Annotated in this window: 55 protein-coding genes and 1 riboswitch (1 of these 56 only partly in view); of the genes, 32 read left to right on the top strand and 23 right to left on the bottom strand. The window is 65.5% G+C overall.

All coding sequences use genetic code 11. The features are described from left to right. The 3 genes from B0I08_RS06250 to B0I08_RS06240 all read right to left on the bottom strand — a co-directional run. Positions 1 to 1,389 carry the 5' portion of an ABC transporter ATP-binding protein gene (locus tag B0I08_RS06250; protein WP_106210959.1) on the bottom strand. Its footprint begins 132 nt before the window's first position, so 1,389 of the gene's 1,521 nt are visible here — the first part of the coding sequence; its start codon is at positions 1,387 to 1,389; its stop codon lies off the left edge, out of view. Positions 1,390 to 1,536: 147 nt separating this feature from the next. After that, a complete protein-coding gene (locus B0I08_RS06245) occupies positions 1,537 to 2,619 on the bottom strand; it encodes a BMP family lipoprotein (RefSeq protein ID WP_106211581.1) in 1,083 nt (360 codons plus the stop codon). 151 nt (positions 2,620 to 2,770) lie between these two features. Next, positions 2,771 to 3,862 (bottom strand): BMP family lipoprotein, encoded by a 1,092-nt coding sequence (locus B0I08_RS06240; protein ID WP_106210957.1) that lies wholly within the window; start codon positions 3,860 to 3,862, stop codon positions 2,771 to 2,773. Between B0I08_RS06240 and B0I08_RS17715 the strand changes: the two genes are divergently transcribed. Further along, positions 3,861 to 4,010, top strand: a complete 150-nt coding sequence (locus B0I08_RS17715) for a hypothetical protein (protein WP_181243271.1) — start codon at positions 3,861 to 3,863, stop codon at positions 4,008 to 4,010. The two genes, B0I08_RS06240 and B0I08_RS17715, sit on opposite strands and share 2 nt — an antisense overlap. Before the next feature lie 27 nt (positions 4,011 to 4,037). Here the strand turns inward: B0I08_RS17715 and B0I08_RS06235 are convergent, their stop codons facing one another. Beyond that, positions 4,038 to 5,159, bottom strand: a complete 1,122-nt coding sequence (locus tag B0I08_RS06235) for a mannose-1-phosphate guanylyltransferase (protein ID WP_106211579.1) — start codon at positions 5,157 to 5,159, stop codon at positions 4,038 to 4,040. Between the two features lie 117 nt (positions 5,160 to 5,276). Between B0I08_RS06235 and B0I08_RS06230 the strand changes: the two genes are divergently transcribed. From B0I08_RS06230 to B0I08_RS06210, 5 genes are all read left to right on the top strand, one after another. Further along, positions 5,277 to 6,461, top strand: coding sequence for a glycosyltransferase family 4 protein (locus tag B0I08_RS06230; protein ID WP_106210955.1), 1,185 nt, complete (start codon positions 5,277 to 5,279; stop codon positions 6,459 to 6,461). A gap of 143 nt (positions 6,462 to 6,604) precedes the next feature. Then, positions 6,605 to 7,039, top strand: a complete 435-nt coding sequence (gene sdhC / locus B0I08_RS06225; RefSeq protein ID WP_425432990.1) for a succinate dehydrogenase, cytochrome b556 subunit — start codon at positions 6,605 to 6,607, stop codon at positions 7,037 to 7,039. Positions 7,040 to 7,041: 2 nt separating this feature from the next. Then, positions 7,042 to 7,497 (top strand): succinate dehydrogenase hydrophobic membrane anchor subunit, encoded by a 456-nt coding sequence (locus tag B0I08_RS06220; RefSeq protein WP_106210953.1) that lies wholly within the window; start codon positions 7,042 to 7,044, stop codon positions 7,495 to 7,497. 59 nt (positions 7,498 to 7,556) lie between these two features. After that, positions 7,557 to 9,380 carry a succinate dehydrogenase flavoprotein subunit gene (gene sdhA, locus B0I08_RS06215; protein ID WP_106211575.1) on the top strand — a complete coding sequence of 608 codons (1,824 nt, stop codon included), beginning with the start codon at positions 7,557 to 7,559 and terminating at the stop codon, positions 9,378 to 9,380. Further along, positions 9,380 to 10,135, top strand: a complete 756-nt coding sequence (locus B0I08_RS06210) for a succinate dehydrogenase iron-sulfur subunit (RefSeq protein ID WP_106210952.1) — start codon at positions 9,380 to 9,382, stop codon at positions 10,133 to 10,135. Before sdhA ends, B0I08_RS06210 begins: the two co-directional genes overlap by 1 nt. A gap of 111 nt (positions 10,136 to 10,246) precedes the next feature. On the opposite strand, the gene B0I08_RS06205 is transcribed toward B0I08_RS06210, so the two are convergent. The 5 genes from B0I08_RS06205 to B0I08_RS06185 form a co-directional block, all read right to left on the bottom strand. Continuing rightward, complete coding sequence (locus B0I08_RS06205; RefSeq protein WP_146134329.1) at positions 10,247 to 10,753, bottom strand: Imm61 family immunity protein; 507 nt, start codon at positions 10,751 to 10,753, stop codon at positions 10,247 to 10,249. Positions 10,754 to 10,928: 175 nt separating this feature from the next. Then, positions 10,929 to 11,432, bottom strand: a complete 504-nt coding sequence (locus B0I08_RS06200) for an Imm61 family immunity protein (protein ID WP_181243269.1) — start codon at positions 11,430 to 11,432, stop codon at positions 10,929 to 10,931. A gap of 27 nt (positions 11,433 to 11,459) precedes the next feature. After that, complete coding sequence (locus tag B0I08_RS06195) at positions 11,460 to 11,996, bottom strand: Imm61 family immunity protein (protein WP_106210947.1); 537 nt, start codon at positions 11,994 to 11,996, stop codon at positions 11,460 to 11,462. Next, positions 11,993 to 12,445: a glycohydrolase toxin TNT-related protein gene (locus tag B0I08_RS06190; RefSeq protein ID WP_146134328.1), complete on the bottom strand. Its 453-nt coding sequence runs from the start codon at positions 12,443 to 12,445 to the stop codon at positions 11,993 to 11,995. Before B0I08_RS06190 ends, B0I08_RS06195 begins: the two co-directional genes overlap by 4 nt. An 82-nt stretch (positions 12,446 to 12,527) precedes the next feature. After that, complete coding sequence (locus B0I08_RS06185; protein WP_106210943.1) at positions 12,528 to 13,073, bottom strand: TetR/AcrR family transcriptional regulator; 546 nt, start codon at positions 13,071 to 13,073, stop codon at positions 12,528 to 12,530. Between the two features lie 53 nt (positions 13,074 to 13,126). Between B0I08_RS06185 and B0I08_RS06180 the strand changes: the two genes are divergently transcribed. Continuing rightward, entirely contained in the window at positions 13,127 to 14,032 is a 906-nt protein-coding gene (locus tag B0I08_RS06180; RefSeq protein WP_106210941.1) for an alpha/beta fold hydrolase, read from the top strand. Between the two features lie 48 nt (positions 14,033 to 14,080). On the opposite strand, the gene B0I08_RS06175 is transcribed toward B0I08_RS06180, so the two are convergent. Both B0I08_RS06175 and ptsP read right to left on the bottom strand, forming a co-directional pair. Further along, a complete protein-coding gene (locus tag B0I08_RS06175) occupies positions 14,081 to 14,476 on the bottom strand; it encodes a hypothetical protein (protein ID WP_106210939.1) in 396 nt (131 codons plus the stop codon). Positions 14,477 to 14,567: 91 nt separating this feature from the next. Then, positions 14,568 to 16,232, bottom strand: a complete 1,665-nt coding sequence (gene ptsP, locus B0I08_RS06170) for a phosphoenolpyruvate--protein phosphotransferase (RefSeq protein ID WP_106210937.1) — start codon at positions 16,230 to 16,232, stop codon at positions 14,568 to 14,570. 233 nt (positions 16,233 to 16,465) lie between these two features. Between ptsP and B0I08_RS06165 the strand changes: the two genes are divergently transcribed. The 13 genes from B0I08_RS06165 (at position 16,466) to B0I08_RS06105 (ending at position 29,363) form a co-directional block, all read left to right on the top strand. Next, entirely contained in the window at positions 16,466 to 17,569 is a 1,104-nt protein-coding gene (locus B0I08_RS06165) for a YihY/virulence factor BrkB family protein (RefSeq protein ID WP_106210935.1), read from the top strand. Positions 17,570 to 17,578: 9 nt separating this feature from the next. Continuing rightward, positions 17,579 to 18,439 (top strand): exodeoxyribonuclease III, encoded by an 861-nt coding sequence (locus B0I08_RS06160; protein WP_106210933.1) that lies wholly within the window; start codon positions 17,579 to 17,581, stop codon positions 18,437 to 18,439. Positions 18,440 to 18,508: 69 nt separating this feature from the next. Next, a complete protein-coding gene (gene trpS, locus B0I08_RS06155) occupies positions 18,509 to 19,519 on the top strand; it encodes a tryptophan--tRNA ligase (protein ID WP_106210931.1) in 1,011 nt (336 codons plus the stop codon). Positions 19,520 to 19,587: 68 nt separating this feature from the next. After that, entirely contained in the window at positions 19,588 to 20,208 is a 621-nt protein-coding gene (locus B0I08_RS06150; RefSeq protein ID WP_106210929.1) for a GNAT family N-acetyltransferase, read from the top strand. 603 nt (positions 20,209 to 20,811) lie between these two features. Next, a riboswitch (FMN riboswitch) is annotated at positions 20,812 to 20,945 on the top strand. A 71-nt stretch (positions 20,946 to 21,016) separates the two neighbouring features. Next, positions 21,017 to 22,225 (top strand): bifunctional diaminohydroxyphosphoribosylaminopyrimidine deaminase/5-amino-6-(5-phosphoribosylamino)uracil reductase RibD, encoded by a 1,209-nt coding sequence (gene ribD, locus B0I08_RS06145; protein ID WP_245884628.1) that lies wholly within the window; start codon positions 21,017 to 21,019, stop codon positions 22,223 to 22,225. Positions 22,226 to 22,227: 2 nt separating this feature from the next. Further along, the gene (locus B0I08_RS06140) at positions 22,228 to 22,941 is read left to right on the top strand and encodes a riboflavin synthase (RefSeq protein WP_106210927.1); all 714 of its coding nucleotides are present in this window, start codon (positions 22,228 to 22,230) and stop codon (positions 22,939 to 22,941) included. Then, complete coding sequence (gene ribA / locus B0I08_RS06135) at positions 22,938 to 24,221, top strand: GTP cyclohydrolase II (RefSeq protein ID WP_106210926.1); 1,284 nt, start codon at positions 22,938 to 22,940, stop codon at positions 24,219 to 24,221. Before B0I08_RS06140 ends, ribA begins: the two co-directional genes overlap by 4 nt. Beyond that, positions 24,218 to 24,691 (top strand): 6,7-dimethyl-8-ribityllumazine synthase, encoded by a 474-nt coding sequence (ribH, locus tag B0I08_RS06130; protein ID WP_106210924.1) that lies wholly within the window; start codon positions 24,218 to 24,220, stop codon positions 24,689 to 24,691. The genes ribA and ribH overlap by 4 nt, the downstream gene beginning before the upstream one ends. Positions 24,692 to 24,871: 180 nt before the next feature. After that, positions 24,872 to 26,263 (top strand): MFS transporter, encoded by a 1,392-nt coding sequence (locus B0I08_RS06125; RefSeq protein ID WP_106210922.1) that lies wholly within the window; start codon positions 24,872 to 24,874, stop codon positions 26,261 to 26,263. 133 nt (positions 26,264 to 26,396) lie between these two features. Beyond that, entirely contained in the window at positions 26,397 to 26,669 is a 273-nt protein-coding gene (locus tag B0I08_RS06120; protein WP_106210920.1) for an ArsR/SmtB family transcription factor, read from the top strand. Positions 26,670 to 26,691: 22 nt separating this feature from the next. Then, a complete protein-coding gene (locus B0I08_RS06115) occupies positions 26,692 to 27,078 on the top strand; it encodes a VOC family protein (protein ID WP_106210918.1) in 387 nt (128 codons plus the stop codon). A 177-nt stretch (positions 27,079 to 27,255) separates the two neighbouring features. Further along, positions 27,256 to 28,455, top strand: coding sequence for a Gfo/Idh/MocA family protein (locus B0I08_RS06110; protein ID WP_245884626.1), 1,200 nt, complete (start codon positions 27,256 to 27,258; stop codon positions 28,453 to 28,455). Further along, complete coding sequence (locus B0I08_RS06105) at positions 28,452 to 29,363, top strand: ribokinase (protein WP_106211569.1); 912 nt, start codon at positions 28,452 to 28,454, stop codon at positions 29,361 to 29,363. Before B0I08_RS06110 ends, B0I08_RS06105 begins: the two co-directional genes overlap by 4 nt. Before the next feature lie 104 nt (positions 29,364 to 29,467). Here the strand turns inward: B0I08_RS06105 and B0I08_RS06100 are convergent, their stop codons facing one another. Together B0I08_RS06100 and B0I08_RS06095 are read right to left on the bottom strand one after the other, a co-directional pair. Beyond that, the gene (locus B0I08_RS06100; protein ID WP_106210916.1) at positions 29,468 to 30,739 is read right to left on the bottom strand and encodes an alanine racemase; all 1,272 of its coding nucleotides are present in this window, start codon (positions 30,737 to 30,739) and stop codon (positions 29,468 to 29,470) included. Continuing rightward, on the bottom strand, positions 30,739 to 31,506 hold the full coding sequence (locus B0I08_RS06095; protein WP_106210914.1) for a creatininase family protein: 768 nt from the start codon (positions 31,504 to 31,506) through the stop codon (positions 30,739 to 30,741). The genes B0I08_RS06100 and B0I08_RS06095 overlap by 1 nt, the downstream gene beginning before the upstream one ends. 421 nt (positions 31,507 to 31,927) lie before the next feature. Between B0I08_RS06095 and B0I08_RS06090 the strand changes: the two genes are divergently transcribed. From B0I08_RS06090 to B0I08_RS06075, 4 genes are all read left to right on the top strand, one after another. Further along, positions 31,928 to 32,956: a BMP family protein gene (locus B0I08_RS06090; RefSeq protein ID WP_106210912.1), complete on the top strand. Its 1,029-nt coding sequence runs from the start codon at positions 31,928 to 31,930 to the stop codon at positions 32,954 to 32,956. 245 nt (positions 32,957 to 33,201) lie between these two features. Next, on the top strand, positions 33,202 to 34,704 hold the full coding sequence (locus B0I08_RS06085) for an ABC transporter ATP-binding protein (RefSeq protein ID WP_106210909.1): 1,503 nt from the start codon (positions 33,202 to 33,204) through the stop codon (positions 34,702 to 34,704). A gap of 47 nt (positions 34,705 to 34,751) precedes the next feature. Next, complete coding sequence (locus B0I08_RS06080) at positions 34,752 to 35,792, top strand: ABC transporter permease (RefSeq protein ID WP_181243267.1); 1,041 nt, start codon at positions 34,752 to 34,754, stop codon at positions 35,790 to 35,792. Between the two features lie 3 nt (positions 35,793 to 35,795). Then, positions 35,796 to 36,743, top strand: a complete 948-nt coding sequence (locus B0I08_RS06075) for an ABC transporter permease (RefSeq protein ID WP_106210905.1) — start codon at positions 35,796 to 35,798, stop codon at positions 36,741 to 36,743. Positions 36,744 to 36,816: 73 nt separating this feature from the next. Here B0I08_RS06075 and B0I08_RS06070 read toward each other — a convergent pair whose 3' ends face one another. Further along, on the bottom strand, positions 36,817 to 38,052 hold the full coding sequence (locus B0I08_RS06070; protein WP_106210903.1) for an amidohydrolase family protein: 1,236 nt from the start codon (positions 38,050 to 38,052) through the stop codon (positions 36,817 to 36,819). 297 nt (positions 38,053 to 38,349) lie between these two features. Between B0I08_RS06070 and B0I08_RS06065 the strand changes: the two genes are divergently transcribed. Further along, positions 38,350 to 38,898 carry a PPC domain-containing DNA-binding protein gene (locus tag B0I08_RS06065; protein ID WP_106210901.1) on the top strand — a complete coding sequence of 183 codons (549 nt, stop codon included), beginning with the start codon at positions 38,350 to 38,352 and terminating at the stop codon, positions 38,896 to 38,898. 36 nt (positions 38,899 to 38,934) lie between these two features. Here B0I08_RS06065 and B0I08_RS06060 read toward each other — a convergent pair whose 3' ends face one another. Next, the gene (locus B0I08_RS06060) at positions 38,935 to 40,500 is read right to left on the bottom strand and encodes a PucR family transcriptional regulator (protein ID WP_106210899.1); all 1,566 of its coding nucleotides are present in this window, start codon (positions 40,498 to 40,500) and stop codon (positions 38,935 to 38,937) included. Positions 40,501 to 40,612: 112 nt separating this feature from the next. Here B0I08_RS06060 and B0I08_RS06055 point away from each other — a divergent pair, with 112 nt between their 5' ends. From B0I08_RS06055 to B0I08_RS06040, 4 genes are all read left to right on the top strand, one after another. Continuing rightward, complete coding sequence (locus B0I08_RS06055) at positions 40,613 to 41,017, top strand: ArsR/SmtB family transcription factor (RefSeq protein WP_106211567.1); 405 nt, start codon at positions 40,613 to 40,615, stop codon at positions 41,015 to 41,017. 23 nt (positions 41,018 to 41,040) lie between these two features. Beyond that, positions 41,041 to 41,538: an SRPBCC family protein gene (locus tag B0I08_RS06050; RefSeq protein ID WP_106210897.1), complete on the top strand. Its 498-nt coding sequence runs from the start codon at positions 41,041 to 41,043 to the stop codon at positions 41,536 to 41,538. A 301-nt stretch (positions 41,539 to 41,839) separates the two neighbouring features. After that, a complete protein-coding gene (locus tag B0I08_RS06045) occupies positions 41,840 to 43,768 on the top strand; it encodes an ABC transporter ATP-binding protein (protein WP_106210895.1) in 1,929 nt (642 codons plus the stop codon). 169 nt (positions 43,769 to 43,937) lie between these two features. Beyond that, positions 43,938 to 44,489 (top strand): hypothetical protein, encoded by a 552-nt coding sequence (locus B0I08_RS06040; protein WP_106210893.1) that lies wholly within the window; start codon positions 43,938 to 43,940, stop codon positions 44,487 to 44,489. A gap of 35 nt (positions 44,490 to 44,524) precedes the next feature. Here B0I08_RS06040 and B0I08_RS06035 read toward each other — a convergent pair whose 3' ends face one another. The 7 genes from B0I08_RS06035 to B0I08_RS06005 form a co-directional block, all read right to left on the bottom strand. Beyond that, a complete protein-coding gene (locus B0I08_RS06035) occupies positions 44,525 to 45,334 on the bottom strand; it encodes a TrmH family RNA methyltransferase (RefSeq protein ID WP_106210891.1) in 810 nt (269 codons plus the stop codon). Positions 45,335 to 45,354: 20 nt separating this feature from the next. Further along, positions 45,355 to 46,032, bottom strand: coding sequence for a hypothetical protein (locus tag B0I08_RS06030; RefSeq protein WP_106210889.1), 678 nt, complete (start codon positions 46,030 to 46,032; stop codon positions 45,355 to 45,357). Between the two features lie 7 nt (positions 46,033 to 46,039). Beyond that, a complete protein-coding gene (locus B0I08_RS06025; RefSeq protein WP_106211565.1) occupies positions 46,040 to 48,094 on the bottom strand; it encodes an aldehyde dehydrogenase family protein in 2,055 nt (684 codons plus the stop codon). Between the two features lie 16 nt (positions 48,095 to 48,110). Then, positions 48,111 to 49,682, bottom strand: coding sequence for a D-alanyl-D-alanine carboxypeptidase/D-alanyl-D-alanine endopeptidase (dacB, locus tag B0I08_RS06020; RefSeq protein WP_146134327.1), 1,572 nt, complete (start codon positions 49,680 to 49,682; stop codon positions 48,111 to 48,113). Positions 49,683 to 49,707: 25 nt separating this feature from the next. Further along, positions 49,708 to 50,697 (bottom strand): Gfo/Idh/MocA family protein, encoded by a 990-nt coding sequence (locus B0I08_RS06015; RefSeq protein ID WP_106210885.1) that lies wholly within the window; start codon positions 50,695 to 50,697, stop codon positions 49,708 to 49,710. Between the two features lie 144 nt (positions 50,698 to 50,841). Beyond that, positions 50,842 to 51,156, bottom strand: coding sequence for a hypothetical protein (locus tag B0I08_RS06010; protein ID WP_106210883.1), 315 nt, complete (start codon positions 51,154 to 51,156; stop codon positions 50,842 to 50,844). A 510-nt stretch (positions 51,157 to 51,666) separates the two neighbouring features. Next, on the bottom strand, positions 51,667 to 52,050 hold the full coding sequence (locus tag B0I08_RS06005) for a DUF7882 family protein (RefSeq protein WP_181243265.1): 384 nt from the start codon (positions 52,048 to 52,050) through the stop codon (positions 51,667 to 51,669). 415 nt (positions 52,051 to 52,465) lie between these two features. Here B0I08_RS06005 and B0I08_RS06000 point away from each other — a divergent pair, with 415 nt between their 5' ends. The 3 genes from B0I08_RS06000 (at position 52,466) to B0I08_RS05990 (ending at position 56,258) form a co-directional block, all read left to right on the top strand. After that, a complete protein-coding gene (locus B0I08_RS06000; protein WP_106210881.1) occupies positions 52,466 to 55,081 on the top strand; it encodes a beta-glucosidase in 2,616 nt (871 codons plus the stop codon). A 26-nt stretch (positions 55,082 to 55,107) separates the two neighbouring features. Beyond that, on the top strand, positions 55,108 to 55,803 hold the full coding sequence (locus B0I08_RS05995; protein ID WP_106210879.1) for a phosphoribosyltransferase: 696 nt from the start codon (positions 55,108 to 55,110) through the stop codon (positions 55,801 to 55,803). Positions 55,804 to 55,880: 77 nt separating this feature from the next. Then, complete coding sequence (locus B0I08_RS05990) at positions 55,881 to 56,258, top strand: hypothetical protein (RefSeq protein ID WP_106210877.1); 378 nt, start codon at positions 55,881 to 55,883, stop codon at positions 56,256 to 56,258. 67 nt (positions 56,259 to 56,325) lie between these two features. Here B0I08_RS05990 and B0I08_RS05985 read toward each other — a convergent pair. Further along, on the bottom strand, positions 56,326 to 56,742 hold a 417-nt coding region (locus B0I08_RS05985; protein WP_146134307.1), incomplete at its 5' end, for an HNH endonuclease signature motif containing protein.

The raw sequence follows: 56,742 nt of genomic DNA, 5'->3' as shown, positions 1-56,742 counted from the left end.
CGCGACCTCGTCCAGTTCGGTCGACACCACGATCACCGGGATTCCCGCATCGCGGGTCTCGACGATGCGCGTGTGCACAAACTCGATCGAGCCAACGTCAAGACCACGGGTGGGCTGTGCCGCAACGAAGAGGCGCAGGTCACGGCTGAGCTCGCGGGCGAGCACCACTTTCTGCTGGTTTCCGCCGGAGAGACGGCCGACGTGGGTCGTGATGCCCTGCGCACGGATATCGAACTCGCCGATCTTCGTCTCGGCGAACTCGGCGAGGTACTTGAGCTGCAGGGTGCCGCCGCGAACGAAGGGTGTCGTGTCGGAGCGGTCGAGCATCAGGTTCTCGGCGATGGTGAACTCTGCGACAAGCCCATCTTCCTTGCGGTCCTCCGGAACGAAGCCGACCCCGGCGTTGAGCACCTGGCGCACGTTGCGACCGATCAGCGAGCGCCCGTCGAGGGTGACCTCGCCCGATACCCGCTGCTGCAGGCCGAGCAGCGCCTCGGTGAGTTCCGTCTGTCCGTTGCCCTGCACTCCGGCGATCGCGAGGATCTCACCGGCGTGCACCTCGAAGCTGACGGAGTTCACCACGACCTGGTTGCGCGCGTCGATCACGGAGAGGTTCGAGACGACGAGCGCCGCAGCTCCCGGCGCCGCCGGCGACTTCTGCACGGTCAGCTCGACCGAACGGCCCACCATCAGGGAGGCCATCTCGGCGTTGGACGCCTTTGGATCGGCCTCGCCCACGACCTTGCCGAGGCGGATCACGGTGATGCGGTCCGCAACCTCGCGCACCTCGCGGAGCTTGTGAGTGATGAAGACGATGGAGGTGCCCGCAGCCTTCAGCTGCTTCATGATCACCATCAGCTCGTCGGTCTCCTGCGGGGTGAGCACGGCGGTGGGCTCGTCGAAGACGAGAACCTTGGCGTCACGCGAGAGCGCCTTGATGATCTCGACGCGCTGCTGCACTCCCACCGGGAGATCCTCAACGAGGGCATCGGGGTCGACGTCGAACCCGAATCGGGCGGAGATCTCGCGCACCCGGGCGCGCGCGCTGGCCAGGTTGAGTCGGCCGGCGAACCCGGTCTCCTCGTGGCCGAGCATGACGTTCTCAGCAACGGTGAAAACGGGGATGAGCATGAAGTGCTGGTGCACCATGCCTATACCCGCGCCCATGGCATCCCCCGGACCGGCAAAATGCTGCACAACGTCGTCGAGAAGGATCTCGCCCTCCTCAGCCTGGTACAGGCCGTAGAGGACGTTCATCAGGGTGGATTTTCCCGCGCCGTTCTCACCGAGGAGGCAGTGAATCTCTCCCGCTTCGATCGTCAGGTCGATGTGGTCGTTGGCAACCAGGGCGCCGAAGCGCTTGGTGATCCCGCGAAGTTCGAGCTTCATGTTTCACAATCTATCCGAGCGTCATTGCGTGGATGTTTCGAGTTTGTAGGGGTAAGTGGGTTGTTCGGGAGTCGGTGTTCGGGAGTAACAGAAAAAGGTCGGGAAGACCAGAGTAACTGGCCTTCCCGACCTTACGTTCAACGGGTATTAGCCCGCGTTGAGGTAGGACTCCACCGTGATGTCGCCCGCGATGATCTGCTCCGCGAGGTCGTCGAGCGTGGCCTGCAGCTCGGGGTCAACGAGGTCCTCGAATTCGTGGAACGGCGCGAGGCCGACTCCGTCGTTCTCGAGGTTTCCGATGTACGCCTCGTTGCTGAAGTCGCCAGCGGCGGCGTCAGAGACAACGGCGGAGACAGCCGAGCTGATTCCCTTCAGCACCGACGTGAAGTACAGGTCGGAGTAGGTCGGGTCGGTCTCGAAGACGTCGGCGTCCGCACCCAGGAGGGCGACGGTCTTGCCGGAGTCAACGATCGCGGCGCCCGCGCTCTGGTAGATCGGGCCACCAACGGGCAGGAGCACGTCAGCGCCCTGCTCAATGAGGTTCGCAGCCGTGGTCTTCGCGGTGTCGTTCGCCTCGAAGCCACCGGTGAAGGTGGTCAGTCCGATGGTCTGGACGTCGGTGCCGTTCTGCTCGTTGTAGTAGGTGACGCCGTCGGCGTAGCCCTCCATGAAGATCGTGACGGTCGGGAATTCCATGCCGCCGAAGGTGCCGACGATGCCCGTGGTCGAGTAGCTCGCGGCCGCGTAGCCGGCGAGGAACGCTGCCTGCGAGGTGTCGAACACGATCGGCTTGGTGTTGGTGAAGTCAGGAGCACCGTCGAAGTCGGCGTCTGCCGCGTCGTCGATGAGCGCGAACTCGACCTCGGGGTTGGCCTCTGCTGCCTCAAGGGTCGCGGCGGACAGCGCGAAGCCAACCGTGACGATGATGTCGCAACCCTTGTCGACGAGGCTCTGGATGTTCGGGGCGAAGTCCGTCTCGGCGTTGGACTCGACGGTGGTCGGCTCCACGCCGAGCTCGTCGGACGCTGCCTTCAGACCCTCGAAGCCGAGCTGGTTGAACGACTTGTCGTCGAATCCACCCGAGTCGGAGACCATACAGGGAAGGAAGTCGCTGCCCTCGGCTGCGGTGTCGTCTTCCTCGGGTGCTGCTGCGCAACCGGCGAGCAGCAGCGCGCTCGTGCCGATGAGTGCAAGGCCGCTGAGCGTGGCCTTCCGTGAAGTGATGCTCAAAATGTCCTCCAAGGTGATGCCCAGCGCGAAACGCCCGGGACCCAATTTCGTCCACGTTACCCAACGTTGAGCAACGCTCCGCCCAAAACGGCCTCCGCAGCAGAAGAGTTACCAATCAGCGACGGGCCGGAAATATGGCGGAAATGTATGTTTACTCAGGTGTGCTCTGCGACGTGACCGTAATGGTGCCGGACACGATGTCTTCACGCAGTGCGTCTACCTCAGCGGCGAGGTCGGAACTGACCAACGCAGCGAGGTCGTGGAACGGGGCGATGTCTACTCCGCCGTTCTCCAGCGTGCCCACAAACGCGGCGCTGTCGAATTCGTCGTCCATGCTTGACTTCACGATTTCGCCAACCGCATCAGCGGTGTTTTTCAGTACCGACGTCAACAGCAGGGGCCGGTAGTCCGCCGGCAGGGTGTCGTATCCGTCGTTGTCCACCCAGATGATGGACACGTTTCCGGCGTCGAGCGCCGCAGCTGCCGCGCCCTCCCCCACCTGCCCGGCAACGGGAAGAATGACGTCGGCCCCCTGGTCGATGAGTCCCTGCGCCAGCACCTTGCCCTTGTTCAGGTCTTCGAAGTCGCCGGTGAACGAGCCATCCTGCGCCTGCTTGTCCCAGCCCAGAGCGACGACGGCGGTTCCGTGCACCTCGTTGTACTTCGCAACCCCGTCGACGAATCCGTCCATAAACAGGGTCACCGGAGGCTGGTTGCCTCCGCCGAAGGTCGCGACAACGCCGGTCTTGGTGACGCCCGCGGCGAGGTAGCCGGCCAGGTACGCCGCCTGCGCCGTGTCGAAAACGATCGGCTTGATGTTGTCGCCCGTCACGACCTCGTCGACGATGGCGAAGTCGACGTCGGGGTTCAGCGCCGCCTGCTCCTCGGTCGCGGTGGCGAGCTCGTAGCCCACGGTCAGCACAAAGCCACACCCGGAGGCGGCCGCCTGCTCAACGTTGGGGCCGAGGTCCGTCTCGGAACTCGAGACGAGTACCTCGGCGTCGATGCCGTACTCGGCGGAGGCGGCATCCAGTCCCTCCCAGCTTGACTGGTTGAAGGAACGGTCCTCGAGGCCTCCAGAGTTGGTCACCATTCGGGCGCAGAAGTCGGATGCCGCGGCGTCGGTGTCTTCCACCGGCGCAGCCGCGCACCCGGCCAGGAGCAGGGCGGCAGCAGCTCCGACGGCGAGGAGTCTCAGCGGCGAGGAGCGGGACACGGAACGCAGAATCAACGGTGTCGACATGGCTGTCGCTCTCCTCGGTAGGGCGTCGGCGCTTGCCGACATCGAGCCGGCACCCGTCCGGGTTGCCGACCACTTCGACGTTATCGAGATGACGCTTCTCCCACAGGGGCCAATTACCCCGGCGGAAGCGTTCGTTACGGTGTTGTGACCTGTGCGTTGCGGACGCGACGCGACGCTATAGGACGTCGGTGCGGCCGGACAGCTTGAGGGCGTCGACGACCGACTTCACCCGCTGGGCGTTCGCGGTTGTGGTGACCAGCAACGCGTCATCCGTGTCAACCACGATGATGTCGTTGACGCCGATCAGCGAGATCAATCGGTTCGTCTGGCTCACGACGACACCGCTGGAGGAGTCGGCGAGCACCCTGGCGTTCTCACCGAGGATCGCCAGGTCGGTCTTACGACCGGAGGAGTGGAGTTTGGCGATGGACGCGAAGTCTCCGACGTCGTCCCAGTCGAAGTCCCCGGGGATCACGGCGAGGCGACCCTGCACCGCGGCCGGCTCCGCCACCGTGTAGTCGATCGCGATCTTGGTCAGGTCGGGCCAGACACGGTCAACCACCGCGCCGCGCTCGGGGGTGTCCCAGGCCTCGGCGAGTTCCAGCAGGCCAGCGAGCAGTTCAGGGTCGGATTCGCCCAGCTGCTTGAGCAGGACGTCGGCCCGCGAGATGAACATTCCGCCGTTCCAGAGGTAATTGCCCGCCGCCACGTACGCCTCGGCGGTCTCCAGGTCGGGCTTTTCGACGAAGCTGTTGACGACGAGAGCATTCGGAGCCCCCTCGATGGCGAGGCTTGCACCACACCGGATATACCCGAAACCGATCGCGGCATCGGTGGGCGTGATGCCGATCGTGGCGATGTACCCCGCGTCGGCCGCGATGACGGCCTCGGTGACGGCGTGACGGAAGCGGCGGGTGTCACTGATCACGTGGTCTGCGGCGAAGGAACCGATGATGACGCCCGGTTCACGACGCTCGAGAATGGCGGCAGCCAGCCCGATGGCCGCGGAGGATTCGCGCGGCTCGCTCTCCAGTACCACGTTGTTATCTTCGAGCTCGGGAATCTGGTTCTCGACCGCGGCGCGATGCGCGCGGCCGGTGACGACCATGATCCGGTGAGCACCGGACAGGGGAACCAGCCGGTCCCAGGTGTCGCGCAGGAGCGTGTGACCCGATCCGGTGAGGTCGTGCAGGAATTTGGGGGCATCCGCGCGGGACAGGGGCCATAACCGGGAACCGATGCCTCCCGCCGGGATAACTGAATAAAAGCGGTCCATGGGGCTGCGGTTATCGGTCATGACCACCACCATAGACTTATTAGACAACCCCAGACTTAAGAACCCATTCACCGGGCAGAAACCCCAGCCCCCTAACGTGAGACGCATCAGGAGTCCCCTAGGGAATGGGTCGTGCCTATGCGTGTAGCCGTTGTCAGCGAAAGCTTTCTCCCCACCACAAATGGGGTGACAAACAGTGTGTGCAAGGTTCTTGACCACCTTCGGCTTCGCGGACACGACGCGATCGTGATTGTGCCGGCCGCGGGAGCGCCCGCCGAATACGCCGGATTCCCGGTAGTGCAGGTGCCCGCGGTGATGTACCGGCAGTTTCCCGTCGGCCTCCCCAACGCGCACATGCAGCGGATCCTGGCTGACTTCGCACCCGATGTGGTGCACGCGGCATCCCCCTTTCTCCTCGGAGCCGGAGCCATCGGGTCTGCCCGCCGGCTCGGCATCCCCTCTATCGCGATCTTCCAGACGGATGTCGCCGGTTACGCCCGGCGCAACCGCCTCGGCGCCGCCACAAAGTTTGCCTGGCGGGTCATCCGCTGGATCCACAACGACGCCTCACTCACCCTCGTACCCTCGAGCTCCTCGATGGTGGACCTGCGCCGGGCAGGCCTGAAGCGCCTGCGCCGGTGGGGTCGCGGCGTCGACCTGGTGCAGTACCACCCGCGCAACCGCGCGATGCCAGAAGCCGTCGCCCTGCGGGAGCGGCTGTCACCGAACGGCGAGGTGGTCGTCGGCTACGTCGGTCGGTTCGCCCCGGAGAAGCAGATCGAACGGCTGGCTGCGCTCCGCGACATCCCGGGCATCTCCATCGCCCTCGTCGGCGCCGGACCCTCGACGCCCCAGGTGAAGCGGGCGCTTGCCGACATGCCGGTCACCTACCTGGGTGAGCTGCGCGGCGATGCCCTCGCTGCCGCCTATGCGAGCTTCGACCTCTTTGTGCACACCGGCACCGAGGAGACGTTCGGGCAAACGCTGCAGGAGGCCCACGCCAGTGGCCTTCCGGTGGTGGCCCCGCGCTCCGGCGGCCCGATCGACCTGATCGACCACGGCCGTACCGGCTTTCTCTTTGACCCGGTGGATGATGCGGAGCTGGCGTCTACGGTCGAACTCCTGGCCCGCGACCCCGCGTTGAGACATCGCATGGGAGAAGCAGGGCGCCGTGGCGTTCTCGGCCGCAGCTGGGAAAGCGTCTGCGACGAACTGCTCGGGCACTATCACTCGGTGCGCATCACCTCGGCGCGTGTGGTGTCGGCGCGGGCCGTTTCGGCTCGAGTACGGGGCCGGCAGCCCGCCGGGACGAAAGCCTCTTGAGCCGCGTCAAAAATCGTTCTCACGAATAAGGGTCTCCTTGCAAGCGCGGAACTATTCGTCTGCATAGACTGGTAGGTGCAAGCGAAGAGAACGTCAGTCGGCCGCCGTGACGCGGTCCCGATCATCCGCAAGGAGGGTTGCTCGTGCCAGAGAAGTCGGCGGGTACCCTGGCGATGCCCCCCGCCAAACCCACAATCAAGTCTCCCCGGCGCCCTGCGGGAACCCTGTATCGCGGTCAGGAGGGAATGTGGTCGTGGGTTCTGCACCGCATCACGGGCACGGCAATCTACTTCTTCCTGCTGGTGCACATCCTCGACACGGCGCTCGTACGGGTCAGCCCCGAGGCTTATAACGCCGTCATCAGCATGTACAAGACGCCCGTGATGGGCATCGGTGAGCTGTTCCTCGTGATCGCCATCGTGTTCCACGCGTTCAACGGCATCCGCATCATCCTCATCGACTTCTGGAGCTTCGGCACCCGGCACCAGCGGGCCATGTTCTACGTCGTGATCGCGCTGTGGGTCATCACCATCATCGGTTTTGCGCCGCGCCACCTGATGCACGTCTTCGGAGGCTGACGATGACCGCAGAAACCGTCCCCGCACCGCGCTCCGCGAACGCAGCTCGCAAGAGCGGCCGCGGCATCAACTGGGAAAAATGGGGCTGGATCTACATGCGCGTCAGCGGTGTGATCCTTATCATTCTCATCTTCGGCCACCTTTTCGTGAACCTGGTCGCCGGTGACGGCGTCAGCGCGATCGATTTCGCCTTCGTCGCGGGTAAGTGGGCCGACCCGTTCTGGGTTGTCTGGGACACGGCGCTGCTCTGGCTTGCCCTCATCCATGGGTCCAACGGCATGCGCACCCTCGTGAACGACTACGCCACCAACCCCCGGGTACGCAAAATACTGCTCGGTGCGATCTTCGCTTCTACCGCCATCCTTCTCGTGCTTGGAACCCTTGTGATTTATACGCTCGACCCCTGTCCTTCCATCGAGGATGTAAGCCTGCTTCCGAGCTTCTGCGGTGCGAACTAGTGACGGTTTCTGGCGTTCCGGGCTTCGACACGCCTAGTTTTGGGCTCCCCGGCCAGCACCTGCCCGCCCAGACCCAGTACGAAGACGGCGCGATCGTCGACGGTGTGCATTATCACCAGCACGACATTGTCATCGTCGGCGCTGGCGGCGCCGGAATGCGCGCAGCGATCGAGGCTGGCCCGCACGCGAACACCGCGGTGATCTCCAAGCTCTACCCGACCCGCTCCCACACCGGTGCCGCGCAGGGCGGTATGGCCGCAGCGCTGGCGAACGTCGAAGAAGACAACTGGGAGTGGCACACCTTCGACACCATCAAGGGTGGCGACTACCTCGTTGACCAGGACGCGGCCGAGATCCTCGCAAAAGAGGCGATCGACGCGGTCTTCGACCTCGAGAACATGGGCCTGCCCTTCAACCGCACGCCGGACGGCAAGATCGACCAGCGTCGCTTCGGCGGCCACACCGCCGACCATGGCAAGACCCCGGTGCGCCGCGCCTGTTACGCAGCGGACCGCACCGGCCACATGATTTTGCAGACGCTGTACCAAAACTGCGTCAAGCTCGGCATCAACTTCTTCAATGAGTACTACGTGCTCGACCTGGTGATGACCTCGGTGGATGACGGCAAGGGCGGCTTCATCGACCAGCCCAGTGGCGTTGTCGCCTACGCCCTGTCGACCGGTGAACTCCACGTCTTCCAGGGCAAAGCGATCATCTTTGCCACCGGCGGCTTCGGCAAGATCTACAAGACCACCTCCAACGCGCACACCCTCACCGGTGACGGCGTCGGCATCATCTGGCGCAAGGGCCTGCCGTTGGAGGACATGGAGTTCTTCCAGTTCCACCCGACCGGGCTCGCCGGCCTCGGCATCCTCCTGTCTGAAGCCGCCCGTGGCGAGGGCGCGATTCTGCGCAACAGCGAGGGCGAGCGCTTTATGGAGCGCTACGCGCCCACTATCAAGGACCTCGCTCCGCGCGACATCATCGCCCGGTGTATGGCCACGGAGATCCGTGAGGGACGCGGCGGTGGACCGAACAAGGACTACGTCTTCCTCGACATCACGCACCTCGAGCCGGCCGTCATCGACGCGAAGCTGCCGGACATCACCGAGTTCGCCCGCACCTACCTCGGTGTGGAGCCCTACACCGAACCCGTTCCTGTACTTCCCACGGCGCACTACGCCATGGGCGGCATCCCCACCAACGTCGCCGCCGAGGTGCTGCGCGACAACACCACCGTCGTTCCCGGCCTCTACGCCGCTGGCGAGTGCGCCTGCGTCAGTGTGCACGGCTCGAACCGCCTCGGCACCAACTCGCTGCTCGACATCAACGTGTTCGGCAAGCGGGCCGGCAAAAACGCGGTCGAGTATGTCAAGACCGCGCCCTTTGTGCCGCTGCCCAACGACCCCGCTGCCGACATCCGCGCTCTGCTGCAAATGCTGCGCAACTCCACCGGCACCGAGCGCATCGCCGTTCTCCGCAAGGAGCTGCAGGAGTCGATGGACAGCAATGCCCAGGTGTTCCGCACCGAGGAAACCCTGACCGAAGTCACCGAGGTCATCGAAAATCTTCGCGAGCGGTACAAAAACATCGCGGTGCAGGACAAGGGCAAGCGGTTCAACACCGACCTGCTCGAGGCCGTCGAGCTCGGCTTTTTGCTCGACCTCGCCGAGGTTGTGGTGTACTCCGCGCGCTCCCGCAAGGAGAGCCGAGGCGGCCACTTCCGGGAGGACTTCCCGCTCCGCGACGACGAGAACTACCTGGTTCACACGATGGCGTACCTCTCGGGTGACGCCGGGTCAGCCGATGCAGTCGACCACATCAAACTCAGCACCAAGCCCGTAGTGATCACCCGCTACCAGCCGATGGAGAGGAAGTACTAATGAGCACTGCGGTCCTCGAAAACAACCCCAGCGCCCCGGAGGTCATCCCCACCTTCACAGCGACGCTGATCATCCGCCGCTTCGACCCGGACGTCGATGATGAGCCGCGCTGGCAGGACTTCGATGTTGAGGTCTACCCCACCGACCGTGTCCTCGATGCGCTGCACAAGATCAAGTGGGAGCAGGACGGCTCGCTGACGTTCCGCCGCAGCTGCGCCCACGGCATCTGCGGCTCGGACGCGATGCGCATCAACGGCAAAAACCGTCTGGCCTGCAAGACCCTGATCAAGGACCTCGACACCACGAAGCCGATCTACGTGGAGGCCATCAAGGGCCTTCCGCTGGAGAAGGACCTCATCGTCGACATGGAGCCCTTCTTCGAGTCCTACCGCCAGATCCAGCCTTTCCTCATCGCTTCCTCGAATCCCGAGAAGGAGCGCATTCAGTCGGTCACGCAGCGCGAGCGTTTCGATGACACCACCAAGTGCATCCTCTGCGCCGCATGCACCTCGAGCTGCCCAGTCTTCTGGACCGACGGCCAGTACTTCGGCCCGGCCGCCATCGTCAACGCGCACCGCTTCATCTTCGACTCCCGCGACGAGGACGCCAAGGTTCGCCTCGACATCCTCAACGACAAAGAGGGCGTCTGGCGTTGCCGCACGACCTTCAACTGCTCCGAGGCGTGCCCCCGCGGCATCGAGGTCACCAAGGCTATCTCCGAGGTCAAGGCCGCAATCCTGCGCGGCAAGGCGTAGAGCGGCCGGCGCACTTCTTTGTGCCGCAGTGCTTTATGAGGTGGATGTCGTGGCGACGCGACATCCACCTCGTCCGTTAATGATTGTGCATGAGCAGGGCTCAGGGCGTTCCTAGCTCGTCATAAACATGTTCATGAGATGGTCGACAGACACATGCGCGTAGTGCGAGAAACCGACGGCACCGGGTGATGACTCGAAGATGGGGAATGTTGCCCAGTACAACCCGTTCTCTTCGAGGACACCCTGTCCCTTCTCGTTAGCGCGAAGTGTGAACCCCACAGCGAACTCGCTCGGCCGCCACGGCACATCGAAGGGCGGGGCGTCGCGTCTGACCTGGTACCGCAACGCGCCACCAAACTGCGCAACGAGAAACTTCTCGCTATCCTCGATCGTTCTGCAGGCCACCTCAAACTCCTCGGACCCCGAGCGAGTCGCGCTGGTCACAACGTAATCGTCTGCACCCTCTCGGACGTAAAACCGTGTCTCGCCACCCAGATTCGCCACCACACAACCGCCCGAGCTGGACTCAGAACTGCTGTAACCGAGCGGTTCGAGCCAGTCGGCGACGCGCGCGCCCATTTCCATCAGGCGTTGGTCATTTGTCTTTTCAGGGCTCACCGAGGATCCGACTTTCGCTTGGTAATAACAGTAGAGAGCGGGTGTCCGAGTACGTCAAGAAACGAACGTTACCGCGACGAGGATCGCTCACTCGGTGTGGACGCCAGTGGCTTCGCCATGTGGATGTGCCCCCTTTGCTAGAGTCTGGCGATGAATGTCGGCCGGATCATGTGACTTAGGGATCGACATACGCAGCTAGAGCAGGCTTCCCGAATCTGTCCAGCATCGACTCGCGCAGATCGGTGATCGAGGTGTTGGCATAGATAGTAAAAGGCACTGCCTCGTATGGGACCAGAATATTACTGAAGCGGGCACGCTCAATTCCGAGTTCCAACACCACTGCAGGGAGGTCGCCATCATCCGATGGGACAACTGCAAATCCCTTCGCGACGCCCTCGGATTCCCACGGCAAACGAAGCAAGTGCACCTTCGGGAATAGCACCTGTCTCGTCGAACGTCCGAAGGTGACCGTCAGATACCGCTCAGCGTCGAGCACATCTTCCGTCGCCATCCTTAGACGCTCTGTAGCCGATCGCTGCGCTGTTCCAACAGTGATGCGTCCCGAACTGTTCCGCACATACCAACGCAACTCCCCGCCGCCGTCCATCAGAACGACCTCGTCGTCGGAAACCACCCGGGGGGCCAGGCCAATTGGCCGCGCCCACTCCGCGAGCCTCATGCCCATCTCCGCGACACTCATCCGGGCTCAGGCAGATACCTGGGTGACGTCGACTGTGAAGATCGGCTTGCCAAACTCGTCGGCGTACGAAGCCTTGATCTCTTCGACCGTTGCGTTTGCATACTGGCTGAACCTGACCGCGTGCATGGCTGTTTTGAATGAGGAGAATCGCGCACGATATTGCCCGTTTTCCAAAAGGATGCCATGAGGACTCCCATCGTCTACGGGCACCAGCGTGAACCCAGGAGTGATTTCCTCGAGCCGGACGTGGGGTGCGAGGCGTGGAACCTCGGGGAGTTGTTCGGCGCGAACCGATGGGCTGACGGCGCTCACGAGATATTTTTCCATGTCGTCTTCCGTCAGCGTCGCGATGTCGAAGAACTCTTCCGATGCTCGGTTTCTCGTTCCCACAAAAAACTCACCGTTGTTTGTTCGAAGAAACCAGTTCGTCTCGCCACCGGGAGTGAAGATGTGCGCATAGGTGCCCGTGTCGTCGAGGCCGAACGCAAGCTTGAGGGGCGCAGCCCATTCCACGATGCGCGTTGCTACGTCGCGGAGAGTCATCGAATCACCAATCCGAGATCGCGAGCATCTGAAACGGAAACCTCTTTGTCAATGTCGTCGATGAACTTCACCTGGATTGCTCCGCCGTCACGTCCGAACGCGGGAGCAACCCTTGACAACTCAAGCGACCAGCCGTCGGGCAGCCCACCCGGCGCATCAGGATTAAGCGTGTAAACGTTGTAACGCAGCGCCAATGCGGACACAGGCAACGAGCGGTCTTCGAACGATGACGCGTTGCCGTCGATGCGCAGGTGCATCGTGGCGCCGCATTCGGGCCCGATGCGGTCGACCGATGCGCCGTAGTCTTCCACCGCCGCCGCGATGCTCGAGTATCGGATGATGGATCCGCGCGCCGAGCCATGGTTTGGCGGATATCTATCAAAATCCAACGTCGTGCCTTCCTTGGAACAATCAGGACAGAATCGATGTTGAGCGCGTGGAGCGGGCACTTTTTGAGATTGTCACAATTTTAGTATGCCCTTTCGCGCAAGCACATCGGCGTCCCAGTGGCGATCGTCAACGCGCACCACCTCACCCAAGCGCCCCGCGCACGACCACGTCGAACGTCGGGCGGGGGTCGCTTGTGTCGCCCCGCGCAATCCGGTGCAGGATCTGACCTTCCGCACAGGCCATGATTGCTGCCGCGGCGGCGACGCGGTGAGACTCCCCCACGCCGAGGCGTTGCAGCACCGCATGCATCGACGCTTCCATGGCGGCCCGACCCGCGGCGACGGACTGGCGCAGGGTTGGGTTGTGACTGGCCTCCATGAACAGCGCGAGCCGCGCGGTGGTCAGGGTGCGGTTTTCGCCGGTGGTGAACTCGACCAGGGCCGCGAGCTGCTCGACCAGCTCGGCGGCCGTGACGGGGGCTCGGGCCGTGACCGCGGCCATCTCCCGGTCGACGATGTGGTCGATCACTCCCGAAAACAGGGCATCGCGGGTGCGGAACCAGTTCGACGTCGATCCCCGCGGGAGTGCAGCCCGATCGTCGACGCGAACGTGCGTCAGCGCGCGAAGGCCCTCGGTTCCGACGAGTTCGATCCCCGCGTCGAGTGCGCGAATTTTGGTGGATGCCATGTTCTCACTATAAACATAGTGACACGACACTACGAACGTAGTAACCTGCCGTCATGAAAGAGACATCGCACACCACAGTCGACGCTGCGATCCCTCACCTCGACGGCGTCGAGCATCGTTATATCGACCTCCCCGGGCTGCGCATGCACGTCGCCGAGGCCGGCAGCGGCGAACCTCTGCTGCTGCTGCACGGGTTTCCCGAACACTGGTGGGAATGGCGCGACGTGATGCCCGCCCTCGCCAGCGACTTTCGGGTGATCTGCCCCGACCTTCGAGGAGCGGGCTGGACCGACGCGCCGCCGACGGGCTACGACAGCGACCAGCTGTTCGCCGACCTGCTCGCGTTGATCGATGCGTTGCAGCTGACACGGGTGCGCATCATCGCGCACGACTGGTCTGCGCTGCTCGCGTTCCGGCTCGGTCTCGAACGGCCCGACCTCGTGGACGGAATTCTGTGCCTCGCCACACCGCACCCCTGGGTTCGGTTCAGCCCAAAGTACATCCCGCTCTTGAGATTTTTGTGGTTCCAGCCCGTGGTCGCCGCTCCAGGGCTCGGGCCGCGCCTGCTCGGACGGGGCCAACAACGGCTCGCCCGGTACCTGCTGCGTGGATTCCAGGCCAGCCCACAGGCCTTCACCGAGAGGGACATCGATATCTTCCTCACCCCGTTGCGCGACCCGGCCCATGCCCGGGCGGGCTCGGCACTGTACCGAAAGTTCATCCTTCCGGAGGCGGCACGAATTATGTCGGGCCACTACCGCGACCGACACCTCACCGCCCGCACGCGGCTGGTCTATGGACTCGCCGACCGCGGGTTGCGTCGAGAGATGGCCGGCGGATACGAAGGCCACGCCGACGACCTCGCGGTGGTGTTTGAGGAAGGTGCGGCGCACTTCGTTGCCGACGACTCGCCCGAAGCGGTGGTGCGGCACGCCCGCGAGATGTTCGCGCCCAAATGATCGGGGCCGCCTATTCCGACTGCACGGTCTACACCGTCTACACGGGGCCTATGACGCGCCGGCGAAGAGTTCGCGCAGAGCCTGCACCGCCCCGGGGGCCATATCGAGGCTGGTGGTCATACTGCGCGGGTTCACGGTGATGCCGGTATCCGCGGGGATCAACTGGAGCAAAACCGAAACCTCCATGTCGACCTGGTAGCGCGAGCTGCGCGGTATGCCCCCGACGAAGTCCGCGTGCGTGAAGACGGCAAGGCGCAGCCCCGTCGGGTTCGGGATGAGCACCGGGCGAACTTCGGTCACACTGTTGAGGGGTTCGCGGCCGCTCGGCACAATCACGGTGCTGCCCGCGAGGATGAGCATCAGAATGTCTTCTGACATCACCCCGTCGCGGGCCTGCTGGATCGCCGTTTCCAGAGCTGTCGGGTCCCGCCGTTGTCGCGCCATCGAATCGCCTCTCGCTCGACACCACGATGGCAGCGGCACACGAGAGAAAACCACCTCTTGCGCGAGAGACGTTCTCCTGAACGGATTCCGGTTACGCCTGCGCGCCCGCCGCTACAACTGCGCTGGCCGCGGCACGAGCCTCGTCCGCGCTACGTCCGCCGAGGGCGGCAGCCGCCTTCGCGCGGGCCTCGTCGAGCGTGACACCCGCAAGTTCCGCACGCACGTCGACGAGTGCTGCCGGAGTCATCGACAGGGTCGTGGCTCCCAGTCCGACCAGAACGACCGCGAGCAGCGGGTCGGCGGCAGCTTCACCGCAGACGCCCACCGGCTTTCCTGCGGCCGCACCGGCATCCCCCAACATCTTGATCAGGCGAAGCACGGCAGGGTGCCACGGGTCCTGGTAGCTGGCGACGGAACCGAGCATACGGTCGGCGGCCATCGTGTACTGCGTGAGGTCGTTGGTTCCGATACTCACGAAGTCGCTGACCTCGGCGACCTGGTCGGCGACGAGCGCGAGGCTCGGAATCTCGGCCATCGCACCGACGGTCTTCAGCCCGAGTTCCTTGCCGAGCGCGACGAAATATTCGGCCTCGGGAGCGTCGGCGACCATCGGGGCCATGACCCAGAGGTCCGCCTCGGTGGCGTTCTGGGCGTTGACGAGCGCGGTGAGCTGGTCGCGCAAAATCTGCTCGCTCGCCCGCAGCGCACGCAGTCCACGCAGACCGAGGGCGGGATTCTCTTCCTTGGCCGCGTTGAGGAAGCTCAGCGGCTTGTCAGCGCCGGCATCGAGCGCTCGGACGACAACCTTCTTGCCGGGGAACGCCGCGAGGAGCTCGGTGTACTGCTTCTCCTGCTCTTCGACGGTCGGCGCCGTCTTCGAGTCGAGGAACAAAAACTCGGTGCGGAACAGACCAACGCCCTCGGCGCCGAGCTCGACCGCGTTGGCGGCCTCCTTCGGGGATCCGAGGTTCGCCAGCAGCGGCACGAGCGTGCCGTCGGCGAGCACACCGTTGGTGAGCGGTGCCGCGGCGACCTCGAGGCGACGCGCAATGGCTGCTTCGACCTCGGCGCGCTGCTCGGCGGTGGGGTCAACGGTGACGACTCCGGTCGCGGCATCCGCCACAACAATCGTGCCATCGGCCAAGTCGAGGGCGCCGGTCACACCCACCACCGCGGGGATGGACTTCGAACGGGCGAGAATCGCGGTGTGGCTGGTGGGACCGCCGTCGCGCGTGATGAGCGCAAGCACACGCTCAAGGTCGAGCAGCGCGGTGTCCGCGGGCGCGAGGTCCGATGCCACAAGGATGAACGGCACGTCGCTTGTCGGGATGCCGGGTGCCGCAACGCCTCGGAGGTTCGCGATGATTCGCTGCGAGACATCCCCCAGGTCCGTCGCACGTTCAGCCATGTAGCCGCCCATCGCCGTCAGCATGTCCTGGAAAGCGGCGAACGCCTCGAACACGGCGCGCTCGCCCGTGGTGCCCGCATTGATGCGGGCAGTCACGTCGTCAATGAGGCTGGGGTCCTGGGCCATGAGGGCTGCGGCTTCGAGAACGTCTTTTGCGTCGCCTCCGGCCTGGGCACCGCGGGCGGTCAGGTCGGCAGCGACCTCACCGAGGGCTACCTTGACCGTGGCGAGTTCGGCTTCTGCGTTACCGTTGTGCTGCGCGGCCTCGGGCTGCGGCAACGGCTCCGGCATACGAAGAATCGGACCAATCGCCGCGCTACGACCTACGCCTACACCGTGCAGTTCCATGAGTGACCTTTCTACAAATCACCGGCAAGCCTACCTACTGTTTATGTGAGGGTTCACCACGGATTCGGGCCGTAAGGCTCCTGTGTCAGCACGATATTTGCCGGTGACGGCACGCAATGGGCGACCAGGGACGTAGTGCTCTACGCCACCTGAGACGCGCCCTATAGAGAGGTATCGCCGCCACCCCGGGGCGGGCCAGATCAACAGCCGTCGTGAATCGTTAGGGTTAGGGAATGTCGAACGACCAGGCCGAGAAAACCACACCACAGTCCCGGATCGGCGCTGTGATCGCGTGGGTGATGCAGCTGAAGCCCGTGCGCGTTTTCGGGCACTACTCGCGGCGTCGGGGAGCCATCCTGGCAGGGGGCCTCTCCTACCAGGCGATCTTCGCCGTTTTCGCAGCGATCTGGGTCGCCTTCTCGATCATCGGTCTCTTTCTGCAGTCCAATGATGCGTTGCGGCAGTCATTGTTCGACGTCCTCAGCTCGTCTGTGCCCGGCCTCATCGACACCGCCGAAAGCGACGGCGCGATCGATCCCGAGATGCTGCTCGACACCGGCGCGCTGAGCTGGACCGGCGCGCTCGCGCTCTTTGGCTTGCTCTTCACCGCCCTCGGCTGGCTCGCCTCCGGTCGAGAGTCCATTCGCGACCTGTTCGACCTCGGCCCGCTTCCGGGCAATCTGATCCTGCAGAAGCTCAAGGACCTGGGGCTCGCGATCGGTTTCGGCGTAGTCGTACTCATCTCCGCCGCGCTGTCGGTCTTCAGCACCGCCGCGCTCGACACGGTTTTCGGCTGGGTCGGTATCGGAAACGATTCTTTCTTCGCCAATGCGCTCGCACGCGTCGTGGGTCTGGCGATCGTGCTCGCGCTCGACACCCTGGTGCTCGCGGCGTTCTTCCGGGTCGTCGCGGCGATCGTGATTCCGTTCCGACGCCTGCTCGCGGGCGCCTTCCTCGGCGGAATCGGACTCGGCGTGCTCAAGGTGCTCGGCTCGACCCTGCTCGGCGGCGCAAGCAACAACCCGTTGCTCGCCTCGTTCGCGGTGATCATCGGTCTGCTGATCTGGTTCAACCTCATCTGCCAGGTCATTCTGTTGTCGTCGACCTGGGTCGCGGTCGGCATGATCGATGCCGGCATCCCGCTCGATCCGGTCGCCGAGGCCGCGCGACTGGAACGCGAGGCCGCCGAACGCGCGGCTGCACGCGCGGCCGAGGAACTGGCACGCCCCAAGGGATTCGCCCGATTCATCCCCCGTCGATGGAGGAAGACGAACACCGATCCCGCCTCCCGGGCAACGGCCACCGGCGCGGCCGGCGATGTCCGGGGCTCAAACTAAACTTTCGACATGGCAAAACCGCTCCGCATCGCGACAATCAACACCAACGGCATCCGCGCCGCCTACCGCAGGGGAATGGGTGCGTGGCTCGACTCGCGTGAGGTCGACATCCTCGCGATCCAGGAGGTGCGCGCCTCCACAGAAGACATCGAGGCCCTGCTCGGTCCCGACTGGGACATCCTGCACGACGCCGCCACCGCGAAGGGCCGTGCGGGTGTGGCGCTCGCCAGCCGTAAAGCCTCCGACCACGGCAAGGCCTCGATCCACCGGGTGTCGCTCGGCGATGAGGAGTTCGACAGTGCCGGGCGCTGGCTGGAGGCCGACTACGAGGTCAACGGCAAAATCATCACGGTCGTGAGCACCTACGTGCACTCCGGCGAGGCCGACACCCCCAAGCAGGTCGAAAAATACAAGTTCCTCGACGCAATGTCGAACCGCCTGCCCGAGCTTGCCGCGCACAGCGAGTACGCGGTGGTGCTGGGCGATCTCAACGTCGGCCACCGCGAGCTCGACATCAAAAACTGGAAGGGCAACGTGAAGCGGGCCGGGTTCCTGCCGCGCGAGCGTTCCTACTTTGACCGCTTCCTTGGCCCCCTCGGCGAAGACGTGACGGGGGTCGATGGCACAACAGGAAAGGGCCTGGGCTGGGTGGATGTCGGGCGCCAGCGTTCCGGCGAAGTCGAGGGTCCCTATACCTGGTGGAGCTGGCGGGGCCAGGCCTTCACCAATGACACGGGGTGGCGCATCGACTACCAGCTCGCGACTCCCGCCCTGGCCGACACCGTCGTCGAGTACGCGGTCGACCGTGCCGAGGCCTACGACCAACGCTGGAGTGACCACACCCCCGTCGTCGTCGACTACGACATCTGAGTCGACTGCGACCTGAGTTGACTGCGACATCGGAATTACCCACCCTCGCACTGATGGAAGACTGAAGTCATGACCCAACCCCGCTTGTTCTCCGGTATGCAACCGTCCGCCGACTCGCTCCACGCCGGCAACTACATCGGTGCGCTGCTGCAGTGGCGGGATCTGCAGGCAACCCACGAGGCGATCTTCTGCGTGGTCGACCTGCACGCGATCACGGTCGCCCAAGACCCGAAGCTGCTGCGCGAACAGACCCGCCGCACGGCCGCGCAGTACATCGCCGCCGGGATCGACCCCACACTGTCGACCCTCTTCGTGCAGTCGCACGTGCCCGCGCACACCGAACTGGCCTGGATCCTCAACACAATCACCGGGTTCGGTGAGGCGAGTCGCATGACCCAGTTCAAGGACAAGTCGGCCAAGCAGGGATCAGACTTCACCTCGGTGGGGCTCTTCACCTACCCGATCCTGATGGCAGCCGACATCCTGCTGTATGGCACCGAACTCGTGCCGGTCGGCGACGACCAGAAGCAGCACGTCGAGCTCACTCGCGACCTTGCCGCGCGCTTCAATTCGCGTTTCGGCGACACCTTTGTGATCCCGAAACCGTTCATCCTCGCCGAGAGCGCGCGCATCTACGACCTGCAGAACCCCTCCTCCAAGATGAGCAAGTCGGCAACGACCGATGCCGGAATCATCTGGATGCTCGACGAACCGAGCAAAACAGCGAAGAAGATCAAGTCTGCGGTGACCGACGACGACCGCGAGGTGCGCTTCGACCGCGAGCTGAAGCCCGGCGTCTCGAACCTGCTCACGATCATGTCGGCGTTCACCGGCACGCCCATGCCCGAACTCGTGGCGTCGTTCGAGGGCAAGGGCTACGGCGATCTGAAGAAGACGGTCGCCGACGTCGTCGTGGCCGAGTTCGATCCCGTGCGTGCCCGCACCCTTGAGCTGTTGGATGATCCGGCCGAACTCGACCGCATCCTGGCGACCAACGCGGACCGAGCAGAAGCACTCGCCCGGCCGATACTCGAAAAGGTATACGACCGCATCGGACTGCTGCCGCGCCGCAAGGCGTAGCGGCGGCGGCGGGCGTAGCGGGCTAGCGGAACAACGGACTAGCGGACTAACGGACTAACGGACTAACGATGCAACCCGAGATTGTCCTTACTCAGCGCCTGCGGCTCGACTCCCCCGTCGCCGCCGACCAGGAGCGCGTGTTCGAGTACTGTCAGGACCCGCTTTTCGAGCGCTACCTGACGGCTCCGTGGCCGTACACGCGGGCTCACGCGCGCCACTTTCTCGAACGGATCGTTCCGAGTGCGTGGGCTGCGGACACGGAGTACACCTGGGCGATCCGGCGGCGAGGCGCGAGTGCGCGCGACGCGAGCGAGGCCGTCGCGAGCGAGGCCGTCGCCAGCCCGCTCATCGGCGTGATCAGCTTCCGGCGGGACCACAACTCCATCGGCTTCTGGATAGGCACCCCGCACCGCGGGCTCGGGTACGTGCCCGAGGCCGCAACGGCCGTCGCGGAGTGGGTCTTCTCCCTGGGAGTGGAAACAATCGTGTGGGAGTGCGTGGCCGGCAACCTCGCTTCCGCGTCGGTCGCTCGGCAACTCGGCTTCCGCTTTACGGGCGAGCGCGACTCGACGCTTCCCTATCGCGACGGAAAACTCGTCCCGTCGTGGCACGCGCAGCTCACGCCCGACAACCTCCGCGTCGCGCAGCAGGGCTGGCCTGCCGTTACCTCGGCCGCGCGCCGGGAGTGACCGCCCGCAGCTCCCGCGGCCGCAGCCATCATCACTGAGCGCACCCACGCCCGCAGCCGCGACCGCAACCGCAACCGCAACCGCAACCGCAACCGCAACCGCTCGAACTTTGCACACAACAGCCGCAGCCGCAGCTGCAGCCGCAGCCGCGAGAACTGACCACACGTGACAGACCAATCGCGGCACTTCACCCACACCGGGTTCGCGGCGCGGCGGCGGTTTCAAGTCCTCGAAGCAACGCCTGCAACTGGTGGTGGCCTAGCGACGAATCCCGCCACCTCACGCTCCGAAGGGTCCCGGCCCCGCTGAAGTGTCAGAACTGGTCGTAAATCGAGTCGAAATTGCGACGAGTCGAGACACTTCGCGGGCGACACTCGACGAATCGCGACACCTCAGCCCGAGCGCTTAGACAACTCGCGACACCTCAGCCCGGACGCTTCAACAAAACGCGACACTTCGGATGTCGCGCCCAAAGTGTTCGACAAATCGCGACACTTCAGGCTTAGGCGCTTCGACGAATCGCGACACTTGGCTTCCCGACTGAACCGAATTCCACGGGAATACGCTGCCGCCGCCCGCGTTGACTACACTGAACGAAAGTAATACGTGCTCCGGGGTCGGTGAAAATCCGAACCGGCGGTTATAGTCCGCGACCCGCTGAGAGATTCGTCTCGACGCGGTTGATCTGGTGAAATTCCGGAACCGACGGTTAAAGTCCGGATGGGAGGATGCACGGATTGTTCGGCGTTGCCGTGCAATCGGTCCTTTAGCGACCACCCCGGAGACCGTCGAATCAGACGAGGACCGGATGGAACTTTCCCGCACCGACATCGAGACGGCGATGCAGCACGCCCTCGATCTCGCCTCGCACGGGTCCGCGATCGGCGGCAATCCGCAGGTCGGCTGCGTGTTGCTGGATGCCTCGGGCGCAGTGGTCGCCGAGGGCTGGCATCACGGCGCAGGCACACCGCACGCCGAGGTAGATGCCCTGTCGAAGATCTCCGACGCACGCGGGCTCACCGCCGTTGTCACTCTCGAGCCGTGCAACCACACGGGCCGCACTGGGCCCTGCGTCGACGCGCTCATCTCGGCGGGCGTCGGCCGGGTCGTGTACGCCGTGTCTGACCCGAATCCGGTCGCCGGTGGTGGCGCAGAGAGACTCGTCGCCGCGGGAATCCCGACCACCGGGGGCGTGCTGGCCGACGCCGTCGCTGAGTTCCTCCGCCCCTGGCTCATCTCCACCACGCTTCGCCGGCCGTTCATCACGCTCAAGTGGGCGTCAACGCTTGACGGTCGCACAGCCGCAACCGACGGCACCAGCCAGTGGATAACCGGAACCGCAGCCAGGCAGCGCGTGCACGAGCAGCGCGAGGCGAGCGACGCGATTCTCGTCGGAACCGGCACCGTGCTGGCCGACGACCCGTCGCTCACCGCACGCGGAGACGCCGGCGAACTAATGGAGCATCAGCCGATCCCGGTCGTCATCGGCGAGCGCGCGGTTCCCTCGGGGGCGAAGCTCCGCACCCATCCCGCGGGCCTCATCGAAACCCGCAGCCGGGACCTGACCGCGATTCTTTGCGACCTGTTCGACCGCGGCATCCACCGCGCGTTTGTGGAAGGCGGGCCGGGACTTGCAACCGCGCTCGTCGCCGCCGACCTCGTCGACGAATACGCGATCTACCTCGCCCCAGCGCTGCTCGGCGGCGACAGGCTTGCGCTCGGCGACATCGGTGTGGCCAGCATGCCCGACATCAAGAAACTGCAGATCACCTCTGTCGAGCAGCTCGGCAACGATCTGCTGCTGCACGCCAGGCCCGCCCGAGACTCGCTGGCAGATGCCCGGCCTGCGAATGCGTCGCGAGTGGGTGCCCCACGGGAGCCGACCGAAACACGGCGGCCGTCCGAAACACTGCGGCCGTCCGAAACACTGGAGCCGACCGAAACACGGCGGCCGTCCGAAACACTGCGCGCCGAGACATCCCCCATTGCAACATCCCCAGACGGGGCAGAGGAGTAACCATGTTCACGGGAATCATCGAAGAACTCGGCGAGGTCGTTGGCTTTGACTCCGCGGGCGATGCCGCGCGCCTGACCGTTCGCGGGCCCCTCGCCGTGTCGGATGCGGCCCACGGCGACTCGATCTCGGTGAGCGGCGTCTGCCTCACCGTGGTCGACCAGGGCGCCGACTGGTTCACCGCAGACGTGATGGCCGAGACGCTCCGCATGAGCACCCTCGACATGTTGTCCGCGGGAAGCCGGGTGAACCTCGAACGCGCGGCGCAGGTCGGCGACCGGCTCGGCGGGCACATCGTGCAGGGTCACATCGACGGCACCGCCCAGGTAATCAGCATCACCGACGGCAGCGCGTGGCGCGTGGTGCGATTCAGCCTCGACGCCGCCCACGCACCCCTGGTCGTCGGCAAAGGGTCGATCGCGGTCGATGGCGTGTCGCTCACGGTGAGCGCCGTCAGCGAAGCGGATGAAACGGATGCCTGGTTCGAGGTGTCGCTCATTCCGGAGACTCTCGCGGTCACCACACTCGGCCACAAACAGGTCGGAGACTCCGCGAACATCGAGACCGACATCCTCGCGCGTCACGTTGGGCGCCTCGCCGCGTTTGCCGCACCTGCACCTTCACCCGCGCCCGCGCCCGCGCCAGCGCCAGCGCCAGCAGAAACCGCACGGACACCAGCTCCCGCACCACCCGCACGTTCCGAAAGGACCCCCTCATGAGCCTCGCTGACATACCCACCGCGCTTGCGGCACTGCGGGAGGGCCGCCCGATCATCGTGGCCGACGACGAGAGCCGCGAGAACGAGGGCGACGTGATCCTCGCCGCCGAGCTCGCCTCGCAGGAATGGATCGCCTGGCTCGTGCGCAACTCCTCCGGCTTCATCTGCGCCCCGATGACCAACGAGATCGCCGACCGGCTTGAGCTGCCGTTGATGGTGGTCGATAACGAGGATCCGCTCGGCACCGCCTACACGGTGAGTGTGGATGCCGCGGACCGACTCAGCACCGGCATCAGTGCCTCCGACCGCGCCCACACCCTTCGGGTGCTCGCCAACCTGGAGTCTGTGCCCGCGAGCCTGAACCGCCCCGGCCACATCCTGCCCCTGCGCGCGGTCGAGGGCGGCGTGCGCGAGAGGCCCGGGCACACCGAGGCGACTATCGACCTGCTGAAACTGGCCGGAATGGTGCCCGTCGGGGCGATCAGTGAGATCGTGGCAGACGACGGCGAGATGATGCGCCTGCCGGCACTCATCGCGCTCGGCGAGCGCGATGATGTACCCGTCATCACGATCGTCGCACTCGTTGCGTACCTGCAGGAGCTGCACGGCGATGCTCCGCTTCCCGTGAAGCCGGTGCCCGAGGCATCCCGCGTCATCTTCGAAGTCGAGACCACCGTGCCGACCGAGTACGGGTCGTTCCGCTTTCGCGCGTACCGTGACCGGGCCACCGGGGCCGACCACCTCGCGGTGATCGCGGGCACCCCGACGAACGGTGCGCTCGTGCGGGTGCACTCTGAGTGCCTCACCGGCGAGGCCTTCGGGTCGCAGAAGTGTGAGTGTGGCCCGCAGCTCGACGCGTCGCTTGAGGCTATCCAGCGCGAGGGCGGCGTCGTCATCTACATGCGTGGCCACGAGGGACGCGGAATCGGGCTCATCAACAAGCTCAAGGCCTACCGGCTGCAGGAAAACGGCCTCGACACCCTCGACGCGAACCTTGCCCTCGGCCTGCCCGCGGACGACCGCGACTACAGCGCGGCCGTCGCTATTCTCGAGGATCTCGGCCTCAGCGAGGTGCGCGTCATCACCAACAATCCGGACAAGATCGCCCAGCTCAGCGGTCGCGGCATCACCGTTCTCGAGCAGGTACCGCTGCTGGTGGGCGTGGGCGAATTCAACGAAGGCTATCTCGAAGCAAAGCGCGACCGGATGGGTCACATCCTCCCCGAATCCACCATCCTCGACGCTGAACTGCTGTCGGGCCAGAAAGGACAAACGATATGAGCGGCGACGGAATCCCCGACATCAAGACCGACGGCACAGGGCTGAAGGTCACCATCGTGGCCGGGTCCTGGCACGAGGTCATCACCAACGGCCTGCTCGCCGGCGCCCGTCGGGCACTCACCGAGTCGAACGTCGACATCACCGAGGTGCGCGTTCCCGGGAGCTTTGAGCTTCCGGTGGTCGCCAAGGCCGCGCTCGATGCGGGCGCCGACGCCGTGGTGGCCCTCGGCGTCATCATCCGTGGGGGAACCCCGCACTTCGAATACGTGTCGGATGCCGCGACGAGCGGTCTCACGCAGGTGAGCGTATTGACCGGCAAGCCCGTCGGCTTCGGGGTGCTCACCCTCGATAACGAGCAGCAGGGGCTCGACCGCGCTGGCCTCGAGGGCTCGAAGGAAGACAAGGGAGCGGAAGCCGCGCAGGCAGCGGTCGCCACGGCTGTGCTGCTGCGCGAGCTGCGCGGGGCCTGAGGGCACAGCGAAACTGCCAGCAAGTGTTCATCTGGCCGTAACACGGCGTAAGGTAGGAGGGTTCGCCACAAGTGAACCCTCCACCCGCAGAGTCTCCCGGAACCTTCCGGCGCACATCTATGCGCCACGGTCCGGGCCGAGTACTCGCGTTCGCACCGTCCGTTCCGGAGCCTTCCCTTCATGTCAACGTCCACCGCGCCAACCGCCGCCCCAGCCAATACTCGAGGTCGAGTCATCGGTGCCAGCCTCATCGGCACGTCGATCGAGTTCTACGACTTCTACGTCTATGCCACGGCTGCCGTGCTCGTGTTTCCCGCCCTCTTCTTCCCGAGCCAGAACGAGGCAAGCGCCCTCCTGAGCTCGTTCGCCGTGTTCGGTGCCGCGTTCGTCGCGCGCCCGATCGGCTCGATCGTGTTCGGTCACTTCGGTGACAAGATCGGTCGCAAGGGCACCCTCGTCGCATCGCTGCTCACGATGGGTATCGCCACCGTTCTCATTGGCTGCCTCCCGACCGCGCTGACGCCGGGCTGGGAGTTCTGGGCTCCCGCCCTGCTGGTGCTCTTCCGTTTCTGCCAGGGCCTCGGCCTCGGCGGCGAGTGGAGCGGCGCCGCACTGCTGGCAACGGAAAACGCACCCGCGGGCAAGCGTGCGATCTACGGCACCTTCCCCCAGCTGGGCGCTCCGATCGGCTTCATCATCGCGAACGTCGTGTTCCTCGTCCTGAGCCTGAACCTCGCTCCGGAAGCGTTCCAGGCCTGGGGCTGGCGCGTCCCGTTCCTCGCGAGCGCCATTTTGGTCATCATCGGCCTCTACATCCGCCTGAAGCTCGTCGAAACCCCCGCGTTCCAGAAGGTCGTCGACAAGGGAGAGGTCGCCAAGCTCCCGCTGGCCCGCGTCTTCAAATCCAGCTGGCGCGAACTCATCCTGGGCACGTTCATCATGCTCGCGACCTACGTGCTCTTCTACCTGATGACCACGTTCACGCTCACCTATGGCACCACCGCCAGTGACTCCGACACCGCCGCCGCCGCAGCAGAAGCGGCGGGCAAGCCGTTCAACGCGGACGCCTTCGTTCCCGGCCTCGGCTACACCCGCAACGAGTTTTTGATCATGCTCATCATCGGTGTGGTGTTCTTCGGAATCTTCACCCTCGTCTCCGGCCCCCTCGCGGAGAAGTACGGCCGCCGCAAGATGCTGTCGTGGACGACCATCGGAATCATCATCTTCGGGCTCCTCTTTGTTCCCCTCTTCGGAGCGGGACAGGTCGGCGTGATGACGCTGCTCATCCTCGGCTTCATCCTGATGGGCCTCACCTTCGGTCCGATGGGTGCTCAGCTGCCCGAGCTGTTCCCAACCAACGTGCGCTACACCGGAAGCGCGATCAGCTACAACGTCGCCAGCATCCTGGGTGCTGCGGTCGCGCCGTTCATCGCGGTTGCGCTCTGGCAGGCAGCCGAGGGCAGCACGTGGCTCGTGGGTCTCTACCTCAGCCTCAGCGCCGTGATCACCCTGGTCGCCCTGCGCCTGAGCAAGGAAACCAAAGATGTGAACTACGAGGGCAACGTCAGCTAGCTGGTGTTTCTTTCCCTCTGTGATGGGGGATGTCGCGGCGCCCGGGTTTCCCCCGGGCGCCGCGTTTTTGTGCGCTCACCCGCTTCGCTCGCGCCCCTTGACATGCAAGTGATCGCTTGCCTATTGTGGCGGTGTGAGCGACATCTACAGGGCTATCGCCGATGAAACCCGGCGGACAATCCTCGATGAACTCGCGGAACGCGATGACCAAACACTCTTCGAAATTTGTTCCCGGCTCGCAACGAAACATGGCTCCAGCTCGTCCCGGCAGGCCATCTCGCAGCACCTCGAGGTGCTCGAGGCGGCCGGACTGGTACACAGCGAACGCCGAGGCCGTTACAAAGTCCACACGCTCGACACAGCCCCGCTGCAGGAAATCACCCGTCGATGGCCGCCCGCATCGTGATGGCGACCGAAAGGAATCAGCCATGAAGATCAATCTCGCCACCATTTTCGTAGATGACCAGACGAAGGCGCTGGAGTTCTATACCTCGACGCTGGGATTCGTGCCGGTAAACGACATCCCGATGGGCGAAGCACGCTGGATCACCGTCGCCTCCCCGGAACAGCCGGAGGGCACCCAGCTCTCTCTCGAACCAGACGACCACCCCGCGGTCCGACCGTTTCTGGAGGCGCTAGTCGCGGATGGCATTCCGTTCACGTCGTTCGCCGTGGAGGATGCGACGGCGGAATACACCCGCCTCGCCGCGGCTGGCGTGACGTTCACCCAGCAGCCCACCGCGATGGGTCCGGTGACCACGGCGGTCTTCGACGACACCTGCGGAAACCTGATTCAGATCGCCAGCATGGACTGACAGGTCGGTGGCGCCAGTGTGACCAGGCCGCCGTTGGAGTGCTCGCGTTGGAGTGCTCGCGTTAGAGTGCTCGCGTTAGAGTGCTCGATGGTGAAGAAGGGCCGCCACGGTCGACCGTCCGGCCACGGTCTACCCTGATGAGTGGAGCATTCCGCCGCGAACACAGGAGTTGACGCGATGACCACGACATCCCCCGATGCCGACCCCACACGGCGCAACGCCCTGACGCACGAGCCCTCGCCTGACCCCACGCTTGACCCCATGCACGAGCCCTCGCCTGACCCCACACCGCAGGACGCTTCGCCCCCGAGAATTGTCTTCGCGATCGTGGGGCGGGGTTGGCGCAGCGAGTTCTTCCTTCGGATCGCGCGCGAGTTTCCCGAACGGTTCGCGATAGCCGGGCTCGTCACCCGCGACGTCGAGGTCGGGCGCGGGATCGAAGCCAAATGGGGCATCCCGACCTTCCGCGATGTCGCCACCCTTGCTGCCGCGACCTCGCCGGAGTTTGTGGTGGTCTCCGTCCCACGCGCCGTGGCGCCCGACGTCATCGAAGAACTGACGCAGCTCGGCCTGCCCGCGCTCACCGAGACACCGCCAGCGGCCGACGTGGAGTCGCTGCTCCGGGTGCACCGGCTGACGGAGAACGGCGCGCTGATTCAGGTGGCGGAGCAGTATCACCTTTCGCCGCTGCTGCGCGCGCAGCTGGCGATTGCTGGCTCTGGGCAGCTCGGGCGGATCAGCTACGCGCTCGTCGCGCAGTGTCACGACTACCACGGGGTCAGCCTCATCCGCCGGGCGCTCGGAATCGGCTTCGAGGACGCACGCATCACGGCGAGCAGCTTCGACTCACCGCTGGTTGTCGGCCCCGGGCGTGAGGGCCAGCCCACCGAGGAACGCTCCGTGACCGCCCACCAGGTCTCGGCCCGCCTCGACTTCGGCGACCGGCTCGGCGTCTATGACTTCGCGGACGAACAATACTTCTCGTGGATCCGCAAGAACCGGATCGTGCTGCGCGGCGACCGCGGCGAAATCTCCGACACCGAGGTGCGTTCGCTGCAGGACTTCCGTACTCCGCTGTTCTCCGACATCCGCCGGGTCGACGCCGGCGAGGGTGGCAACCTCGAGGGCAAGTTCTTGCGCGGCATCACCGCCGCGGGCCGCTGGGAGTACACCAACGACTTCATCCCCGCTCGCCTCAGCGACGACGAACTCGCCATCGCCGAGTGCCTGGTGCGGATGAGCACCTACGTCCACGGAGGCCCGCCGTTCTACAGCGTTGCCGAGGCCGCGCAGGACCACTACCTCGCGCTGCTGATCGCCGAGGCCGTGCGCACTGGCGAACCCGTGCAGTCGGCGCGGCAGGGGTGGGCGCGGTGAGCGCCCTCATCGTGGTGGGCTCCGCGAGCCGCGACTACACCGTGATCGTCGACCGCCATCCGCAGCCCGGCGAGACCCTGCTCGGCGGTGACATCGTTACGGGCGCCGGCGGAAAGGGCGCCAACCAGGCGGTGGCCGCCTCCGCCGCAGGGGTGCCTCCCGTTTTCATCGGCTCGTTCGGCGACGACAGCACCGGCCACGAACTCATCGAAGAGCTGCGCTCCAACGGGGTCGACGTTTCCCACGTCACCACGACCACCGAAGCGCCCACGGGTGTCGCCCTCATCACGGTGGTGACCTCGGGCGAGAACAGCATCGTTGTGGCTGCCGGCGCCAATGCCCGGCTGCAGCCCGATACCAGCGCCGCAATCATCCGCTCGCTTGCAAGCCCTGCCACCGTGGTACTCGCCCAGCTCGAGGTACCTCTCGCCACCGTGATCGCGGTCGCGGACGCGACGCGCGACGCGGGAGCCCGGTTTGTGCTGAACCTCTCGCCGTCGCGGGAGATCCCGGCCGCGCTGCTGGCACTGTGCGATCCGCTCGTGGTGAACGAATCCGAGGCCGCCGCCGTGAGCGGTCGTGCCGTCAGCTCGGTCGCGGATGCACTGGCGGTCGCAAAGGAGCTGCTGCAGCAGAGCGTGTCGGTGGTGATCACCCTCGGCGGCGACGGCGTTGTGCTGGCCACGGCAGAGGGTGTCAGCCACTCCCCCGCGCACCAGGTTTCCGTCGTCGACACCACGGGCGCCGGTGACGCGTTCGTCGGAGCGCTGGCCGCTGAGCTCGCCCGGGGCGCAGACCTGGCTTCGGCCGTGGAGGCAGGCACCGCCGCCGGAGCCCGCGCGGTGCAGCACCTCGGCGCGCAGCCGCCCCGGTCGCCGCAGCCGCCGCAGCCGCCGCAGCCGAACTAGCGACGGGTCGGAGCCCCGCCTCGCCGTCGCGTGTAGTCGTCAGGGGTGGTCGTCAGGGGTGGTCGTCAGGGGTGGTCGTCAAAGGTCGTCGTCAGAGGTGGTCGTCAGAGAACGGGTCGGATCACCCCGAGTACGTGGCGTTCGTCGTCGATGAGCGGGATGCTGCGCCAGCGGTCAAACGCGCCGCACGGGTGACTGATGCCGAACCGCAGAATCTGCCCGGGATCCACGACCGCGTCCGCGGGCACCCGCAGGAACGCGTGGTGGTCGTTGACGGCAGTGACCTCCCAGCCGTCCGTGTCGCCGTCCGTGTCGCCGTCCGTGTCGCCGTCCGTGTCGCGGCCGGTGTCGCCCGCGCCCTCGACAGCGCGGAGCCGACCGAGCACAATGGGCATCCGATCGTCGGTCGGCGCCTCCCGGCGTCCGAACCCGACGATGACGCGATCAGGTTCGGGACGCGACAGCACGCTGGCGAACAATTCCAGTGCGGGGACGAAGTGCTCGCCCACGGCCGCGCCTCGAAAGCCGAACGGCCAGGTGCGGGCGCCGAACGGCGAGGTGCGCGCGTACAGGCCGTGGTCGTGGGTCACGTAGCAGCCACTGCGAAGCACACAGGTGACCGGAAAGTCCCAGCTGTCTGGCCCCAACTCGGCGACGACGAGGTCGAAGAAGGAACTGCCGCCGGCCGTGACGACAGGAGTGCCCGCGAAGAGCCCGGCGTCCGCGCAGTACTTCGTCAGCGCCCGCATCCGGCGGAGAAACTCTGCGGCGCCCCATGGGGTCTCGCCGTCAGACGCTGGCATCAGGCCCTCGAACCCAGCAACGCCCGCGAGGTCAACCCGCGCAGAGCCCGCGACAGCATGCGCGAGTGTGACGGCGTCTGGGTCGCTGCGGATGCCGGTGCGACCGCCGACGAAGCCGAGTTCGATCAGCACCCGCAACTTCGCAGGCGGATTGATCCGGTCGAGCTCCCGCTCGAGCAGGGCCAGCCCGGCGAGACTGTCGACGTAGCAGTAATACTGCGCGTCCCCGCCCGTTAGGTAGGTCGCGGCGACCCAGGCGATCGCGGCCGGGTCGACCAGTTGGTTCGCGTGCAGGATTCGGGTGACGCCGAACCCCGAGAGTGTCCGCACCTGGGAAGTGGTCGCCGCGGTCATCCCCCAGGCCCCCGCTTCCAGCTGGCGCCTGCACAGCTGGCGTGACATGTGTGTCTTCGCGTGCGGCGCCAGCTCCACACGGTTGTCTGCGCAGAACTTCGCCATGATCTGGATGTTGTGACTCGTCGCACTGTCGCTGAGCACCATCAGCGGCAGGTCTGCACCTGCCAGGACGTGCCGTCGTGCGGTCGACTCGCCCCGCCCGTGGATTGGAGGCATCAGAGCCGTCGAAGGAAGCTCTGCACGAGGTCCACCGCACGAAGCGTGAGAGCGGCGAGAATCGCCTCGCCCGTTTCGGGCGTCGCGGGTCGCGGGTCTCCAAACACGCCGCTCGGCGATATCTCCTGTAGCTGCGTGAACAGTGACGGGTAGGTGTCCGGAAAGTCGGGGTAGGACGCCTCCGCTTTGTCCATGTGCACCGCTTCCGGCCGAACGGCCAGGACAATCGACGTCTCCACTTCGTCCGCGTGATAAAAACCGGGACCGGCAGGCAACGTCGTGGCGAACCGCGCTGCGGCCTCCTCAAACCCCGGATAGTCGACGACGAGGGTCGGCAGGGGTGGCACACCGGGGACATGCCCGGAGGTCAGGGCCCGGGCTGCGGCCTTCAAGGGTGCCTGGTTTCCGAAGTCTCCGTTTACAATCACAAACCCGCGCGCGCCCTGCGCGGCCAACGCCGAACCAATATCCGTTGCGATCGCCCTGACGGTCTCAAACGACAGCGACAGCGTGCCCGGGAAACCCGCATTGTTGGACGTTTCACCGTACGCAACGACGGGCAGCAGAGCGCCACCCACCTCTATTGCGACCCGGCGGGCGAGCGCTTCGGCCATGATCGAGTCAGTCTGCAATGGGAGGTGGGGGCCGTGCTGTTCGTGGGCACCGAAGGGAAGCAGCGGGATTGCGCCCGCCCGCAGGGCCTCGGCAAATTCGGGCCAGGACGCATTTGCTGCATCTATCCAACCACCGTGTGCAGAATACGTCATATGCTGTTCTCCTTCTATTGAACTGGCAACGGGCAATTTCGCTACTTCTCCAGTGTGCGGGCTCACCCGCTGCCAGTCTGTGCACCGATCGTCCCACCCCACGGGATCATCGGCCGCCGATATATGTACGATCCTCCGAGATTATGAACACGACGCGTCACAGAGGTATCCAAGTGACTCGGGTTCGGCGGATGGTCCAGAAGCACGATATGTAATCCAGAACAATGTTGGAGGGGCAGACGATCCGCGGGGCGAGCCGAGGTGTTTGACTCAGTCAGACGGCTCACGCCCTTCCTTCGGCCGTGATTGTGCTCTCGCAGGAGGCCGTCGCAGCCCACCTGGTCACCGTCCGATCACACGCCCCTCCCGCGTCGGTGTCCCTCGACCGCGGTCTCTTCTCATTCACAGCTAGGAGTTACAGATGAAGTCAGGACTACACCGCACGCTTGCGGTCGTCGGCCTCGTTGCAGCGATCGGATTCACATCCGCCTGCTCGACCGCCGTTCCGAGCGGCAACACCGACAACGCCACCTCTGCGGCCCGCACCCCGGTCGAAGACCTGAGCATCGCGATTGTGCTCTCGGGCCCCATCACCGACAACGACTTCAACCAGGTCGGATACGAGGCCGCCGAGGCCGCCGGCGAGGAAGTCGGTGCGGAGGTTGCCTACGCAGAGAACGTCAGCGATGCCAACGCCGAACGTACGCTGCGCAACTTCGCCTCAGACGGCTACGACCTGATCATCGCCCACAGCTTCTCGTTTGGTGACGCAACCCTCAGGGTCGCAGCGGAGTTCCCCGACGCCGTGTTCATGGCGGGCACCGCGACCAGCAACGCGGAGAACGTCGGAACCTACGACAACCCTGACTACCAGGGCGCTTATCTTGCCGGGATGCTGGCAGCCGGCGTTGCGAGCGAAGGAACTGTCGGTTGGGTCAGTGCAATCCAGACCCCGAACCTACTCGCGAATCTCCACGCCTACGAAGCCGGCGCCGAGGACATCAACCCCGAGATCACCGTTCTCCACTCCTTCATCGGCAGCTTCTACGACCCGCCCCGCGCGCGTGAAGCAGCTCTCGCCCAGATCCAGTCCGGCGCGCAGGTTCTCAGCGCCCAGACCGTCGGGACCATCGACGGCGCAATCGACGGTGGCGCGCTCGCCATCGGTGCCCTCACTGACCAGAATTTCCTCGGCCCGGACAACGTCCTGACGAGCGTTCTGTGGGATCTCGCGCCCGTCTTCACCGACGTCGCCACCGCGGTCCAGGACGGAAGCTGGACTAACGAGAACTACAGCTACGGCGTTGCCGAGGGTTCGATCACCCTCGCCGACTTCCACGGCCTCGACTCGCGCGTACCCGCCGACGTCATGGCAACGGTGCTCGAGCGTGAGGCGGAGATCGCCTCGGGCGAGTTCGAGGTTCCCTACGACGTCACCACCGTCGACTAGCACTCCCGCCGCCCGCTACCGATGGTTGCGGGCGGCGGCGGCTGCGGGCGGCGGGTGCGCGCGGCGGTGTCACCACCTGCACCAGTTCACCCGGACGTCACTTCATTTGAGAACCGCTTCATTTGAGAACCGCTTCATTTGAGAACCGCTTCATTTGAGAATCACTGAGGACTCACGCGTTGGCTATTTCACCCCTTGAACCCGCCAGAGCCGCGCCCGGTTCAACCACCGGTCCGATTCTGCAGATGGACAAGAGCACCGTTCGATTTGGCGAGGTCGTCGCCAACGACCGGGTCTCGTTTGATTTGGCGCCTGGGGAGATCCACGCGCTCCTCGGCGAGAACGGCGCAGGCAAGACCACCCTCATGCGGGTTCTCGCCGGCCTCATTCAGCCGGACGAAGGCCAGGTCTTTGTCCGCGGTGAAGCACGTTCATTCGAGTCTGTCGCCGATTCGGTAGCGGCGGGAATCGGGATGGTCCACCAGCACTTTATGTTGGTGCCCACCCTCACCGTCGCTGAGAATGTGAGCCTCGGCCTCCGCTCGGCCGGGCGTCTCTTCCCCAACACCGCCCGGGTCGGGCGGGAACTCCGCGCCCTCGCCGATAAGCATGGGCTGTCCCTCGACCCCTCCGCTCGCGTGTCAGACCTGTCCATCGGCCAGCAGCAACGAGTCGAAATCGTGAAGGCGCTCTACCGGGGGGCGACAATCCTGATTCTCGATGAGCCCACGGCCGTACTGACGCCGGGCGAGACAGACTCATTGCTTGCGATGCTGCGATCCCTCACCGAACAGGGAACCTCCGTCGTATTCATCTCGCACAAGCTGCGGGAAATCCGGGCGGTCGCCGACCGGGTGACCGTGCTGCGGCACGGACAAACGGTGGGCACCTGGGCCCTCGACTCGGTGGCAGATGCCGAATTGACATCCGCCATGATCGGCCGCGACGCCGCACCCACGGTCAGTTCCCGGCTCGCACCCACCACGTCGGTTGCCCCTGTGCCACGCCTCGCTGTCGAGCGCGTGGGCGCCCGCGACCGCCGCGGCCACGCCGTGCTCGATTCGGTCAGCCTGAGCGTTGCTCCCGGTGAGATTCTCGGAATCGCGGGTGTCGACGGGAACGGCCAGACCGAACTCGCCGAGATTCTCAGCGGCGTTCGCCGCCCTTCCGCGGGCGAGGTGCGCCTGGACGGTGCGAATATCACTGCCGCCACGGTTGCGGAGCGCATCGGCCACGGCCTCGCGCACGTCCCCGAGGACCGCCAGCGCACCGGCCTCATCCTGGACCTCAGCATCGCCGAAAACCTCGCGATGGAAACGGTCGGTACCGCGATGTTCAGCCGACGGGGTTCGCTCAATCGTGCCGCCGTGCGCGCGCACGCGGAGGACATCATCTCGCGCTTCGACATTCGTTGCAGCGGCCCCGACCAGAGGGTGCGGGACCTCTCCGGAGGTAACCAGCAGAAAGTACTAATCGCCCGCGCCGTCAGCCGGGCGCCGTCCGCACTCGTGGTGTCGCAGCCGACCCGCGGAGTCGATCTCGGCGCTGTCGAGAACATTCACCGCCAAATTCTGGACCTTGCGGCGCAAGGCTGTGCCGTGATTCTCATCTCAACGGAGCTGGACGAGATTCTCGCCCTGTCGGACCGAATCGCGGTTCTGTATTCCGGCACCATCATCTCCACCTATGACCGAGCGACCGTGGATCTGGGCACCCTCGGCATGAACATGACGGGGCAGAGCGTATGAGTACGGCACTACGACCCAGGTCTACCTGGCGGATCACGGTGATGCGGGTGATCGTTGGAACCGACATCGCGTCGATCCCGATCGCGATCATCATCGCGCTGGTGATCGGTGGTGTTCTCATCGCGCTCTCAGGCGTAAACCCGTTTGAAGCCTACGGCGCGCTCCTTCAGGGAGCGTTCGGAACACCCCAGCACCTTGCGGACACGCTCATCGAGGCCACCCCACTCGCGCTCATTGGCGTGGGTATCGCGCTGTGTTTTCGCGCGGGTGTGTTCAACGTCGGCGCGGAGGGACAGTTCCTTCTCGGAGGTATGGCCGCTGCTATCACCGGCAACCTGCTCAGCACCGCTCCCGCCATCGCCACGCTGCTCGCGATGGCCATCGCTGCGGTTCTCGCGGGAGCCGCCTGGGCCGCAATCGCCGCGCTACTGAAGGTCTACCTCGGAGCGTCGGAGACGCTCACCACGATCATGCTGACCTACGTTGCGACATATCTCGTCTCGTATCTGCTGAATGGCCCGGCACGAGACCCCGCGACTCCGATTGCCCAGACCCAGCCACTGACCACATCCGGGCTGTTGCCTGGGCTCTGGCCGGGAACAACACTGCACGTCGGCATCGTCATCGCGCTGATCGTCGCCGTCGCCGCCCACTACTTCCTCCGACGTCGGGTCGGCGGCTTCCAGATTGTGGCTACGGGACTAAATCCGGTCGCAGCGCGCAGCGCCGGGCTCCCGGTGCGGCGCATCCTCATCTCCGTGTTCCTGACCAGCGGAGCACTGGCTGGCCTCGCCGGATTTATACAGGTCTCGGGTGTCCAGGGAAAAATGATCGTCAACCTCTCCCCCGGCTACGGCTACACCGCCATTGTCGTTGCGCTCCTCGGACGCAGCACACCGCTGGGAGCGTTCCTCGCGGCGCTGTTCTTCGGCGCGCTGTCGGCCGGTGGAGCGTCGATGGAAACGAGTGTCGGTGTTCCGGCCTCGGTCGTAACCATCGTCCAGTATCTGACCGTGCTGCTCGTCATCGCATATACCGCAGCACGCACGCTTCGACGGCCATCCCGCGTCGCGGACGAAGAGGAGTAGCCCATGGACATCTTCAACTGGATTGTCTCCGCTCAGGGCGAAGGGTTCTTCTCCGCAACAATGCGCCTCGCCGTTCCGCTGTTGCTCGCCGCCGTCGGCGCGATCTACGCCGAACGTTCCGGGGCCATCAACGTCGGAATCGAGGGGATGATGCTGTCCTCGGCGCTCAGCGCAGCGCTCGTCGCCGCCGACACCGGGAGCCCAACACTGGGTCTCCTGGCGGGTGTCGTCACCGGAATCGCCGTCGCCGCTCTGCTCGCGGTCTTCACCGTTCTGCTTCCGGCCGACCCCGTAGTCGTCGGAATCGCACTCAACCTGCTGGCCGTCGGGGGAACTACCTTCGTCTTCCGCATCTTCTCGAACCAGGTCGGTACCACCACGACTACGCCGGGCATCGACGCTGAGCCGATCCCGTTACTTGAGTCCATCCCCATTCTTGGCCCGTTGCTGTTCGACCAGAGCTACCTCGTCTATATCGCCCTCATCGGAGTCGTTATCACCTGGGTCGTACTCAAGTTCACCAGCTGGGGCCTGCTGCTGCGCGCCGCAGGAGAGCATCCCGCCGCCGCAGACAGTCTCGGACTCAGCGTGAACCGCACCCGTTTTGTCGCGCTGCTGGTCAGCGGCGCGTTCGCGGGGCTCGGTGGCGCGTTTCTGAGCCTGGTCGCCTCGACCCAGTTCGTCGAGAACATGACAGCTGGGCGTGGCTACATTGCCATGGCGATCCTGATACTCGGACACCGCAGTCCGTGGGGCGTACTGCTCGCGTCACTTCTCTTTGGGCTGGGGGATGCCTTCCAGCTGCGAGCCCAACTTGACAACACGGGAGTGCCGTTCCAGTTCCTGCTTATGATCCCGTATGTACTGACGATCGTGACGCTCGCCGTATTCGGCCGCCGGCTCATCGACCCCGCAGCCCTCGGCACCCACTTCCGCCGCGGCCACCGCTGACACGCCGGCGGTGTACCGGCGGTATACCGCCGCGCCGATCCGGGTGCAGGCACCGAGATGCTACGCAGCGGCGCTATCGGCGTGGCAACTCGCCGGCAATCACACGTCCACGGCACACCACCGCGACGACGTTCTCGGTCCGGAGTGAGGCAATGTCCTCCCACGGACGACCCTTCATCAGCACAAAGTCGCTGCCCAGGCCCGGCGCGATGCGGCCGACGGTGGCCCCGAGGCCGACCGCTGCGGCGGCATCCGACGTCGCCGAGACCATGGCGCGTTCCGCAGTCCAGCCGAACATGTCCTTCATTAGCCGCACCTCCTCAAGCTGATCCCCGAAACCGACGAATATGCCGCTCGCATCTGTGCCCAACACAAACCGAACTCCCGCTCGTCCAGCCGCCGGGAAGTGCCGGTTGCGTTCGAGGACCACTTCCTGTGCCTTCGCCTGGGCTTCTGCCGTGACGGACACACGCGCATCCGCGATGATGTCGTTGATCATCAGGGTTGGTGCAACGGGTGTGTTCCGTTCAGTCAAGGTGGCCCAGTGACTGTCATTGAGCCCCGTTCCGTGCTCAATCGAGTCGACTCCCTCGCCCAGTGCTATGTCGATGCCCTCGGTGGTGTGAGTGTGCGCGGCGACGAGCAATCCGAGAGCGTGCGCTTCATCGACGGTGGCCCGGATTTCGGCGAGGGTCTGATTGCGCCAGCCCACCTTGTCGCCCATCGACAGCACTCCCCCACTGGTGTAAATCTTGACACCGGTAGCGCCTTCTCTTGCCCAGGAACGCACGAGCCTGCGGCATTCGTCCGGGCTGTCCGCGACGGGACGGCGGTGCGGATAGTGCGGCGGAATGAAGAGGTCGCCGTGGCCCGCGGTCATTCCCACTTGGCCGTGGGCGAGCAGCCGGGGCCCGACGAGCACTCCCGCGTCAAACGCGCGAGAAACCGCCAGCTGTAGCTGGTCGGCAGCGAGGTCGCGCATCGTGGTGACCCCGGCGCGGGCGTTGGCAAGGGCGTTCGCCGCGATGTGGAGCGTGCGCTCCTCCGGCGGAGTGGTCAGCTGCCACACCGTTCCGTTGACCGACGCGGTCCCGGCGTAGCTATCGAGGTGCACGTGGGTGTCGATGAGCCCGGGGATCAGGCTGTACTCCGGCATCTCGTCGTCGGCAGGCTCAATTGCCACGATCTTGTCGCCGCTCCACCGCACCCGATTCGTTCCAAGGCTGCGCTGACCATCCCACACCGAAACCCCTGCGGTGAGCGAGTCCTGCGCGGAAACGGGGTGGGTGCCGGTGGTTGAGTCGTTCATACGGTCCTTTGATTACGCGCACGCTGAAGTTAGTTGCCTCGACGTGCACCTTGATGTGATCCCAGTCAAACAAGTCTCGCGCCGTGCGGCCATGTGGGATCCCCCAACTCCACACCCGCTGCGCGTGCGGACTGTTGTACGTCGGCCGTCAACATTACGGCCGCGTTTCGGCGCAGTTACTCGGCAAGCGCGTTCTGATCGATCATCCACAATGCGCCGCGATGTTCACCGGACATGTCAGGGGATCCTCCGAAGATTGGCCGCGAGCCGCATGGTTTGCTCGGATGAGCGACCGGTATGAGCTCCATTCCGGCCGCGGTTACGACGAGGGACTTTCTATGTGGCTACCGGCTGAGATTCACCATCACATCGGCTCTTATGCTCTCCGCTGAGCTTCGCATTGGCCGTCGCATTGGCATTGTGCTCCAGCCCGGCGACGACGTGCTGCAATCCATTTCCGACGCCTGCGTTGCACACGACATCCGTCAAGGGTTCATCCCCGTCTTCGTGGGAGCTTTTCGGGCGGCACGATTCATCGCCTCGCACTCTCCCATCGACGACCAGGAGACCCCGCTCAAAGAAGTCGTCGACATTGCGTATGCCGAGGGTCTCGGAAGTGGTTCGGTGACCTGGGACGCGGCGGCGCAGCGGCACCAGATTCATGTGCATCTCGTCGCGGGAGTGAAGGATGCCGCCGCCGCGGGCTTCGCGGGCCACCTACTCTCCGCGACCACCCATTACGTCGCCGAAGTCGTCATCGATGAGGTCATCGACCCACAGATGGTGCGTGTTGCCGACCCGGACGCATTTGGCATAGAGAATCTCAGGTTCATTCCTCGCGAATAGCCGCTTGCGAATAATCGCCCGCCAGACAGCGAGGCGCTACTCGGGGTTGTCCGTGCAGGCCAGCGCCAGGAACAAATCGACCCGGTCGGACATGGTTCCCAGGTCGCGGTCGGTGAGTTCCTCGATGCGCCCGATGCGGTAGCGAAGCGTGTTGGCGTGGAGGTGCAGCTGCCGGGCGGTTTCCATCCACGCTCCGCCGTTGCCCAAAAACGCGCGGAGGGTTCCCAGAAGGTCGCCGCCGTTTTTGTTGTCGTACGCGATCAGCGGGCGCAGTACCTCAGCGGCAAATGATGACCGGGTGCGCTCCCCGAGCATGCGCAGGAGAGCACGGTGGCTCTGCATCGCCGAGGCGCTGACCATCTCAACCGGGCCATCCCCGGACACACCCGCCAGGCGGTCACGCGCGACCGCGACGCTGGAGCTCAGCTGGCTGACACCCGGCGTCGGGTCGCTCACACCCAGTCGAAGCTGACGACCGTTGAGGAGGGGAAGGTAGTCATCGGCAGCCCGGATCACCGACTCCTGCAGGAGCGTGACATCGGTCTCCGGATTGCTCACGAGAAGGATCGCCTGCCGGTCGATTACGCAACCAACGACGCGTTGGTTCTCTGACGCGAACAGTCGATACGCCATCTCAAGTACCGCGGTCAGCGGGAAATCTCGGTCTTCTACCGTGGCCACCACCACGCTCGTCGGAAGTTGCGGGTCGATGCCCTCCAATCGGAGTCGCGCGGAGATCTCGCCCGGCGACACGGCATCGTCGACGAGGACCTGCACCAGCTCGGCAACGTGATTGTGCTGCGCGTTCCTCCAGCGAGCGGACAGTTCCAGCTCGATCCGGAGAGCCCCGAGGAGACCATCGAGAACGATCGATATCTCCGGAGAGAATGTGCGGTGATCACCCCAACAGACGAGATACCCGGCGGCTCCTCCCTGTTGGGTGGCGCCCACCGGCCAGACGGAAAACGGCCGATCTTCGGCATCGGGAACCAGGGAAACGCCGTCCGAGGTACGCCCGACCATGGCATTCCACACCTTGCCCACGTGGGAGTGCGACGGTTGGGTCCCTGCGGCGGCGACAACCGTTCCCACATCGTCCATCAGCCAGCCGCCAACCGAGAATTCATCGCGAAACAGCTGCAGTGCGGCGAGCGCTCCGCCGCCGTGACTGAGCACCTCGGTGAGCTGGTGATTGAAGCGCACACCCCGGGCGAGGATGCCGGACGTGGAATCTGGTTGACCGCGGTCGACTTCTTCCGAAAGCGTTTTGAACGACACCCGCTCCGAGATCGTGGCCAGGGTGAGGTGCCTGGCCCGACAAGCCGCGATAACCGCATCGGGGATATGGCCGAGTTCGATGCGTCCCACAATGAGGGCGGCGACCTTCTGTCGCGCGAGCGCGTCGACGAAGGTGTCGATCCCTCCGGGTCGTTGAGCCCACAGGCCGCTGGTCAACACCACGTCGCCGGAAGAGATGAATCGGGAAGGATCGGGCAGATCAGTGATGTAGACGCCGGTGATCTGCCGGTCGAGCGCGTTGTCGGCGGCAGCGAGAACTGAGATACCAAGCTCGGTCCGGTGAACGAGATCACCAAATATCATCCTGCAGTCCCCGTTTCGTGGGGTCCCATTCTATCCGGGCACCAGGGCGGGGAGGCGGCCGGACAATTTGGGCCTTGCGCAGCGCGCAGTCAGCGCGCTAACGTACAACCAAATGGTTGTAGGAATCGAAGCACCGCAGGGCAGCAAAGTAGCCGACCGCATCGAGAACGCGGACGTGGATCTGCTGTTTCACGCCCTGGCCGACTCCACTCGACGGGACATCATCGCGCGAACGATTGAGCGGGAGCAGTCCGTCTCGTCCCTCGCCGAGCACTACGCCATGAGCTTCGCCGCAGTACAGAAGCACGTCGCCGTGCTCCAGCGCGCGTCGCTCGTCACCAAGGAGAAGCGTGGAAGGGAGCAAATCGTGTACGGCAATCCGTCAACCCTGCGCGTGGCATCCCATCTGATCAAGGCCTACGAAGACCTCTGGAACCAGCGCGCGCTGCGAATGGCCCAGATTCTCTCAGCGGACGACCACCCGAAAGAAGCGACAAAAGAACAGACGGACAAATAACCCAACCGGAAAGGAAAATTATCATGACCGTAGTCAGCATCGACAAGGACACCACCGCATTGACGCTCACCTTTGTTGCCGAATTCGACGCGACCGTCGAACGGGTCTGGCAACTCTGGGAAGACCCGCGGCAGCTGGAGCGCTGGTGGGGTCCACCGAACTATCCGGCCACGTTCGAGCAGCACGAGTTTGTGACGGGCGGAACGTCGAAGTACTACATGACCACCCCTGAAGGCGAGAAACCGCGGGGCTGGTGGACCATCACCGTAATCGAAGCGCCGCACCGGTTCGAATTCGACGACGGGTTTGCCGACGACAACGGCGATCCGGATCCCGCGATCGAACCGGGGCACGCGGTGGTCACGCTCGAGAGCATCGACGGCGGAACCCGGATGACGACGACCTCGTACTTCACCAGCGAGGAGCAGTTCAACCGGGTCCTCGCTATGGGGATGGAAGAGGGCATGCGCGATGCCATGGGGCAGATAGACGAGCTGCTCCTGGAGCCGGTCGCGCGCTAGCCGCGCCCTCAGCCGCGCGCTGGTTCGTAGCTCGCTGGTTGAGCGTTGCCGTGCGGTCGTATCCCCCGGGGTGCGGCCGCACCGCTGTGACCGGCGGCACTCGGCATCCGCCTCATCGCACCATCCCCACCACATGTCCATCAGGCCGAAACGCCGGCGCACCATGGCAGCTCATTGCCCTGGCTCTCGGGGTGTCCCGCCGGGCCGTACGCGAACGTTACGGCCGCCATTGACGCGGCGCGCGTGATCGTGGGTTAGCGTTTCTTACGGCCCCCTTTCGCAATTTTCAGAAAGCCGCAGCATGAGCACCAGCACCACCCCTCGTCGCACGCGAACGTCCCGCGGAGGCTCGGGCGACGACACCGGGCCCAAGGCGAAGTTCTCCCAGCTTCTTCCCTACCTGAGCGAGCACAAACCGGTGCTCGCGCTGGTGATCCTGCTCAGCATCCTGGGTGCGGGTGCATCACTGCTGCAACCGCTGCTGGTCAGCCAGGTCATCGCACTCGTGCAGGAGGGCGAGGCCCTCGGCTCGTTGATCTGGGCCCTCGTCGGCCTCGTGATCATTTCCGGCGTTCTCAGCGGGTTTCAGCACTACCTGCTCCAGCGCACCGGAACCAGCGTGGTGCTGTCGGCCCGTCGCCAGCTGGTGCGCCGAATGCTGCGGCTGCCGATCAGCGAGTTCGACACCCGCCGCACCGGCGACCTCGTCTCGCGGGTTGGCTCGGACACCACGCTTCTCTACGCGGTCATCACCCAGGGTCTGGTCGACGCCGTCGGCGGGGCGATCCTGTTCCTCGGCGCGCTCATCGCCATGTTCATCATCGACCCGGTGCTGCTCGGCCTGACCGTCGCGGTCATCGCGATTTCGGTCGTCGGCGTGGTTACCCTGTCCGGGCGCATCCGCGTTGCCAGCCGCATGCAGCAGGAGAAGGTCGGTGACCTGGCCGCCTCAGTAGAACGCGTGATCAGCGCCATCCGCACCGTGCGCGCCTCCAACGCGACCGACCGCGAGATCGCCGTCGTGGAGAAGAACGCCGAGGGCGCGTGGGAGATGGGCGTGCGGGTGGCGAAGGTGTCGTCGCTCGTGGTGCCGATTGCCAACATCGCGTTGCAGGCCTCACTGCTCGTTGTTCTCGGGGTCGGCGGATTCCGCGTCGCCGCCGGGGAGCTCACCATCGCAGAACTCATCGCGTTCATTCTGTTCCTGTTCATGATGATCATGCCGCTCGGGCAGGCATTCGGCGCGATCAACTCCGTCAACCAGGCGCTCGGCGCGCTCGGACGGATCCAGGAGATCGTCGACCTGCCCGCGGAGAACGACAACGACGCGCGCATCACCGCGGCGGCCGCGATCGAAAGCGACAACGCAATCAGCTTCGAGAACGTCGTCTTCACCTATCCCGCCGCCGCGCACAAAAGCGAGACAGAGAAGCTGCTAGCCGCCGCCGGCCTGCCCACCGCTCAGGTGCGCGACACCGACGCGGGAACGGTGCTCGCGATTCCTCTCGACGACGCCGTGATCGACGCCGACGCGGCCAACACCCACGACCGCACGGTGCTGCACGGCATCTCCTTCAGCGCCCCTCGCGGCCAGCGCACCGCACTCGTGGGCCCGTCCGGAGCGGGAAAGAGCACCATCCTCGCTCTCATCGAGCGCTTCTACGACCCCACGGAGGGTGTGGTGCGCCTCGGCGGCGTTGACATCCGTGGGCTCGAGCGCACCGACCTGCGCTCCCAGATCGGGTATGTCGAACAGGACGCCCCCGTGCTGGCCGGCACCATCCGCGAGAACCTTACCCTCGCCTCCCCCGATGCCACCGACGAGGAGTGCGTCGCGGTACTCCACGCCGTCAACCTCACCGAGGTGCTCGAACGAAACGAACTCGGACTCGGCGCAGCCGTCGGTGAGGACGGCGTGATGCTCTCGGGTGGGGAGCGCCAGCGGTTGGCGATCGCCCGCGCTCTGCTGTCGGCACCTCCCATCCTGCTGCTCGACGAATCCACCTCGTCGCTCGACGGGCTCAACGAACAGATGCTGCGCGAAGCCATCGACGCCGTCGCCGAGAACCGCACCCTGATCGTGATCGCGCACCGCCTGTCGACCGTGGTGGACTCCGACCAGATTGTGGTGCTCGACCACGGACGGGTCATCGGCGTCGGCACGCACTCCGAACTCGTCGTCTCTACCCCCCTGTACAAGGAGCTCGCGAAGCACCAGCTGCTCGTGTAGTCGGCGTGTTGGTCGCATTAGGGTGATCCATACGTGACTGATCATCAGACCGAGCACCTACCGGGGGAACCTCATCGCCAGTGAAACGATCCGTCCGTCCACGTCGGCATACCGCAAGGCCATCGGCGCTAACGCGGTCATCCTCCTACCGCTGCTGGTATTCCTCTTCGTGCGCCAGCGCGACGCTCCGGTCGGCGTGTTCGTCGCCCTCATTGTTCTGCTCGCTGTCATCGGTATCGGGATCTTGCTGTATTTCCGCAACACCCGGATCGACTTCGGCGATGGAGAGCTGTCGCGCACCACCATGTTCGGCAGAACAACGACGGTGGCGGTCTCCGACATCGGCACCGTGCTGTCGGTTCGATCACTGATGGCCTTTATGGCTCCGACGACCGAGAACGTCTTCGTATTGGACTCCGCTGGCCGGCTGGTTGTCCGCGCAACCGATCAGCAGTGGACCCGCACGCAGATGCGCAGCCTCGTCGCGGCGACGGGCCAGGAGCCCGTCGTGATCGAAAAACCGATCAATTCCTTGGCCATTCGCGCCCGTTATCCCCTCGCCGTCGCGTGGTGGGAGGCGCACCCGTTCCGGACCGCGTTCATCGCGGTCGGGGTATTCACGGTGCTCTTCTTTGCCGGATATGCCGTGTACACCTCGGACCTGCGCTGGATGGTTCCTCAGTTCTTCGCACAATGGCGCTTCCGCCTGGGGTTCAGCTGACGTCGACGCGCGCTGCAGCCCGAGCGTAATGCCCTCTACAGCGCGAGCGCGTACATCGCCACGGCCGCTGTCGCCGCGACGTTGAGGCTGTCGATGCCGTGGGCCATCGGAATCTGCACCACGGTATGAGCGGCGGCAATGGCCTCTGCCGTGAGCCCGTCCCCCTCCGCGCCGAGCACCAGGGCCACCCGGTCGGGAGCTGTGGCGGCGAAACCTCGCAGGTCGACCGCTTCGTCCGTGAGCGCCAGTGCGGCGATGTGGAAACCTGCCTCGGTGAGCGAGCGGCGGGTGACATCCCACTCTCCGACCCGGGTCCACGGAACCTGCAGCACCGTCCCCATGCTCACGCGGATGGCGCGGCGGTAGAACGGGTCCGAGCAGCGCGGGGTGACGAGCACGGCATCGGCACCGATCGCGGCGACGGAACGGAAGATCGCGCCGACGTTGGTCGGATCCGACACGTTCTCGAGCACCACGATGCGGCGGGCCGACGCCAGCAGCGCGGACGGATCGGGAAGCGCCGGGCGGTGCATCGAGGCGATCAGGCCGCGGTGCAGCACGTAGCCGGTGAGTTCCTCGAGCAGGGCGGCGGGGCCGGAGAACACCGGGGTGTCCTGTGCGTCGTAGCGGCGGAGCAGCTCCAGCGCGTCATCCACCGATCCCCCGAGCGACAGCACTGACCGCGGCCGGTGTCCGGCCCGCAGCGCCCGCTCGAAGACGAGCAGGGACTCGGCGAGGTACAGGCCGTGTTCGGTGCCGCGGGCCTTCTTCAGCGCGACATCCGTCTGGTGGGCATAGTCGACGAGACGCGAGTCGGCGAGGTCGGTGATGGTGAAGACGGGCATGGTGCTCCCAGTCTGCCCGCTCAACGCTCGCCTGCGCGCGCGGCGGGAACCGCCGTGAACTCGTAAACGAGCCGGCCGCTGCCGTCGACACCCCGGAGGACGGTACGGACCAGCGGATCGGTCGGGTCGTTGTCGTCGAGACGCGAGGAGTAGACGATGTCGTCGAGTTCCTCCTCCCAGCGCGAGACCACGTCTGCCGGAACCTGGTCCGCGCCGCCGCCGTCGCTGGCACCGGCGTCGCCTGCACCGGCGTCGCCAGCACCCGCGTCGCCTGCACCCGCGTCGCCGTACAAGGACCCGAGCGTGAGCGGCTCCGCTCCCTCGGGAAGGCGCACCACCGCAGAGAAACGCGCCTCTTCTGGCGTCTCGGTGCGCACCATTGACGTGGTCCAGTCGAGGTAATACCCCTCCGTGATCGTGGCGCCGTCGGGCAGGTCGACGCCGGCATACTCTTCGACGCTGTTCGCGCTGAGGCTGGTGCAAGGCGCCGAGCCACGGCCACAGAATCCCGCCTCCGAATGGGCGATCGCGCCGACGAACCAGCCGATGCCAATCACCACGGCCGCGAGCACCACCGCGGCGCCCAGCAGCGCGAGCACCATCGTGCGCCCCGAGGTCGAACGCGCGGAGACATCCACGGGCGTGGCGATGTCGGCGAGGGTGGTCGAGTCAGGGGGCGGAACGGAGTCGTAACTCATCCGGCGCTCACGCGAACGGATCCGGCGTGAGCACGTACTTCGTTTCCAGGTACTCGTGGATTCCCTCGAGGCCACCCTCACGGCCGAGGCCCGACTGCTTGACCCCGCCGAAGGGGGCGCCGGCGTTCGACACGACCCCCACGTTGAGTCCCATCATGCCGGTCTGCAGGCTCTCGATCAGCCGCTGCCCCCGTGCCAGATCGCGCGTGAAAACGTAGCCAACCAGGCCGTACTCGGTGTCGTTGGCCTGCGCCACGGCATCCGCTTCATCCGTAAATTCGCTGATTGACAGCACCGGGCCAAATATTTCCTGGCTGAGGATGTCGCTGCCCGCGGTCACCCCCGTGAGAACCGTCGGCGCGTAGAAGGTGCCCTCCCGGTCGACGCGGTTTCCGCCGATGAGCACGGTCGCGCCGCGGTTCACCGCGTCACGCACCAGGGCGTCGGCCTTCTCGATCGCGGCCTCGTTGATCAGCGGCCCGATGCTCACCCCCGACTCGGTGCCGCGGCCCACCCGCAGCTCGCGCACGCGGGCGGTGACCCGCTCGGCGAACTCGGCGGCGACCGACTCGTGCACGAGAAAGCGGTTCGCGGCGGTGCAGGCCTGGCCGATGTTGCGGAACTTCGCCTGCATTGCGCCGTCCACCGCCCTGTCGAGGTCGGCATCCTCGAACACGAGGAACGGAGCGTTGCCGCCGAGCTCCATCGAGGTGCGCAACACCCGGTCCGCGGCCTGCTTCAGCAGGCTCACTCCGACCGGGGTGGAGCCCGTGAAGCTGAGCTTGCGCAGGCGCGCGTCTTCGAGGATCGGTGCGGAGACTCCCTTGCTGTCGGTGCTGGTGAGCACGTTGACCACCCCGGCGGGCACCCCGGCGTCCTGCAACAGCTTCACCATGGCGAGCGTGGTCAGCGGGGTCAGCTCGGCCGGTTTGATGATGACCGTGCAGCCGGCCGCGAGCGCCGGGGCGATCTTGCGGGTCGCCATCGCCAGCGGAAAGTTCCACGGAGTGATCAGATACGACGGGCCGACCGGCACGTGCGTCACAATGGTGCGCCCGGTGCCCTCGGGGTTCACCCCGTAGCGCCCGCTGATCCGCACGGCCTCCTCGCTGAACCAGCGCAGAAACTCACCGCCGTAGGTCACTTCACCGCGGGCTTCGGCGACCGGCTTGCCCATCTCGAGCGTCATCAGCAGCGCGAACTCGTCGGCGCGCTCCTGCAGCAGGTCGAATGCCGTCCGAAGGATCTCGCCGCGCACCCGGGGCGCCGTGGCCGCCCAACCGGCCTGAGCCGAGGCTGCAGCATCCATCGCCAGCGCGGCATCCTCCGCAGTCGCGTCCGCGATCGACTTGATCACCCGGCCGGTCGCCGGATCGCACACGTCAAACGTGCCGCCCGCTACCGAATCGACCCACGCACCCCCGATGAACAGCTGGGAAGGAACGTTGTTCACAACGGATGTCTCGTTGCTCGACCCCACCTCGACCCCGACTTCCTCCAGCTCGGCAAGCGCGGCGACGCTCGTGGCCTGTGCGACCCCCGCGACCAGGTCGGCGAAGACGCGCACGTGGCGCTGCCGCCCGTCGGGGTCGCGGCTGGCGAGCGCGTCGAGTGCGGAGGCGCGCACGCAGTAGTCCGTGGCGATACCCACAACGTCGATGTCGGTGACGCCCAGGGAGTCGAGGGTCTCGGTGACCGGCACCGAGTCATCCGTCACCCCCTCAAAGAGCGAATAGGCGGGTTTTCCCTGACCCTTTTTGACGTGGATGTCGACGAGCGATGCATCGAGCTCGGGGTGATACTCGGCTCCAGAGGTGCCCGCAACGCAGTGCCGCGGCCACGTCTCGACGAAGTCGGGGGGCGAATCGGAAGCGAAGTGTCCGCCGTTGGTGTTGTCTGCGTCGTGCCAGTCGCGGGAGGCGATGACAACGTCGTACCGGTCCGGATGAGCGCGAAGGAACTCGGTGATGGAACGGGCAACCGCTGCGCCCCCGTTCACCCCGAGGGCTCCACCCTCGGTGAAGTCGTTCTGAACATCGACGATGAGCAGTGCGTGCACCATGGAGACCATCCGGGAGTTAGAAGTTGGACAGGTTATTTCCGCAGCCGTACAGCGACGCGGCCAGAGTGTCGAGGGCGGCGTCGGCGTCGTCTGCCACACCCCCGCCGACGGCGATGAGCGAGAAGCTGAGCACGGTACCGTCTGGCGCGCTGATTACCCCGGCGAGGGAACGGCTGCCGTCGAGGGATCCTGCGACACCGGAGATCGCTCCGACGGCGGGGGCGCTGTCGTCGGCGAACCGGGCCGCGAGGGTTCCGGTCTCGCCGGCGACGCTGAGTGACGTCAGAACCGTCGCGACGGCCTCGTTGGAGGCGACCGCGGCCATCACGCTCGCCATAAATTGGGCGGAGACGGAATTGTCGCGGCTGAGGCCCGAACCGTCCCGCACCGTCAACTCGCCGGTGGCGAGGCCGAGTCCCTGCAGCGCCTGCGGAATCGCCTGCTGCAGCGACGCGGCCGAGCCACTGAACTCGGACTCCACCGACAGCACCCGCGCGAGCATCTCGGCGAGGGTCGCGTCATTCTGGAGCAGCATCTGCCCCACGAGCGTCGACAGGGGCTGGGAGCTCACCTCGGCGAGCACGGGCGCTCCGGTCTCGGCCGCCCCCTCGCTCACCGTGATCGCATCGGGGTTGAGCCCGAGCGCCTGCACAAACACCTCACCGGCGCGACCGATGGGATCGGTGCTGCGGGCACTCGTCTGCGCGGTCGGATCGGCTCGGTCGCCGTCGACCTGCAGGGCCGTCACCTCAGACAGTGTTCCGCCGGTCTGCAGGTCGCGGTCCCAGCCACTGTTCCAGCGATCGGCCTTGTCCCAGTAGGTGGCGTCAAGCACGACGTTGGTAATCGGAACGTCGGGGTGCGCGGCCTGGTAGGTCGTGAGCGTTGCCGCGGCGAGCGTGCTCATCGACGGAGCGTCCGCGTAGACGCTCTGCTGGCCCTCGGGTAATGACGACAGCGTTGCGTCGCCGCGCCCGACCAGCACGATCGTGCCGGGCGTCGTGCTGTCGACGACGGTCGTGGTCAGCTGAAAGTCGGCGCCCAGCTTTGCGACCGCCGCCGCTGCCGTGATCACGGCAGCGGCTGAACCTGGCTGCAGTACGGCGTCGGGCAGGCGGGAAAACAGCACCTCACCGTTGTCGGCGCGCGTGACCTGAGCGTGCAGCGTGCCCAATTGCGCGGCGGTGGCCGCGCCGCTGACGCTGCACGTGCGCACGGGCACGGCGGCGGGAACGATCGCGGGCACAGCACGCGCGGGCTCGACCGGCGCGGGCACGTTGGCGGCGGCTTCCTGCCCCGCCGTGTAGCCGAGGGCGGCGGCACCGGCGACCAGCAGCAGAAACACCACAACCAGAGCGGTGATCCGCACGGCGAGCCGGTGCTTGGCGAAAAAGCTGACGCGCGGCAGATCGCCGTCATTGGCGTCGAACGAGGGGTAATCGGCCGACAGTTCCGCGGCGGTGAGGGCGAACCGACGGGGAGCCAGCGGAGCGCCACGACCGTGATCGTCGCTCGTGCTCGGCCACACCGGGGCAGGATTTGCCCGGGGTGTTACCGGGCGATTCTGGTCATCGTCTGGTTCGGTCACGCCGTCTATAGTACCGGCCGTGGTTTTACTCCCCTGGGTAACGCAGGCCGATCGCGGCTCGTATCGCATCAAGGGTCTCCATGATTGCGACACTTTCTGCCGGCGGCAGCACCGTGCCCGCGGTCGCGCCGGAGGCGATCAGTCTCTCCATCTCCCACGCCTGGTACTGCATGCCGCGGCTCACCACGTCGACCTCGAAGCCCTCGATCACCTCGTTCTCGCTGTTGTAGACGACGAAGCTGGTGGGGGTGTACCAGATGCCGGCGATCTCGATCCAGCCCTGGGTGCCCAGCACCGATGCGGTGTTGGGTCCACGCGTGTCGAGGGCGGTGTGCAGCACGGCCTGCTTTCCGTCGGGATAGCCGAGCATGATCGCGGTCTGCCGGTCAACACCGGTTGCGGTCGGACTGGAGATGGCAGCGATGGAGCTCGGCTCGCCCAGGATGTCCCAGGCGAAAGAGACCGGGTAAATTCCGAGGTCGAGGAGCGCTCCGCCGCCGAGCGCGATGGCGTTGATGCGGCTGGCCGGATCGGTCGACAGCATCTGGTTGTGGTCGGCGAGCAGCGTGCGCACCTCACCGATGAGCCCCTCGGCGATGACCTCGCGCAGGCGCACCATGTGCGGAAGCCACCGCGTCCACATCGCCTCAAGCACGACAAGACCGCGTGACTCCGCGAGCTCGACCACGGTGCGAGCCTCCGCCGCGTTGAGCGTGAACGGCTTCTCCACCAGCACATGCTTGCCCGCGTTCAGCGCGAGCGCGGCGTTCTCCGCGTGGAACGGGTGCGGCGTCGAGACGTAGATCGCCTGCACGGTGGGATCGGCGACAAGCTCTTCGTAGCTGCCGTAGGCGGCCGGAATGTTGTACGTCGCGGCGAAGTCGTTTGCCGTGGTCTGAGACCGCGAACCGACCGCCGCGATCGTGAAACCGTTTTCCACAAGGTCAGTGGCGAACATGTTCGCGATCGAGCCCGTGCCGAGGATTCCCCAGCCGATTGTTTCTGCCACCGTCATCCGCCCGTCTGCCCAGACCGTTCTGGGCGCCGAGCTAATGCTAGCCACTGCCGCTGGTCAGCACGGCCGGGTCAGCACGGCCTAGTCAGCACGGCCGGGTCAGCACGGCCTAGTCAGCGCGCGCGGGTCAGCACGGGTAGTGGTTCAGCACGCGTAGCGCACGGCGGCGGCGCGCGCGAAGCTCGCCGGTTCATTCGGCAGGCCGCCGTGGGTCATCGCAAATCCGATGCAGATGGACGCGGCGTTCGCTGTTGAGGCGGGCCGGTAGAGCGACTGTTGATGGGACGGCGATTGCCACCACCGGTCGGCGGCGGTTGCTCCCGTATACCCGCTGCCGCCCGCGAGGTTGCCATCGCAGCCGACGACGGCGGCTCCGTCGCTGCGCGTGGGCTGATGCCCCCACGCACTGCCTCGGTTGGTGCTCGGATCCTCCGCGACCCAGAACAGGCGCTGCTGCAAACAGTCGTCGTACCGGATATTCGACGGTGGTATCGGCGGAAGACACGCACTGGCTCGAATCGCGTTGAACCGCGCACCAAAGGCAGCGAGGTCGGCACTGGTCGTGCCCGCTACCCCACCCCCCGATACCAGAGAAGGCGCTGCTCCGTACCCGACGCCGGCGTCACCCGCGGCGCATCCGCTCGCCAGCGCCGCGGACGCGCGAACTGCGCCCACCGACTGGCTCGTAGGCGCCGCAGCATGGGCCGCCGGCATCCACCCTGCACCAGGTAAACCGGCGACCAACGCGGCCGACAGCACGGCGCACCATATCGCTACACGTTTTTTCATCATCACCCGAGAGGCGCGACCCCGCGCCGCCACCCTGGCGAGCCTTCCGAAGCCGTGCCCGAAACGAGCCGCCTCCCCGGCAACCACGTTCTGGGAATTGATAGTAGGCGCGTAACTTCCAATACACAATAGGAAATTAGTGACGCTTCGGCGTTTATTTACCGCCGCGATCTCGCGGGGTTACCGCCGCGATCTTGCGGGCATCTGGGTGGTGTGAGCGAGCGGCAACTGCACCCCGGGCGACACTGTCACTCCGGGCGAAGCCGCCGAGGGTTCCGGGAGGAGGTGCATGCCCTGCGGCTGGTTGGCCGACGCGGTGAGAGCTTCGAGCCACTCCCGATTGACCGGGTGGCGCACGTTCGACGCGAACTTGAAGTAGAGCGGAATCGAGCTGTCCAGCCAGATACTGCTCCGACCGCTGCCCGCGGCCGGGTCATCCTTCCAGGTGAAGAAGAATGCCTCGCGTCGGCGAAGTTTCGCACCAATCACCAGATGAACGTGCATCAGCGTCCGGTCGTCGAACTCGACTATGAGACCGGAGTCTCCGTACAGTAAACGTCCCATGAGCTTCCCTTTCACGCGCGCGCTGTGCATCGTGACGGGAGCCAGCCGATCCGCCAGCCATTGCGGCTGGCGACGCGGGCAGGCCGCCTCGACACTGGGGCGCACCACAACAGGATTTAGTGGGTGGCCCGTCGGGTAGTTATTCGGATTGACCTAGAACCTACAAGGCGAGAATTTCTTACGCAACGCACTGGTCAACATCTCTCACCCCCAGTTTGGGGCGTCCAACAGCTGTCGAATAGAAGAAAGTTCTTGACCCACCCCGCGGGGGCGTGCCTAACCTTTCTGTATACCCCCCAAATGGGGGCCATGATCGACGTATCTCGCCGGATCCAAGCAACGACGCTGAGGGGACATTTCCGTGCATCAAATACAGGAATCACACGCGCTTCACTCACGGCGGAGGCGGCGCATTGTGCGTGCCGGCATCGCCGTTCTCACCATAACCGCCCTGACCATTCCCGCCTCGGCCGCGATGGCAGCCGACTGGAACGATTCCCGCTCCGCGCAACGACGGGCGGAGGAACTGCTCGACCGCATGACCCTCGAGGAGAAGATCGACATGCTCCACGGGGAAGTCAGCTTCGACTACGGCTTCTACAACGCTCCGATCGAGCGCCTGGGTATTCCCGCCCTCACCATGGCCGATGGCCCCGCTGGGGTGCGCGTTGCCAACCAGGACGTCAACGAGGGTGGCGCTACGGCGATGCCCGCCCCAATCGCTCTTGCGGCGGCGTGGAGCGGCGACCTCGCGGAGGAGTTTGGACGCACCGCGGGCAACGAGGCGTTCACCACGGGGCACAATGTGTTCCTGTCCCCCGCCGCCGACATCTTCCGCGACCCCCGGGCGGGCCGTGGCTTCGAGGCCTTCGGCGAAGATCCGATGCTGTCCGGTGTGATGGCATCCCGACAGATCACCGGAATCCAGACGAATCCGGTGCTCGCCGACATCAAACACCTTTCGGCCTACAACCAGGAGGCTAACCGCCTCGTGGGCGGCAATGCCGTTGTCTCGGAGCGTGCATATCAGGAGGTGTTCAACCGCCCGATCGCGAAGGCAGTGAAGGACGGTCACCCTGCCAGCGCCATGTGTGCCTTCAACAAAATCAACGGCATCTGGGCCTGTGAGAACCCCGAGTTGCTCACCACAATCCTGCGCGAGCAGATGGGCTTCGATGGCTTTGTGATGAGCGACTACAACGCAACCCACACAACGCTCGAGTCGTGGGAAGCCGGACTCGACCAGGAGCAGCCGTCGAACTTCCACTACGGCCAGACCCTGCTCGACCTGGTGAACGATGGCACCATCAGCGAAGACGAGGTCGACGTGCGGGTGCTGCGCATCCTGAAGCCGATGTTCGCACTGGGCCTGTTCGACCAGCTGGTGAACACGAACGGGTTCAACGAGAGCGCCCACGCGGCCACCTCCCAGCGCATCGCTGAGAACTCGATGGTGCTGCTCAAAAACGCCGGACAGCTTCCTTTGAACGTGCGCGGAGTGGGCAAGATCGCCGTGATCGGTGCAGACGCAGACACCGATGTTGCCGGCGGTGGTTCTTCGCTGGTCAAGGGCACGACGAGCGTGTCACCCCTGCAGGGCATTCGCGACCGGGTCGGACCATCGGTCGACGTGGAGTACTCGCAGGGCACCGACCCGATCGGTAACGGCGCCTCGCTGTTGCCGGGACCCGAGCCGGTCCCCTCGGACGTGCTGACCACGGCGGGAGGAGGTTCGGCGGGATTGACCGCGCAATACTGGACCAACCTGACCCGTGACGGTGAACCCGGCATTAATCGCGTAGAACCCTTTGCGGCTCTCAGGATGGGCTTCGTCGCCCTGCCCGCGTTCAACGCCCAGTCGCCGAAACTGCCCGAGACTGACTCCGCCTACAACGGAGAAGCGTCCGCCCTCTGGACCAGCAGCCTCACCGCTCCCGTCGATGGAAGCTACCAGTTCTCCCTCGGTGCCGAGGGCAGCGCGCGCCTGTACATCGATGGCACCCAGGTCATCGAGGTTTCCGATGCGGCGGACTTCGCGACCAACACCTGGGACGTCACGATGCGAGCAGGAGAGACCCACGACGTGCGGATTGAGTACGAGCACGATGTGCCGACCGGACCGGATGGTGGGTCACAGATCAAGTTCGGCTGGGTTCCCCCTGCGGAGTTTGTTGCCGAGCAGGCGCGGGCTGCCGCGGACCTTGCAGCGCAGTCGGATGCCGCGGTCGTAGTTGTGCGCGACCTCGCCACCGAGGGCGCAGACAAGCCCACGCTCACCCTCCCGCAGGGTCAGGATGATCTGATCCGAGCGGTGGCGCGGGCGAACCCGAACACCATCGTGGTGCTCGCCACGGGCGGGCCGGTGCAGATCGATCCGTGGGACCAGGAGGTGGGAGCGATCCTGCAGGCCTGGTACGGCGGACAGCAGCAGGGCGCCGCGATCGCGCGCATCCTGTTTGGCGACGTCAACCCGTCGGGTCACCTGCCGGTGACCTTCCCGCAGAACGAGCAGCAGATGCCTACCAGCACCGTTGAGCAGTTCCCGGGCGTGGGAGTCGACACCCAGTACAGCGAGGGTATCCACGTCGGCTATAAGGGGTACGCGAACCAGGATCTCCAGCCGAAGTACCCCTTCGGTTATGGGCTCTCGTACACCTCGTTCACCAGCGAAGCGTTGGCGGTTCCGCGGTCGGTGCCGGTCGGGCAGGACGGTCTGCTCCGGGAGGGTCCGCTCAAGGTTCAGGCGCGGGTGACCAATACCGGTCAACGCACCGGAGCCGAGGTGGTGCAGGTTTATACCGGGCCGCTGCCGGGCGTCGCTGATTCTCCGGAGCGAGCTCTGGCCGGGTGGGCGAAGGTGACGGTTGATCCGGGTGGGGCACGCAATGCCTCCATCGACCTCGACCCGCTGTCCTTCGCGTACTGGAACGCCGATGAGGATCGCTTCGTCACCCCAAGGGGCACGGTACAGCTGTACCTCGGCAACTCGGTCACGTCGGCGGTTCCCATTGGCAGCATGATTGTGCGCTGAGGGTGACCTGAGAGGAGACATCCGCCATGGAACGCACTCGATTTCACGGGCAGGCAGACACGGTATTCCGCGACCGCGCGGAGGCCGGACGCCAGCTTGCCCGCAAACTCGAGCCGTTCCGTGACAGCACGGCCGTTGTGCTCGGCCTCCCACGCGGCGGTATCCCCGTGGCGTTCGAGGTCGCGTCGGCCCTCCACCTCCCGCTGGACGTGATTGTTGTGCGCAAGCTGGGGCTCCCGCTTCAGCCGGAGGTGGCGATGGGGGCGATCGGCGAAGGCGGTGCCCGCGTCGTCGATCGTCCCCTGATGGCCTACGCCGGGGTGAGCCCCGGTCAGGTCGAGGCTCTCGAAAAGGCCGAGCGGGCCGAGCTCGAGGATCGCGTTCGTCGCCTCCGCAGCGGCCGGCCCCGGAGCGACCTCCGGGGCCGCACCGCGATCATCGTCGACGATGGTGTTGCTACCGGGGCGACGGCCCGGGTAGCGTGCGCGGTCGCCCGGCAACTCGGCGCCGCCCGCGTGGTGGTCGCCACCCCGGTTGCCCCGAGGGAGGCGCTGGCCGAGATCGTCGAGGCCGACGCCGTCGAGTGCGTGAGCACCCCGGATAGCTTCTTCGCCGTCGGATACCACTACGGTGACTTCAGGGCAACCACCGACGACGAAGTGCTCGCGCTGCTGGACCGTGCTGCGACATTTGTGGTGCCGCCTCCACAGGCGGAGAATTGAGGCGCGGAGCGTTTGCGCCCGCCCTAACGTCCGACCCGAACCGTCGGTTCCGATACCCCAGGATTGTGAGGACCGAAATGAGCTTCCCCGAAACCGGCGCGCTGCCCATGAAAGAGATCCGCGCGCTCCTCAAGCTGAACGACCTGATCGCCGCGGTGCACGACTGGGCCAGGGAATCGGAGGGCCAGTTGTGGGCCCCGTCCGAGTTGACCGTAGCCAACACGATCGCGGTCGCCGAGGCGATCACCCCGCGCGCGGGGTGCCCGGACATGACGCCGAAGGAAAACGGTGCGATCGTACTCGACTGGTCGGCCGCCGACTCGTGGGTGACGATCGAGGTACAGGACGACCTGCTTGATCTGATTAGCGCGTCGAAAGACCGTCAGACCATACGCAGGTCAGGTGCACTCAGCGACCTCGAATCGTTCACCGCCGAGGTGGCCAAGGCACTCTAGGTCTGGCCGCAGCTTTCGGCAGGCCGCCGTCTGCGGGTCAGCGTGCGCACACCTACCTGCGCACGTCTTATCTGTTCATGTGGTTGGTGTTGCGGGTGGTGTAGCGGGCTTTGCCGAGGGCGCGCATGGTTTGGGTTGGGTCTAACCATCGGGGTGCGAGGAGGAAGGGTTTGCCGTTGACCATTTTGATGGTGAAGGCAGATCTGTGGATTTGTCGGTGATGTTCGGGGCAGAGCAGGACACCGTTGTTGATGTCTGTTTTTCCGCCTCGGGACCAGGGGATCACGTGGTGGGCGTCGCATTGGCGGGAGGGTGTGGTGCATCCGGTCCAGTCGCAGAACCCGCCGCCGCGGACGCTCATGCTTTTGCGTTGGGATTTACTGAATAGTCGCGGTTTGGGCCCGAGGTAGAGGACCTCTCCGCTGCGTCCGAGGAGGACGGGGCGGATGCCGTCGGTGCAGGCGAGTTCCTCGATGGTGCTGAG

Origin of the sequence: Glaciihabitans tibetensis (assembly GCF_003003265.1) — a bacterium.
Taxonomy (GTDB): Bacteria; Actinomycetota; Actinomycetes; order Actinomycetales; family Microbacteriaceae; genus Glaciihabitans; species Glaciihabitans tibetensis.
This window is presented reverse-complemented; position numbering and strand designations above follow the sequence as displayed.

Coding starts and splice junctions, on each gene's coding strand:
- B0I08_RS17715 (WP_181243271.1), top strand. CDS start 3,861: ATGGCTGTCGCTCTCCTCGGTAGGGCGTCGGCGCTTGCCGACATCGAG.
- B0I08_RS06240 (WP_106210957.1), bottom strand. CDS start 3,862: ATGTCGACACCGTTGATTCTGCGTTCCGTGTCCCGCTCCTCGCCGCTG.
- B0I08_RS06235 (WP_106211579.1), bottom strand. CDS start 5,159: ATGACCGATAACCGCAGCCCCATGGACCGCTTTTATTCAGTTATCCCG.
- B0I08_RS06230 (WP_106210955.1), top strand. CDS start 5,277: ATGCGTGTAGCCGTTGTCAGCGAAAGCTTTCTCCCCACCACAAATGGG.
- B0I08_RS06220 (WP_106210953.1), top strand. CDS start 7,042: ATGACCGCAGAAACCGTCCCCGCACCGCGCTCCGCGAACGCAGCTCGC.
- B0I08_RS06210 (WP_106210952.1), top strand. CDS start 9,380: ATGAGCACTGCGGTCCTCGAAAACAACCCCAGCGCCCCGGAGGTCATC.
- B0I08_RS06200 (WP_181243269.1), bottom strand. CDS start 11,432: ATGAGGCTCGCGGAGTGGGCGCGGCCAATTGGCCTGGCCCCCCGGGTG.
- B0I08_RS06195 (WP_106210947.1), bottom strand. CDS start 11,996: ATGACTCTCCGCGACGTAGCAACGCGCATCGTGGAATGGGCTGCGCCC.
- B0I08_RS06185 (WP_106210943.1), bottom strand. CDS start 13,073: ATGGCATCCACCAAAATTCGCGCACTCGACGCGGGGATCGAACTCGTC.
- B0I08_RS06180 (WP_106210941.1), top strand. CDS start 13,127: ATGAAAGAGACATCGCACACCACAGTCGACGCTGCGATCCCTCACCTC.
- B0I08_RS06175 (WP_106210939.1), bottom strand. CDS start 14,476: ATGGCGCGACAACGGCGGGACCCGACAGCTCTGGAAACGGCGATCCAG.
- ptsP (WP_106210937.1), bottom strand. CDS start 16,232: ATGGAACTGCACGGTGTAGGCGTAGGTCGTAGCGCGGCGATTGGTCCG.
- B0I08_RS06165 (WP_106210935.1), top strand. CDS start 16,466: ATGTCGAACGACCAGGCCGAGAAAACCACACCACAGTCCCGGATCGGC.
- B0I08_RS06160 (WP_106210933.1), top strand. CDS start 17,579: ATGGCAAAACCGCTCCGCATCGCGACAATCAACACCAACGGCATCCGC.
- trpS (WP_106210931.1), top strand. CDS start 18,509: ATGACCCAACCCCGCTTGTTCTCCGGTATGCAACCGTCCGCCGACTCG.
- B0I08_RS06150 (WP_106210929.1), top strand. CDS start 19,588: ATGCAACCCGAGATTGTCCTTACTCAGCGCCTGCGGCTCGACTCCCCC.
- ribD (WP_245884628.1), top strand. CDS start 21,017: ATGGAACTTTCCCGCACCGACATCGAGACGGCGATGCAGCACGCCCTC.
- B0I08_RS06140 (WP_106210927.1), top strand. CDS start 22,228: ATGTTCACGGGAATCATCGAAGAACTCGGCGAGGTCGTTGGCTTTGAC.
- ribA (WP_106210926.1), top strand. CDS start 22,938: ATGAGCCTCGCTGACATACCCACCGCGCTTGCGGCACTGCGGGAGGGC.
- ribH (WP_106210924.1), top strand. CDS start 24,218: ATGAGCGGCGACGGAATCCCCGACATCAAGACCGACGGCACAGGGCTG.
- B0I08_RS06125 (WP_106210922.1), top strand. CDS start 24,872: ATGTCAACGTCCACCGCGCCAACCGCCGCCCCAGCCAATACTCGAGGT.
- B0I08_RS06115 (WP_106210918.1), top strand. CDS start 26,692: ATGAAGATCAATCTCGCCACCATTTTCGTAGATGACCAGACGAAGGCG.
- B0I08_RS06110 (WP_245884626.1), top strand. CDS start 27,256: ATGACCACGACATCCCCCGATGCCGACCCCACACGGCGCAACGCCCTG.
- B0I08_RS06100 (WP_106210916.1), bottom strand. CDS start 30,739: ATGCCTCCAATCCACGGGCGGGGCGAGTCGACCGCACGACGGCACGTC.
- B0I08_RS06095 (WP_106210914.1), bottom strand. CDS start 31,506: ATGACGTATTCTGCACACGGTGGTTGGATAGATGCAGCAAATGCGTCC.
- B0I08_RS06090 (WP_106210912.1), top strand. CDS start 31,928: ATGAAGTCAGGACTACACCGCACGCTTGCGGTCGTCGGCCTCGTTGCA.
- B0I08_RS06085 (WP_106210909.1), top strand. CDS start 33,202: ATGGACAAGAGCACCGTTCGATTTGGCGAGGTCGTCGCCAACGACCGG.
- B0I08_RS06075 (WP_106210905.1), top strand. CDS start 35,796: ATGGACATCTTCAACTGGATTGTCTCCGCTCAGGGCGAAGGGTTCTTC.
- B0I08_RS06070 (WP_106210903.1), bottom strand. CDS start 38,052: ATGAACGACTCAACCACCGGCACCCACCCCGTTTCCGCGCAGGACTCG.
- B0I08_RS06065 (WP_106210901.1), top strand. CDS start 38,350: ATGAGCTCCATTCCGGCCGCGGTTACGACGAGGGACTTTCTATGTGGC.
- B0I08_RS06060 (WP_106210899.1), bottom strand. CDS start 40,500: ATGATATTTGGTGATCTCGTTCACCGGACCGAGCTTGGTATCTCAGTT.
- B0I08_RS06055 (WP_106211567.1), top strand. CDS start 40,613: ATGGTTGTAGGAATCGAAGCACCGCAGGGCAGCAAAGTAGCCGACCGC.
- B0I08_RS06050 (WP_106210897.1), top strand. CDS start 41,041: ATGACCGTAGTCAGCATCGACAAGGACACCACCGCATTGACGCTCACC.
- B0I08_RS06045 (WP_106210895.1), top strand. CDS start 41,840: ATGAGCACCAGCACCACCCCTCGTCGCACGCGAACGTCCCGCGGAGGC.
- B0I08_RS06035 (WP_106210891.1), bottom strand. CDS start 45,334: ATGCCCGTCTTCACCATCACCGACCTCGCCGACTCGCGTCTCGTCGAC.
- B0I08_RS06030 (WP_106210889.1), bottom strand. CDS start 46,032: ATGAGTTACGACTCCGTTCCGCCCCCTGACTCGACCACCCTCGCCGAC.
- B0I08_RS06025 (WP_106211565.1), bottom strand. CDS start 48,094: ATGGTGCACGCACTGCTCATCGTCGATGTTCAGAACGACTTCACCGAG.
- B0I08_RS06015 (WP_106210885.1), bottom strand. CDS start 50,697: ATGACGGTGGCAGAAACAATCGGCTGGGGAATCCTCGGCACGGGCTCG.
- B0I08_RS06005 (WP_181243265.1), bottom strand. CDS start 52,050: ATGGGACGTTTACTGTACGGAGACTCCGGTCTCATAGTCGAGTTCGAC.
- B0I08_RS05995 (WP_106210879.1), top strand. CDS start 55,108: ATGGAACGCACTCGATTTCACGGGCAGGCAGACACGGTATTCCGCGAC.
- B0I08_RS05990 (WP_106210877.1), top strand. CDS start 55,881: ATGAGCTTCCCCGAAACCGGCGCGCTGCCCATGAAAGAGATCCGCGCG.